The 54,994-nt window shown below is 68.4% G+C and carries 54 protein-coding genes (1 of these 54 cut by a window edge); 35 read left to right on the top strand and 19 right to left on the bottom strand.

The genetic code is table 11. From position 1 onward, the window contains the following. The 10 genes in view from KXJ60_RS02755 to KXJ60_RS02710 are tightly spaced (at most 33 nt apart) and all read left to right on the top strand, a layout consistent with a single transcriptional unit that may run on beyond the window. Nucleotides 1-682, top strand: partial view of a 2,3-dihydroxyphenylpropionate 1,2-dioxygenase gene (locus KXJ60_RS02755; RefSeq protein WP_291123880.1) — the 3' portion only. 158 nt of this gene lie to the left of the window's left edge; only the last 682 of its 840 coding nucleotides appear in the window; its start codon lies beyond the left edge, outside the window; the stop codon is at nt 680-682. After that, nucleotides 679-1,503 (top strand): alpha/beta fold hydrolase, encoded by an 825-nt coding sequence (locus tag KXJ60_RS02750; protein ID WP_291123879.1) that lies wholly within the window; start codon nt 679-681, stop codon nt 1,501-1,503. The genes KXJ60_RS02755 and KXJ60_RS02750 overlap by 4 nt, the downstream gene beginning before the upstream one ends. Further along, nucleotides 1,500-3,857, top strand: a complete 2,358-nt coding sequence (locus KXJ60_RS02745; RefSeq protein WP_291123878.1) for a xanthine dehydrogenase family protein molybdopterin-binding subunit — start codon at nt 1,500-1,502, stop codon at nt 3,855-3,857. The genes KXJ60_RS02750 and KXJ60_RS02745 overlap by 4 nt, the downstream gene beginning before the upstream one ends. Before the next feature lies 1 nt (nt 3,858). Further along, nucleotides 3,859-4,623 carry an SDR family oxidoreductase gene (locus KXJ60_RS02740; protein WP_291123877.1) on the top strand — a complete coding sequence of 255 codons (765 nt, stop codon included), beginning with the start codon at nt 3,859-3,861 and terminating at the stop codon, nt 4,621-4,623. A 33-nt stretch (nt 4,624-4,656) separates the two neighbouring features. After that, nucleotides 4,657-5,574, top strand: coding sequence for an ABC transporter substrate-binding protein (locus KXJ60_RS02735; RefSeq protein ID WP_291123876.1), 918 nt, complete (start codon nt 4,657-4,659; stop codon nt 5,572-5,574). A gap of 21 nt (nt 5,575-5,595) precedes the next feature. Next, nucleotides 5,596-6,063, top strand: coding sequence for a (2Fe-2S)-binding protein (locus tag KXJ60_RS02730; protein WP_291123875.1), 468 nt, complete (start codon nt 5,596-5,598; stop codon nt 6,061-6,063). A gap of 10 nt (nt 6,064-6,073) precedes the next feature. After that, nucleotides 6,074-6,877 carry a xanthine dehydrogenase family protein subunit M gene (locus KXJ60_RS02725; protein WP_291123874.1) on the top strand — a complete coding sequence of 268 codons (804 nt, stop codon included), beginning with the start codon at nt 6,074-6,076 and terminating at the stop codon, nt 6,875-6,877. A gap of 24 nt (nt 6,878-6,901) precedes the next feature. Continuing rightward, a complete protein-coding gene (locus tag KXJ60_RS02720; protein WP_291123873.1) occupies nt 6,902-7,711 on the top strand; it encodes an ABC transporter ATP-binding protein in 810 nt (269 codons plus the stop codon). 1 nt (nt 7,712) lies between these two features. Beyond that, the gene (locus KXJ60_RS02715; protein ID WP_291123872.1) at nt 7,713-8,477 is read left to right on the top strand and encodes an ABC transporter permease; all 765 of its coding nucleotides are present in this window, start codon (nt 7,713-7,715) and stop codon (nt 8,475-8,477) included. Beyond that, a complete protein-coding gene (locus tag KXJ60_RS02710; RefSeq protein ID WP_291123871.1) occupies nt 8,474-9,244 on the top strand; it encodes an ABC transporter permease in 771 nt (256 codons plus the stop codon). The genes KXJ60_RS02715 and KXJ60_RS02710 overlap by 4 nt, the downstream gene beginning before the upstream one ends. A 5-nt stretch (nt 9,245-9,249) precedes the next feature. Here the strand turns inward: KXJ60_RS02710 and KXJ60_RS02705 are convergent, their stop codons facing one another. Next, complete coding sequence (locus tag KXJ60_RS02705) at nt 9,250-10,248, bottom strand: helix-turn-helix domain-containing protein (protein ID WP_291123870.1); 999 nt, start codon at nt 10,246-10,248, stop codon at nt 9,250-9,252. Between the two features lie 149 nt (nt 10,249-10,397). On the opposite strand from KXJ60_RS02705, the gene KXJ60_RS02700 reads away from it, so the two are divergent. Next, the gene (locus tag KXJ60_RS02700; protein WP_291123869.1) at nt 10,398-11,309 is read left to right on the top strand and encodes a LysR family transcriptional regulator; all 912 of its coding nucleotides are present in this window, start codon (nt 10,398-10,400) and stop codon (nt 11,307-11,309) included. A gap of 2 nt (nt 11,310-11,311) precedes the next feature. Here KXJ60_RS02700 and KXJ60_RS02695 read toward each other — a convergent pair whose 3' ends face one another. From KXJ60_RS02695 to KXJ60_RS02675, 5 genes are all read right to left on the bottom strand, one after another. Next, complete coding sequence (locus KXJ60_RS02695; protein WP_291123868.1) at nt 11,312-11,584, bottom strand: hypothetical protein; 273 nt, start codon at nt 11,582-11,584, stop codon at nt 11,312-11,314. 80 nt (nt 11,585-11,664) lie between these two features. Then, a complete protein-coding gene (locus KXJ60_RS02690) occupies nt 11,665-13,464 on the bottom strand; it encodes an MFS transporter (RefSeq protein ID WP_291123867.1) in 1,800 nt (599 codons plus the stop codon). Nucleotides 13,465-13,644: 180 nt separating this feature from the next. Beyond that, the gene (gene pncB / locus KXJ60_RS02685) at nt 13,645-14,865 is read right to left on the bottom strand and encodes a nicotinate phosphoribosyltransferase (protein WP_291123866.1); all 1,221 of its coding nucleotides are present in this window, start codon (nt 14,863-14,865) and stop codon (nt 13,645-13,647) included. A 26-nt stretch (nt 14,866-14,891) separates the two neighbouring features. After that, nucleotides 14,892-15,707 carry an isochorismatase family protein gene (locus tag KXJ60_RS02680; RefSeq protein ID WP_291123865.1) on the bottom strand — a complete coding sequence of 272 codons (816 nt, stop codon included), beginning with the start codon at nt 15,705-15,707 and terminating at the stop codon, nt 14,892-14,894. A 1-nt stretch (nt 15,708) separates the two neighbouring features. Further along, nucleotides 15,709-16,452 carry an NUDIX domain-containing protein gene (locus KXJ60_RS02675; RefSeq protein ID WP_291123864.1) on the bottom strand — a complete coding sequence of 248 codons (744 nt, stop codon included), beginning with the start codon at nt 16,450-16,452 and terminating at the stop codon, nt 15,709-15,711. A gap of 76 nt (nt 16,453-16,528) precedes the next feature. On the opposite strand from KXJ60_RS02675, the gene KXJ60_RS02670 reads away from it, so the two are divergent. Both KXJ60_RS02670 and KXJ60_RS02665 read left to right on the top strand, forming a co-directional pair. Next, nucleotides 16,529-17,572: an SPFH domain-containing protein gene (locus tag KXJ60_RS02670; RefSeq protein WP_291123863.1), complete on the top strand. Its 1,044-nt coding sequence runs from the start codon at nt 16,529-16,531 to the stop codon at nt 17,570-17,572. After that, on the top strand, nt 17,569-18,513 hold the full coding sequence (locus KXJ60_RS02665; protein ID WP_291123862.1) for a sugar kinase: 945 nt from the start codon (nt 17,569-17,571) through the stop codon (nt 18,511-18,513). The genes KXJ60_RS02670 and KXJ60_RS02665 overlap by 4 nt, the downstream gene beginning before the upstream one ends. Before the next feature lie 19 nt (nt 18,514-18,532). Here the strand turns inward: KXJ60_RS02665 and KXJ60_RS02660 are convergent, their stop codons facing one another. Beyond that, nucleotides 18,533-19,444, bottom strand: a complete 912-nt coding sequence (locus KXJ60_RS02660) for a LysR family transcriptional regulator (protein ID WP_291123861.1) — start codon at nt 19,442-19,444, stop codon at nt 18,533-18,535. A gap of 159 nt (nt 19,445-19,603) precedes the next feature. Between KXJ60_RS02660 and KXJ60_RS02655 the strand changes: the two genes are divergently transcribed. From KXJ60_RS02655 to KXJ60_RS02630, 6 genes are all read left to right on the top strand, one after another. Further along, on the top strand, nt 19,604-20,389 hold the full coding sequence (locus KXJ60_RS02655; RefSeq protein ID WP_291123896.1) for an alpha/beta hydrolase: 786 nt from the start codon (nt 19,604-19,606) through the stop codon (nt 20,387-20,389). A gap of 90 nt (nt 20,390-20,479) precedes the next feature. After that, nucleotides 20,480-21,658: an efflux RND transporter periplasmic adaptor subunit gene (locus tag KXJ60_RS02650; protein WP_291123860.1), complete on the top strand. Its 1,179-nt coding sequence runs from the start codon at nt 20,480-20,482 to the stop codon at nt 21,656-21,658. A 23-nt stretch (nt 21,659-21,681) separates the two neighbouring features. Then, nucleotides 21,682-24,876: an efflux RND transporter permease subunit gene (locus KXJ60_RS02645; protein ID WP_291123859.1), complete on the top strand. Its 3,195-nt coding sequence runs from the start codon at nt 21,682-21,684 to the stop codon at nt 24,874-24,876. 11 nt (nt 24,877-24,887) lie between these two features. Further along, nucleotides 24,888-26,294, top strand: a complete 1,407-nt coding sequence (locus KXJ60_RS02640) for an efflux transporter outer membrane subunit (protein WP_291123858.1) — start codon at nt 24,888-24,890, stop codon at nt 26,292-26,294. 77 nt (nt 26,295-26,371) lie between these two features. Beyond that, nucleotides 26,372-26,851: a MarR family transcriptional regulator gene (locus KXJ60_RS02635; RefSeq protein ID WP_291123857.1), complete on the top strand. Its 480-nt coding sequence runs from the start codon at nt 26,372-26,374 to the stop codon at nt 26,849-26,851. 67 nt (nt 26,852-26,918) lie between these two features. Continuing rightward, nucleotides 26,919-27,953: an aromatic ring-hydroxylating dioxygenase subunit alpha gene (locus tag KXJ60_RS02630; RefSeq protein WP_291123856.1), complete on the top strand. Its 1,035-nt coding sequence runs from the start codon at nt 26,919-26,921 to the stop codon at nt 27,951-27,953. Between the two features lie 13 nt (nt 27,954-27,966). Here KXJ60_RS02630 and KXJ60_RS02625 read toward each other — a convergent pair whose 3' ends face one another. Continuing rightward, nucleotides 27,967-28,617: a GntR family transcriptional regulator gene (locus KXJ60_RS02625; RefSeq protein ID WP_291123855.1), complete on the bottom strand. Its 651-nt coding sequence runs from the start codon at nt 28,615-28,617 to the stop codon at nt 27,967-27,969. Between the two features lie 122 nt (nt 28,618-28,739). Between KXJ60_RS02625 and KXJ60_RS02620 the strand changes: the two genes are divergently transcribed. From KXJ60_RS02620 to KXJ60_RS02595, 6 genes are read left to right on the top strand one after another with little or no spacing between them, the layout of a single operon-like run. After that, complete coding sequence (locus KXJ60_RS02620; protein ID WP_291123854.1) at nt 28,740-29,291, top strand: TRAP transporter small permease; 552 nt, start codon at nt 28,740-28,742, stop codon at nt 29,289-29,291. Beyond that, entirely contained in the window at nt 29,288-30,577 is a 1,290-nt protein-coding gene (locus KXJ60_RS02615) for a TRAP transporter large permease (RefSeq protein WP_291123853.1), read from the top strand. The genes KXJ60_RS02620 and KXJ60_RS02615 overlap by 4 nt, the downstream gene beginning before the upstream one ends. A gap of 39 nt (nt 30,578-30,616) precedes the next feature. Then, nucleotides 30,617-31,618, top strand: a complete 1,002-nt coding sequence (locus KXJ60_RS02610) for a DctP family TRAP transporter solute-binding subunit (protein WP_291123852.1) — start codon at nt 30,617-30,619, stop codon at nt 31,616-31,618. An 11-nt stretch (nt 31,619-31,629) separates the two neighbouring features. Next, complete coding sequence (locus KXJ60_RS02605; protein WP_291123851.1) at nt 31,630-32,583, top strand: C-terminal binding protein; 954 nt, start codon at nt 31,630-31,632, stop codon at nt 32,581-32,583. Nucleotides 32,584-32,616: 33 nt separating this feature from the next. Further along, nucleotides 32,617-33,264: an RraA family protein gene (locus KXJ60_RS02600; RefSeq protein WP_291123850.1), complete on the top strand. Its 648-nt coding sequence runs from the start codon at nt 32,617-32,619 to the stop codon at nt 33,262-33,264. After that, nucleotides 33,251-34,207: a sugar kinase gene (locus KXJ60_RS02595; protein WP_291123849.1), complete on the top strand. Its 957-nt coding sequence runs from the start codon at nt 33,251-33,253 to the stop codon at nt 34,205-34,207. Before KXJ60_RS02600 ends, KXJ60_RS02595 begins: the two co-directional genes overlap by 14 nt. Before the next feature lie 27 nt (nt 34,208-34,234). Here the strand turns inward: KXJ60_RS02595 and KXJ60_RS02590 are convergent, their stop codons facing one another. Further along, nucleotides 34,235-35,227 carry an NAD(P)H-binding protein gene (locus tag KXJ60_RS02590; RefSeq protein ID WP_291123848.1) on the bottom strand — a complete coding sequence of 331 codons (993 nt, stop codon included), beginning with the start codon at nt 35,225-35,227 and terminating at the stop codon, nt 34,235-34,237. Next, on the bottom strand, nt 35,224-36,150 hold the full coding sequence (locus KXJ60_RS02585) for a LysR family transcriptional regulator (protein WP_291123847.1): 927 nt from the start codon (nt 36,148-36,150) through the stop codon (nt 35,224-35,226). The genes KXJ60_RS02590 and KXJ60_RS02585 overlap by 4 nt, the downstream gene beginning before the upstream one ends. Nucleotides 36,151-36,258: 108 nt before the next feature. Here KXJ60_RS02585 and KXJ60_RS02580 point away from each other — a divergent pair, with 108 nt between their 5' ends. Both KXJ60_RS02580 and KXJ60_RS02575 read left to right on the top strand, forming a co-directional pair. Continuing rightward, nucleotides 36,259-37,227 carry a tripartite tricarboxylate transporter substrate binding protein gene (locus tag KXJ60_RS02580; RefSeq protein WP_291123846.1) on the top strand — a complete coding sequence of 323 codons (969 nt, stop codon included), beginning with the start codon at nt 36,259-36,261 and terminating at the stop codon, nt 37,225-37,227. 52 nt (nt 37,228-37,279) lie between these two features. Next, the gene (locus tag KXJ60_RS02575) at nt 37,280-38,650 is read left to right on the top strand and encodes an MmgE/PrpD family protein (RefSeq protein WP_291123845.1); all 1,371 of its coding nucleotides are present in this window, start codon (nt 37,280-37,282) and stop codon (nt 38,648-38,650) included. 12 nt (nt 38,651-38,662) lie between these two features. Here the strand turns inward: KXJ60_RS02575 and KXJ60_RS02570 are convergent, their stop codons facing one another. Further along, a complete protein-coding gene (locus KXJ60_RS02570; protein ID WP_291123844.1) occupies nt 38,663-39,343 on the bottom strand; it encodes an FCD domain-containing protein in 681 nt (226 codons plus the stop codon). Between the two features lie 126 nt (nt 39,344-39,469). Here KXJ60_RS02570 and KXJ60_RS02565 point away from each other — a divergent pair, with 126 nt between their 5' ends. The 5 genes from KXJ60_RS02565 to KXJ60_RS02545 are packed head-to-tail and all read left to right on the top strand — an operon-like array spanning nt 39,470 to nt 44,301. Beyond that, entirely contained in the window at nt 39,470-40,660 is a 1,191-nt protein-coding gene (locus tag KXJ60_RS02565; RefSeq protein ID WP_291123843.1) for a CoA transferase, read from the top strand. A 1-nt stretch (nt 40,661) separates the two neighbouring features. After that, complete coding sequence (locus KXJ60_RS02560; RefSeq protein ID WP_291123842.1) at nt 40,662-41,471, top strand: enoyl-CoA hydratase; 810 nt, start codon at nt 40,662-40,664, stop codon at nt 41,469-41,471. 22 nt (nt 41,472-41,493) lie between these two features. Further along, complete coding sequence (locus tag KXJ60_RS02555) at nt 41,494-42,483, top strand: zinc-binding dehydrogenase (RefSeq protein WP_291123841.1); 990 nt, start codon at nt 41,494-41,496, stop codon at nt 42,481-42,483. 26 nt (nt 42,484-42,509) lie between these two features. Further along, complete coding sequence (locus tag KXJ60_RS02550) at nt 42,510-43,484, top strand: tripartite tricarboxylate transporter substrate binding protein (protein ID WP_291123840.1); 975 nt, start codon at nt 42,510-42,512, stop codon at nt 43,482-43,484. Nucleotides 43,485-43,494: 10 nt separating this feature from the next. Next, nucleotides 43,495-44,301, top strand: coding sequence for an ABC transporter substrate-binding protein (locus KXJ60_RS02545; protein ID WP_291123895.1), 807 nt, complete (start codon nt 43,495-43,497; stop codon nt 44,299-44,301). 24 nt (nt 44,302-44,325) lie between these two features. Here KXJ60_RS02545 and KXJ60_RS02540 read toward each other — a convergent pair whose 3' ends face one another. Then, nucleotides 44,326-45,288 carry an MBL fold metallo-hydrolase gene (locus KXJ60_RS02540; RefSeq protein ID WP_291123839.1) on the bottom strand — a complete coding sequence of 321 codons (963 nt, stop codon included), beginning with the start codon at nt 45,286-45,288 and terminating at the stop codon, nt 44,326-44,328. Nucleotides 45,289-45,331: 43 nt separating this feature from the next. After that, nucleotides 45,332-46,312: a tripartite tricarboxylate transporter substrate binding protein gene (locus tag KXJ60_RS02535; RefSeq protein ID WP_291123838.1), complete on the bottom strand. Its 981-nt coding sequence runs from the start codon at nt 46,310-46,312 to the stop codon at nt 45,332-45,334. Between the two features lie 121 nt (nt 46,313-46,433). Between KXJ60_RS02535 and KXJ60_RS02530 the strand changes: the two genes are divergently transcribed. Continuing rightward, on the top strand, nt 46,434-47,657 hold the full coding sequence (locus KXJ60_RS02530; protein WP_291123837.1) for a LysR substrate-binding domain-containing protein: 1,224 nt from the start codon (nt 46,434-46,436) through the stop codon (nt 47,655-47,657). On the opposite strand, the gene KXJ60_RS02525 is transcribed toward KXJ60_RS02530, so the two are convergent. The 6 genes from KXJ60_RS02525 to KXJ60_RS02500 all read right to left on the bottom strand — a co-directional run bounded on the left by KXJ60_RS02525 (nt 47,591) and on the right by KXJ60_RS02500 (nt 52,977). After that, complete coding sequence (locus KXJ60_RS02525) at nt 47,591-48,208, bottom strand: hypothetical protein (RefSeq protein ID WP_291123836.1); 618 nt, start codon at nt 48,206-48,208, stop codon at nt 47,591-47,593. The genes KXJ60_RS02530 and KXJ60_RS02525 overlap by 67 nt on opposite strands. Then, nucleotides 48,205-48,447, bottom strand: a complete 243-nt coding sequence (atpE, locus tag KXJ60_RS02520) for a F0F1 ATP synthase subunit C (RefSeq protein ID WP_291123835.1) — start codon at nt 48,445-48,447, stop codon at nt 48,205-48,207. The genes KXJ60_RS02525 and atpE overlap by 4 nt, the downstream gene beginning before the upstream one ends. A 91-nt stretch (nt 48,448-48,538) precedes the next feature. Next, nucleotides 48,539-50,956 carry a xanthine dehydrogenase family protein molybdopterin-binding subunit gene (locus tag KXJ60_RS02515; RefSeq protein WP_291123834.1) on the bottom strand — a complete coding sequence of 806 codons (2,418 nt, stop codon included), beginning with the start codon at nt 50,954-50,956 and terminating at the stop codon, nt 48,539-48,541. Continuing rightward, the gene (locus KXJ60_RS02510; protein ID WP_291123833.1) at nt 50,953-51,438 is read right to left on the bottom strand and encodes a (2Fe-2S)-binding protein; all 486 of its coding nucleotides are present in this window, start codon (nt 51,436-51,438) and stop codon (nt 50,953-50,955) included. The genes KXJ60_RS02515 and KXJ60_RS02510 overlap by 4 nt, the downstream gene beginning before the upstream one ends. A gap of 20 nt (nt 51,439-51,458) precedes the next feature. Further along, nucleotides 51,459-52,313 carry a xanthine dehydrogenase family protein subunit M gene (locus tag KXJ60_RS02505; protein WP_291123832.1) on the bottom strand — a complete coding sequence of 285 codons (855 nt, stop codon included), beginning with the start codon at nt 52,311-52,313 and terminating at the stop codon, nt 51,459-51,461. Nucleotides 52,314-52,323: 10 nt separating this feature from the next. Continuing rightward, complete coding sequence (locus tag KXJ60_RS02500; RefSeq protein ID WP_291123831.1) at nt 52,324-52,977, bottom strand: carbon monoxide dehydrogenase subunit G; 654 nt, start codon at nt 52,975-52,977, stop codon at nt 52,324-52,326. Between the two features lie 85 nt (nt 52,978-53,062). Here KXJ60_RS02500 and KXJ60_RS02495 point away from each other — a divergent pair, with 85 nt between their 5' ends. Beyond that, a complete protein-coding gene (locus tag KXJ60_RS02495) occupies nt 53,063-53,803 on the top strand; it encodes a TetR/AcrR family transcriptional regulator (RefSeq protein WP_291123830.1) in 741 nt (246 codons plus the stop codon). Between the two features lie 90 nt (nt 53,804-53,893). Beyond that, nucleotides 53,894-54,964: a C4-dicarboxylate TRAP transporter substrate-binding protein gene (locus KXJ60_RS02490; protein ID WP_291123829.1), complete on the top strand. Its 1,071-nt coding sequence runs from the start codon at nt 53,894-53,896 to the stop codon at nt 54,962-54,964. The last annotated feature ends 30 nt before the right edge of the window (nt 54,965-54,994 follow it).

Raw genomic sequence — 54,994 nt, 5'->3', positions numbered from 1 at the left:
CTCCGATGACCACGTGCACAACTTCTTCATGAACAACTTCCCGGCGTTCTGCATCGGCGCGGCGGCCTCGTACCCCACGCCGGTGGAGCACTGGCTCAAGGTCAGCAAGCAGACGCTGCGCGGCGACCCTGCATTGGGTGCCCACCTGCTGGGCGAGGCGCTCAACAGCGGCTTCGACCCGTCCTTCTCGATGGACCTCACGCTCGACCACGGTGTGCTCACGCCGCTGCATCTGGCTGGCATGGCGGCCGACATCGCCGTGGTGCCGCTGCTGGTGAACTGCGTGCAGCCCCCGCTGCCGCCCATGGCGCGAGCCCTGCAATGGGGCGAGTTTCTGGGCAAGGCCCTGCAGTCGTACACCGGTTGTGAGCGCGTGTCGGTGCTGGCCACGGGTGGCATCAGCCACGACATTGCCACCCCGCGAATGGGCCTGCTCAATGAAGCGTTTGACCGCCGGTTCATGGCGCTGCTGGGCGCGCAGGACGATGCCGCGCTGGTGGCCTACGCCACCGACCACGTGAACGAAGCCGGCAACGGCGCCGAAGAAATTCGCACCTGGCTGGTGGCACACGGTGCAGCGCAGGCGCTGCAGGCGCGTTTCGAACCGGTGTACTACAAGGGTGTGGCCAGCTGGTACACCGGCATTGGCCTGGGCCGCTGGACCGCAAGGGCCGCGACATGACCGAGCCACTGCTGCACTTTCACGCCTCGGGCCCGGCGCACGCGCCCGCGGTGGTGCTGCTGCACTCGCTGGCCACGCACAGCGGGTTGTGGGCGCACCAGGTGCCCGCGTGGTCGGTGGACTTGCGGGTGATCGCCATCGACCTGCCCGGCCACGGCCGCAGCGCCGTGGCCAGGCAGCCCCTGACGCTGGCCGACATGGCCGACCGCGTGCTGGCGGTGCTGGATCACCTCGGCGTTGCCCAGGCAGCGTTCGTGGGGGTGTCGCTTGGCGGCATGGTGGCGCAGGCGGTGGCACTGGATCGCGCGCACCGCGTGAGCGCGCTGGTGATCGCGCATGCCGGCGCCCGCACCGATGAGACCGTTCGTGCCATCTGGGACCAGCGCATTGAGCAGTTCGAGGCCAGCGGCATGGACCAGCTGGCGCAGCCCACGCTGGAGCGCTGGTTTCCGCGCGCGTTCTCGGAGAGTGCGCCGCTCACGCTGCAGTGGATGGCCAGCCTGATCGAGGCCACCGACCCGCAGGGTTACGTCATGGCGATCCGTGCCATTCAGGGCCTGGACCACCTGGACCGGTTGCCCGCCATCCGGGTGCCCACCCTCGTGGTGGCTGGCCAGGCCGATGCCGCCGTGCCATCGGCCGTGGCCTCTGCCGTGGCCCACCGCATCCCCCACGCCCGGTTGCATCTCCTGGAAGACACCGGGCACATCGGCAATGTGCAGCAACCCCTGCTGTTCACGGAACGCGTGGGCGAGTTTCTGCAATCGGCGCTCGTGCCCGACGCCACGCCCAGCCTCAAAAGAATGGAGACCTTGAAATGAATGCCCGTGCACCCGATGCGTCCCTGGCCCGGATAGGCGAGCCCATGCTGCGCGTGGAAGACCAGCGCTTCCTCACTGGCCAGGGCCGCTATGTGGACGACATCGAGCTCGCCGGCATGGTGCATGGCGCGGTGTTGCTCTCGCCGTATGCCCATGCGCGCGTGGTGTCCATCGATGCCCGGCAGGCGCGCGCCGCACCCGGCGTGCTGGCGGTGTTGACCGGTGCCGACCAGGAGGCCGCCGGGCTGGGCGGCATGCCCCCGCTGTTCATGCCCGAAGACTCGGGCGGCGCCAAGGGCTACCGCACCTACCGCCCCTTGCTGGCCACCGACCGTGTGCGCTGCGTCGGCGACCGCGTGGCCTTTGTCGTGGCGCAAACCGCCGCACAGGCGCGCGATGCGCTGGAGCTCATCGAGGTCGAGTACGAAGAGCTGCCATCGGTGACTTCGCTGGAAGACGCCGTGAAGGAAGGCGCACCCCAGCTGTGGGACGGCGCTCCCGGCAACCGGTGCTGCGTGGTGACATACGGCAACGAGGCGCAGACCGAGGCGGCGTTTGCCCAGGCGGCGCACGTCACGGTGCTGGACATGGCCAACAACCGGTTGAGCGCCAACTCGATCGAACCGCGCGGCGCCATCGGCTCGTACGACGTCTCGGACGGCTCGTACCTGCTCTACACCAGCTCGCAGAACCCGCACGGCGCGCGCCAGATGCTGGCTGCCAACGTGTTCCACATCGCCGAGACCGCCCTGCGCGTGGTCTCGCCCGACGTGGGCGGTGGCTTCGGCATGAAGGCCGACGCGTACCCCGAAGACGGCCTGGTGCTCTGGGCCGCCCAGGTGTGCGGCCGTCCGGTGAAATGGATTCCCACGCGCAGCGAAAGCATTGCCACCGACAACCACGGGCGCGACCAGCGCGTGCGCGCCGAGCTGGCGCTCACTGCAGAGGGCAAGATGCTCGGCCTGCGCGTGCGCTCCCTGCACGCGTTTGGCGCCTATGTGGTGTCTGCGGCGGTGGCACCACTGAACTTCGCGCTGCGCTTCGTGCCGGGCGTGTACGACCTGCCCGCCTACTTTGGTGTGAACGAGGGCGTGTTCACCAACACCTCGCCGACCGGACCGTACCGGGGGGCCGGCCGCCCCGAAGCCACGTACGTGTGCGAGCGCCTGCTGGACGAGGCCGCCGCCGAACTCGGCCTGGAGCCGGCCGAGATCCGGCGCCGCAACTTCATTCAGCCCGCGCAGCTGCCGTACGCCACCCACACCGGCTTCGTGTACGACAGCGGTGACTTCCCCGGGCTGCTGGAGCAGTGCCAGCAGCTCTCGGATGTCGAGGGCTTTGCCGCGCGTCGAAGCCAGTCGCAAGCCCGGGGTTTGCTGCGGGGCCGGGGCATCGGCTTCTTCATCGAGCAAGGCGGCATCTTCAACGACCAGATGACGCTGCGCTTTGACCCCAGCGGCGCTGCCACCATCCTGGCGGGCACGCACTCGCATGGCCAGAGCCACGCCACGGTGTTTTCGCAGCTGATCTCCGACTGGTTGGGCGTGCCGGTGAACCGCATCCGCTATGTGCAGGGCGACACCGACAAGGTGTCCTACGGGCGCGGGACCTATGCGGCGCGCTCGTCCATGATCGGTGGCAGCGCGTTGCGCCTGGCCTGTGACCAGGTGATCGAAAAGGCCCGGCCCGTGGCGGCCTTCCTGCTCAAGTGCGACGCCGCCCAGCTGGTGTACGAGCAAGGCATGTACCGCACGGCCGACGGCGAGAAGCGCCTGCCGTTCGTGGAAGCCGCCAAGGCCTGCTTCATCAAGGCCGGTCCGCTGGCGCAGTTTGGCGTGGGGCTGGAAGCCACCGGCACCTGGAACACCGACCCGCCGAACTTCCCCAATGGGTGCCACATCGCCGAGGTGGAGGTGGACCCCCAGACCGGCGTGGTGCGGGTCGACCGTTACCACGCGGTGGACGACGTGGGGCGCGCCCTCAACCCGATGATTTGCGAAGGCCAGATCCACGGCGGGGTGGCACAAGGCATCGGCCAGGCCTTGCTGGAACACGTGGTCTATGACCGCGAATCGGGGCAGCTGGTCAGCGGCAGCTTCATGGACTACGGCATGCCGCGGGCCGATGACATGCCCAGCTTCCACCTGAAGATGGCCGAGATCCCCTGCAAGACCAACCCCATCGGCGTGAAGGCCGTGGGGGAGGCCGGAACGATCGGGGCACCCGCTGCCGTCATGAACGCGGTGATGGACGCCCTGCGCCCGCTCGGTGTCGCGCATCTCGACATGCCGGCCACGCCGTTGCGCGTGTGGCAGGCGCTGGAAGCGGCGCGCACGCGCCAGGAGGCCCGCTGAGATGAACCGCCTGCAGAACAAGGCCGTGGTGGTCACGGGCGCGGCGAGTGGACTGGGACGCGCAACTGCCCTGGCCATGGCGCGCGAGGGCGCGCACCTGGCCATCGTGGACGTGGACGACGCGGGCCTGGGCGAAACCAAGGCGCTGATCCTGGCTGAAGGTGCGCGCGTGGTGGCACTCACTGGCGACGTGACCCGGCTGCAGACACACACCCGCCTGTGCGACATGGCGGTGTCCGCCTTTGGGGCGGTGCATGGCTTGTGCAACGTGGCCGGTGTGCTCGGCCCCGGCACCCTGGCCGAGGTCACCGAGGCGCAGTTTGATCACGTCATGCACGTCAACTGTCTGGCGCAACTGTTGTCCATTCGAGCCTTCGCGGCGCGGCTTCGCGAGAGCGCGGGTGCCATCGTCAACGTGGCCTCGGTGGGTGCCCAGGTGGGCTTGCCCCTGATGAGCGTTTATTGCGCGTCGAAGGCGGCCGTGCTGGGCATGTCGCGGGCAGTCGCGGTGGAGCTCGCGCCCCAGGTGCGCTGCAACGTGGTCTGCCCCGGCGGCATCGACACGCCGATGGCGCAAGGCCTGCTGGCCTCGGTGCCAGCGGATGAGCGCGACGCACTGCTGGCACGGCTGACCGGACGCCAGCTGCTGCCGCGCTTTGCCACACCGGGCGAGGTGGCCCAGGTTCTCGTGTTTCTCGTCAGCGACGAGAGCGCCTTCATGACCGGTGCCGTGGTGTCTGCCGATGGCGGACACACGGCCTGGTGATTTTTCGACAGCTTTACACCCAGGAGACATCCCATGATCCAAGCCTTTAAGCGGCTCGCCGCCGTGTTCTCGTTCGCGCTGGTGGCCACCACGGCTTCGGCGCAAGTCACCAAGATCAACGTCGGCTACGTGCCGGCCGGTGACTGGCTGCCGGCGCTGGTGGCCAAAGACAAGGGCTTCTTCGAGAAGCGCAACCTCGACGTCAACCTGACCAAGGTCGCCATCATCTCGAACATCCCCTCCGCCATTCTCTCGGGCAGCTTGCAGGTGGGCGTGAGCACGCCCACGGTGCTGATCGATGCCGCCGAAGGCGGCTTGCCGTTGGTGGGCATTGCCGGGGGCACGCGATTCGTGAAGAACCCGTCCATCTTCAGCGTGGTGGTGCGCCAGGGCGTGACGGCCACCAGCGCGAAGGACCTCGAAGGCAAGCGCGTGGGCGTGCCGGGCCTGCGCAGCATTGCCGATGTGCTGTTTCGCAAGTGGCTGCTGGACAAGGGCGTGAACCCATCGCGCGTGACCATCGTGGAAGCGCCGTTCCCGCAGATGAAGGACCTGCTCAAGGGCGGCACGATCGACGCGGTGGCGGTGCTGGAGCCCTTTCGCTCGCGCATCGTCTCCGACAACACCGGCTTTCGCCTGGCCGACTACGTGGCCGAGGTGAACCCCGATGTGCTGGGTGGGGTGTGGATCGCGCAGCGCGAGTGGGCGAGTGCCAATCCCCGTGCGCTCACCGCGTTCCGCGAGTCGCTGGCCGAGGCCATCGAGTTCATCAAGAACCAGACCGAAGAGGCGCGCGCCATCGAGTCGAAGTACCTGGGCTTCAGCACGCCGGTGCTGCTGCCCTACTCGCTGCCGGTGAGCAACGCGGACCTGGAGACCTACGTCCGTTATGCCCGCGAAGTGGGCTACCTGAACAAGCCCGTTGACGTTGGCCAGATGCTGGCGCGCTGAAACCCAACCTGAGCACACACCATGCGAGTCGATATCACGGTCAATGGCCGTCCCATGCAGGGCGAGGTGGAAGAGCGCGCCCTGCTCAGCGATTTCCTGCGGGAGACCGCGGGCTTGAAAGGCGTTCATCGTGGCTGCGACACCGCGCAGTGCGGCGCCTGCACGGTCCACCTCGACGGGGTGGCGGTGAAGTCGTGCAACGTGCTGGCGCTGCAGGCCGAGGGCCGCGAGGTGACCACCATTGAAGGCCTGTGCGCACCCCAGGGTGCGCTGCACCCGGTGCAGCAAGCGTTCCGCGAGTGCCACGGGCTGCAGTGCGGCTACTGCACGCCCGGCATGGTGATGAGCGTGATCGACCTGCTGCGCCGCCACCCGCAGCCCGATGACGCCGAGATCCGTCACGGGCTGGAGGGCAACCTGTGCCGTTGCACCGGGTACGAGAACATCGTGAAGGCGGTGCGCCTGGCTGCCGAGCGGCAACAGGCTTGAGGAGGGCGCGATGTACAACTTCAAGTTCCATCGGGCGCAAAGCACCGCCGATGCCGCAGCCGCCTTCGCCTCACAGGGTGACGCCAGCTACCTCGCCGGCGGGCAGACACTGCTGGCCTCCCTCAAGCTGCGGCTGGCCCGCCCCGACACGCTGGTCGACCTGGGCCGCATCCCTGAGCTGCGCGGCATCCAGGTGCTGGGCAAGGACCGCCTCGCCATCGGGTCGATGAGCACCCACGCGCAAGTGGCGTCGTCCGACGTGGTGGCGTCGAGCATTCCCGCGCTGACCGGGCTGGCCAGCGGCATTGGCGACCCGATGATTCGCCACCAGGGGACCATCGGCGGCTCCATCGCCAACAACGACCCTGCGGCCGACTGGCCAGCCGCCCTGCTCGCGCTTGACGGGGTGGTGGTCACCGACCAGCGCCGCATCAGCGCCGCAGACTTCTTCCTCGGCCTGTTCACCACGGCGCTGCAACCCGGGGAACTCATTGTGTCGGTGGAGCTGGCCGTGCCCACGCGCTGCGCGTACGTCAAGTTCAAGCACCCGGCCTCGCGCTTTGCCCTGGTGGGTGTCATGGTGGCCGACTTCGCCGGCAGGACGCGGGTCGCGGTCACGGGGGCAGCAGCCTGCGCGTTTCGCGCCACGGCGCTGGAGCAGGCGCTGGACGCCTCGTGCCGCCCGGACAGCCTGCGTGACGTGCCCATCGACACCACCGAATTCAACGCCGACCTGCAGGCCACCGCCGCCTACCGCGGTCAACTCGTGCGCGTGATGGCGCAGCGCGCGGTCGAACGCCTCGTGGGCCACTGAACCGCCTTTTTCACTCCAATCCGCATGCTGTACCCCAACCCCCACTTCGCCAGCGCCGCTGCCTCCGGGCACAACGCCTCCGACTTCGCGCTGGAGCTCGACCAGGTCTCGGTGTCGTTCGGTGAGCGCACCGTCATCGACCGCATGAACTTCTCGGTTCGCGCGGGCGAGTTTCTCTGCCTGGTCGGCCCTTCGGGCTGTGGCAAGACCACCTTGCTGCGGCTGATGGCGGGCTTGATGACCCCCACCCGTGGTGAAGTGCGGTTCCAGGGGGAGCGCATTTCGGCGCCCTCGCTGGAGCGGGCCATCGTGTTTCAGGACTACGGGCGTGCGCTGCTGCCCTGGCGCACGGTGAGCGGCAACATCGCGCTCGCCATGGAGGCGCTGCGCGTGCCGGCCGCCGAGCGCGAGGGGAAGATCGATGCCTTGCTGGCCACCACCGGCTTGAGCCAGGCGCGCGAGCGGTACCCCAACCAGCTCTCGGGCGGCATGCAGCAGCGCGTGCAGATCGCCCGCTGCCTGGCGCAGAAGCCCCGGCTCATGCTGATGGACGAACCCTTTGGCGCGCTGGATGCCATCACGCGCCAGCACCTGCAGGACGAGGTGCTCAAGCTGACCCGTGAGCACGGCACCACCGTCGTGTTCATCACCCACGACCTGGAAGAGGCCATCTACCTGGGCGACCGCGTCATCGTGCTCGGGGCCAACCCCGGGCGCATGCTGGAGGAGGTGGAGGTGGGCATTGCACACCCCCGCCACCAGCTCACCACGCGCGAAGACCCCCGCTTCCTGGCCCACCGCCATCACCTGCACGGTTTGCTGGAGGGCCACTGACATGCGGCGCTACATGTTGGGCGCCGTCATTCCGGTGGGCCTGCTGGTGGCCTGGGAGGCGCTGTGGCACGTCGACAGCCTGCGCCTCGAGTCACTCTCCAGGCCCACCGACGTGTGGCGCGCGTTCCTGCACGGCATGTCCGACGGCAGCATTCCCCGCGCCACGGTGCAGACGCTGGAAGCGGCCCTGACGGGCTTCGTGCTGGCCTGCGCCATCGGCATCGTGCTGGGCATCGTCATTGGCCTGCTGCCGCGCCTGGAGCGCGTGGTGTCGCCCACCATCGATGCGCTGCGGCCCATCCCCTCGGTGGCGCTCATTCCGCTCTCGCTCATGATTTTTGGCTTTGGGGCCCCGATGGAGGCGGTGGTGGTGGCGTTTGCCTGCGTCTGGCCAGTGCTGCTCATCACCATCTCCAGCGTCAAGGGCATGGAGCCGCGCCTGCTGGAGGTGAGCCAGGTGCTGCAGCTCAGTGCGCTGGAGCGCGCCTTCAAGGTGGTGATACCTGCGGCGCTCAGCGGCATCGTGGTGGGCCTGCGCCTGGCGCTGGCCATTGCGCTCATCGTCGCGATCACGGTGGAGATCGTCATCAACCCGCGCGGGCTGGGTCACGAAATGATGGCGGCGCAGCAGGCGCTTCAGTTCGACCGCATGTATGCCTGCCTGCTGTGGGTGGGCGTGCTGGGTTGGGTGGTCAGCGAGCTTTCGCTGGCCGGTGTTCGAAGGATTCCGGGGCTGCGCCTCGAAGCGGTGGGAGATGCGCGATGAAGATGTCATCGAGAGGCATGGAGCGCCTGGGTGCGCTCGGATTCGCCCTGGGCCTGCTGGCCTTGTGGCAGGTGCTGGCCAGTGCCAAGGTGATTTCGCCGCTATTCTTTCCCTCGCCTGTCCGTACGCTGGAAGCGCTGTGGTCGCAAGTGACCCAGGGGCAACTCTGGGAGCCGCTGGGCTCCACCGTCGCCCGCATGGCCTGGGGCTGGCTGGTGGCCTCGGTGCTGGGCGTGGTGCTCGGTGCCCTGATCGCCAGCTCCACCCTGGTGCGCCGCATGACCCACCCGCTGCTGGAGTTCATGCGGCCACTGCCAGCGTCGGCCATCATCCCGGTGGCCATCCTGGCGTTTGGCCTGTCGTCGACCATGTCCACCTCGGTGATCGCTTTCGGCTCCATCTGGCCCGTGCTGCTCGCCAGCGTGCAGGGGTTTTCGACGGTCGACGAGCGCCTGCGGGAAGTGGCTTCGGTGATGCGCTTCAGCACGCTGGAGCGGTTCGTCAAGGTCAGTCTGCCCAGCGCCATGCCGGGCATTCTGGCGGGCGCGCGCGTGGGGTTGTCGGTGGCATTGATCCTGGCGGTGGTGACGGAGATGCAGGCCTCGCTCACGGGCATTGGCCAGAACATCCTCATGGCACAGCGTTCGTTCAAGACCGCCGACCTGTACGCGGGCGTCGTCGTGCTGGGCGCCATCGGCTTCGTGACCTCCGCCGCCATTCAGGCGCTGGAGAATCGCGCGCTGCGCTGGAGCCAACACGCGCGCTGAGCGCTTCAGGCCGGGGCGGATGCCGAACGTGTGTGCACCTGCCGCCGGTAGTCGCGCGGGGTCACGCCGAACTCGGCCTTGAAGGCGCGGCTGAAGTGCGAGACGTTGCTGAAGCCCCACTGGAAGGCGATCTCGCCAATCGACCTGGACTGCAGCGCTGGCTGCTCCAGGTCGTGGCGGCAACGCACCAGGCGCTCAGACCACACCCAGCGCATCAAGGGTTTGTCTTCCCCATCAAAGATCTGGTAGACGTGGCGCGGCGACAGGTTCACCGCCTTGGCGATGGCGTTGCCATCCAGGGTGCTGTCGCCCAGGTTCTCTCGGGCAAACCGCATGATGCGCTGGCGGTGCATGGAAGCCAGCCGGCTCGGGCAGCGCTCGGCGGCGCTCACGCTGGAGCGCACCACGGGCGCAAACAAATGCACGAGGGCCTGCGAAATGTCGTCGGCCATGTCCTCGGTGAGCGAAGGGGCCAGCGCAAACACCTCGTCCAGCGTGGAGCGAAACAAGGCCGCTGCGCCGCTGTCGCAGCGGATCGCGCGCGCGGTGGCCAGTTCGAGTTCGGGCGCCAAGGCCCGCAGCGCGGAGGCGTTGACGTACACCGAATGGGTCTCGATGTCACCGGTTTCGATGTAGAACGGCCGCGAGGGATCGATCACGAACACGTCACCCGGTTCGACCCGCGATTCGCGCCCGCCCTGGGACACCACGGCGGGGCCCTTCTTGTGCAGCGAAATCAGCAGCCGCGTGTCGTGGTCGTGGGCGGTGGGAAAGGACACGGTGGAATGCGGGGAGAACTTCAGGGCCGCAAAGCGAAGGTTCTGCCCCCGGTAGGCGGTCATCTCGGCCACCAGCGGTTGTGATGCCAGGCTCTTCACATTGAGGCCCACCGCAAACATGCTCTGCATCTGCCGGCGGAAGGCTTGCGCCTTGAGGTCGTCACTGGAGCCTTCGCTGGCGAAGTGCTGCAGGCGCGGGAAGTCGTGGGCGGGCTGGGCGTTCATGGGTGTCTCCATACGTGCACTGGCGGCACGCTTGAGCCCGGACTCTGCCAGCAGTTGGTATTCTTCGAAAATGATTATTGCGGATACGACCTATCTGTCGCGTGGATAGGTCAAACGGCGCCCAATGTGAACCTCCAGGAGACGCAACGGTGAGAGTCAACAAGCTCGATCTCAACCAGCTGGTGCTGCTGGACGCCATGCTGGCCACGGCCAGCGTGAGCCAGGCGGCCACGCTGGTGCACCTCAGCCAGCCCGCTGTGAGTGCGGCGCTGGCCAAGTTTCGCCAGTACTTTGGCGACCCACTGCTGGTGCCTCATGGGCGCAAGCTCACGCTCACGCCATTTGCGCACACGCTGGTGGAGCCCGTTCGTGATCTGCTGCTGCAGGTCCAGGCGCTCACGCGCCGGCGGCCCGAAATCGAGCCCTCCCGCATCGAGCGGCTGATCACCATCGTGGGGTCGGACTACATCCAGAACGTCCTGCTGGCACCGCTTTTTCAGCGCGCCGGGAAAGAGGCGCCGGGCTTGCGTTTCGAGGTGCGCTCGATCAGCGGCTACCTCAATGAAGAGCTGGAGCAGGGCGATGTCGATCTGGTGGTGTCGCTGGCCTCGGCCGTGTCCGAGCGGCATCCGAGCGAGGTCGTGTTTCGGGACACGTTTTCCTGCATCGCCTGGACAGGCAATCGCAAGGTGGGCACACGCCTGAGCCAGAAGCAGTACCTGGCCATGGGCCATGTCGCCGTGCTGCTGGGGCGGGGGCGCGTGCCCACGCTGGACCAGATCGCCCTGGACGCGCTGGGCCTGGAGCGTCGCATCGAGGTGCACATTCCCAGCTTCACGACGATGCCCGTGTACCTCGTGGGCACCGAACGCATCGGCACCCTGCAGACCCACTTGGCGAAATCACTGACGAAGCAGTGGCCGGTGCGCGTGTTGCCTTGCCCGATTCCCATCACACCCATCGTCACCGCCGTGCAGTGGCACCGGTACCAGTCGCTGGACCCGGCCATCTCCTGGACGCGAGGCGTCCTGCGCGAGCTGGGCGCCAGTCTGCAGGCCTGAACTCAGCGCCGCAGCCGCGTCACGAGCCGCGCCACGGCCATCACCAGAATCAGGATGATCAGGTTCGACACGAGCCCGGCCGCAATCGCGTGGGTCAGGCTGGCTGCGCCATGGGGCATGGTGGTGGGCAGCATCACGGCGACAAACACCACGCCGCAGGCCAGCGGAATGAGGCGCCCGGTCACGGGTGAGGTTCTGAGCATGGTGACCACCAGGGCAATGATCAGGCCGATGCGGAACACGTCGGTGAGTTGCGAGAAAACGAGATCGATCACGGTGGCATGTCCTTGGGGTCAGAAAAAAGAAAACCGGGCGAGGGCCTGCAGCAGACCCTGGCCCGGTTATCGATCGGACTTTAGCGCGAGGTGTCGCCGGCGAAGATGTCCTTCTTGTGCGTGCCGCCCGGCACCAGCAGCGAGCCGATCACCACGGTCATGACCGCGATCACGATGGCGTACCACAGGCCGGAGTAGATGTTGCCGGTCTGTGCCGAGATGGCAAACGCGGTGGCAGGCATCAGGCCGCCGAACCAGCCGTTGCCGATGTGGTACGGCAGGGACAGGCCCGAGTAGCGGATGCGGGTCGGGAACAGCTCCACGAGCATGGCGGCGATGGGGCCGTACACCATGGTCACCAGGATCACGAGGTACGTGAGGATGATGACGATGGTCAGCTTCTGCGCGGTGAAGATGTCGAAGAAGTGCTTGGCCTTGGCAATGGAGGTGTTGTCGGCAGGCACCAGCGGGTAGCCGGCCTGCTTGAGCGCGGCGTTCAGCGAGCCGTCGAACGTGGCCTTGGCCTTCTTCAGGTCGTCGCCGGTCAGCTTGGCCGCGTCATACGACTCGATGGCGGTGTTGCCCACCTTCACGATGGCCGTCTTGGCTTCGGCGCTCACGATGGTTTCGTAGTTCACCGAGGTGCGGGCCAGTTGTGCCTTGGCGATGTCGCACGACGAGGTGAACTTGACCGTGCCCGTTGGGTTGAACTGGAACGAGCAGTCTTCTGCCGACACGGTCACCGTGACGGGGGTCTGGTGCGCGGCGTACAGCGCGGGGTTGGCGGTCTTGGTCAGCAGCGTGAACACCGGCAGGAAGGTGAGCGCGCCCAGCAGGCAGCCCGTGAGGATGATGGGCTTGCGGCCGATGCGGTCCGACAGCGCGCCAAACACCAGGAAGCCGCCCGTGCCCAGAATGAGCGACCAGGCCACCATCACGTTGGCGGTGAAGCTGTCGACCTTGATCACGTTCTGCATGAAGAACAGCGCGTAGAACTGGCCCGTGTACCAGACCACTGCCTGGCCAGCGACCAGGCCGAACAGCGCGAGCAGGGCGATCTTGCCGTTTTTCCAGTTGCCGAAGGCTTCGCTCAGCGGTGCCTTGGAGGTGCGGCCTTCTTCCTTCATCTTCTTGAAGGCGGGGCTTTCGTTCATCTGCAGGCGGATGTAGAGCGAGATGGCCAGCAGGAAGATCGAGCCAATGAACGGAATGCGCCAGCCCCAGGCGTTGAACGCCTTGACCATGGTCGGATTGCCGTCGGCCATCAGCACAGCCACGCCGTCCTTGAGCAGGGGGACATCAGGGTAGGCGCCGTTGACGTAGCCCTGGACGGCCAGGATCACGATCAGCGACAGCAGCAGACCCAGTGTGGCCGTGGTCTGGATGAAGGCCGTGAAGTAGCCGCGCTGGTTGGCGGGAGCATGTTCGGCCACATAAATGGCCGCGCCACCGTATTCGCCGCCCAGTGCCAGACCTTGCGCCATGCGCAGGACGATCAGGATGACGGGCGCCGCCGTGCCGATGCTTTCATAGTTGGGCAGAACACCCACCAGAAAGGTGGACAGGCCCATGATGACGATGGTCATCAGGAAGGTGTACTTGCGGCCGATCATGTCGCCCAGCATGCCGAACACCAGGGCGCCGAAGGGGCGCACGATGAAGCCGGCCGCAAAGGCCAGCAGCGCGAACACGTTGCGCGTGCTCTCCGGGAACGCGGTGAAGAACTGCGCGCCGATGATGGCGGCCAGCGACCCGTACAGGTAGAAGTCGTACCACTCGAAGATCGTGCCGGCCGAGGAGGCCATGATGACTTTCTTCTCTTCGGCGGTCATCGGGCGGGAGCGTTCCCGCACGTTGTTGGTGATGTCGGCTGTCGCCATAGGTTGCTCGCTAGGTGGAAGTCCGGCGCGGTGGCCAGACGGTTCTCACACGCAGTGGCCTGCGCATGAGTTCGGTGACGTCGGCGGCGAGTGTGTGGACGCTTTCTTACTGAAAAATTTCAAACCCCGCGACCAGCCCCCAACCTAGGGAAAGTCCCTAAGCGGCTGTGCCTTGCCGGCTCAGGCCGTGATGCGGAACACCTGCCGCAGGTAAGCGAGGAACGTCTCGTCGTCGCAAAGGGTCTTGCCCGGCGAATCGGAGAGCTTGGCCACCGGCTGGCCGTTGCAGCTCACCAGCTTCATGACGATGTTGAGCGGTCGTATGCCCATGTCGTTGGTGAGGTGGGTGCCGATGCCGAAGCCGGTCTGGATGCGGTCGGCAAAGTGGCCGTAGAGCGAGAGGGCGGCGCGCAGGTCGAGCCCGTCGGAGAACACGAGGCGCTTGGTGTGCGCGTTCACCTTGAGTCGCGCGTAGTGCGCCAGCGCCTTCTCGCCCCAGGCCACCGGATCGCCCGAGTCGTGGCGCAGCCCGTCGAAGAGTTTGGCGAAGTACAGGTCGAAGTCGCCAAGGAAAGCGTCCATGCCCACCACATCGGTGAGCGCCACGCCGAGGTCACCGCGGTACTCCTGCACCCAGGTTTCCAGAGCCGCCTTTTGAAAGCCCTTGAGCTGCACGCCCGTGGCCTGAAAGGTCTGCAGGTATTCGTGCGCCATGGTGCCAATGGGCACGAGCCCGTGTTGCTTCGCCAGCTGCACGTTGGAGGTGCCCTTGAAGAACTCGGGCACTTCGCGCGCAAAGGTGGCCACCACTTCGTCTTGCCACGCGGCGGAGAAACGCCGGCGCACGCCGAAGTCGAAGAACTCGAACGGGTGGGCGCGCTTCGCACCCTGCGCACCGAACTCGCGCAGCAGCGCAATCTTCTGTTGCAGTCGGCGGCGTCCTTCATCGAGCGCCGCTGGCGTGGCCAGCCGGCGGAAGTGGATCTCGTTGACGATGGCGAGCACGAAGATCTCGAACAGCATCACATGGATCTGCGGCCCCTTGGCCACGATGTCCAGCGCGTCGCCCTCGGCCGACACCGTGATGTAGCGGCGCTGCAGCTGGAAGATGCGCAGGTAGTCGATGAAGTCCGACTTCATGTAGCGCAGGGCACCCAGGTACTGCAGTTCGTCTTCGGTGAAGCGCAGCGAACACAGGTGCTCGATCTGCCGCTCCACCTCGTCGCGCATCTCGCTCAGCGGGTAGGCGGGCACGTTGCGGCACACGAACCGGTATTCGGCCTGGTTGGCCGGCATCGAGTGCAGCATGGGCTGCAGCATGGTGAACTTGTAGAGGTCGGTGCCCAGCAACGATGTGACCACCGGCACAAACGGCTCGGCGGAAGAGGCGGTGTGGCTCATGGCAGCTCCTGAAGGTTGGGCGGGCATCACCGCAGCGTGGACGCGAACGCGTCCAGCGTCATCACCCCGGTGCCGGCGGCGCGGGCACGCTCGAACAGCGCGTCGGCCAGGGGTTCGAAGCCCGTTACCGGGCTCATGGCGTCCTGAAGCAGCACCACGCGCGGGGTGGGTGTGCCACCACGGCCGAGGTAGCGCATGAACTGGTCGTAGCTGGCGGCCACGCAGTGGCTGGAGGCCTGGCCTGCGATGGCGATGACGTCGGCCGCCTGGGCCAGCGAAGCGGCCAGCGCCGTGTTGAACTGGGTGCCGGGCACCGAGGGCACGGGCGCGTCGGCCTCGAACACGCCGAAGTGTTCGCTCAAGGGGTATTCGCCCTTGAGCACCTTGGTCACCGCGCGCTGGTGCGCCAGTTCCCAAGCCGCCAGGCTGCGCGCCACATCGCTGTGGATGTTGTGGCCCCAGGTGCCGGTGACGCAGTGCACCGGCCACACCACCATGCCCGCTTTGCCCGCGCCTGCGAGCTGCTCCAGCATCGCCACCACCGGCGCCTGCAGGCTGGCGTCTCGCGGTCGGTAGCGGCCGGCCACCACGTCGCTGGCCGTGATGAAGGTGAAGGGCGCCACCGGCTGCCCGCCCGCGTCCAGCCAGAACGTGGTGCGCTCGACCGCCACGCTGGCGTGCGAATCCAGTGTGACGGTGATGCCGTCCAGGCGGTCTTGCTGCGCCTCGATGAAATGGGCGAGGCGCTGCAGGTCGGCGTGGGCGCCGGCCACCGGCAGGGCCGCGCCGTCGATGTCGCAGAAGTCGTTTTGCGGGTCGATGATCAGGAGGTGGGTGCGCATGTCAGGCCTTGGCGTTGGGGTTTTCAACCGAGCGGAAGGTGCGGGGAAACACGGCAGCGCGCTCGCGGTCGCGCACGCGGTAGCCCATGGCGGCGCGCCCCGCATCGCCGCTGATCGGACCCTCTTCCGCGAGGAACGCCGCATCGAGCATGCGCTTGCGAAACGCGCTTTTGTCCATGGGGCGGCCGAGCACGATCTCGTAGGTGCGCTGCAGCTGCGGCAGCGTGAACGGCTCCTGCAGCAGGAACGCCGGCAGTGAGGTGTATTCCACCTTGCCGCGCAGGCGCTCGACCGCACAGGCCAGGATGTCGGCGTGGTCAAAGGCCAGGCGCTTGCGCAGCGCCGCCTCCACCTCGACCCATTCCGACGCCGTGTTGTCCGCTGCCCCTTCGTCGGCCGGCGCGGCCACCAGCGCGAAGTAGGCATGCGTGGCGCACCAGCCGCGGGGGTCGCGCGTGGCGCTGCCCCAGCTGCCCAGCTGCTCCAGATAGGGCGCATGAAACGCGGTTTTTTCTGCCAGCTTGCGCAGCGCGCAGTCATGCAGGCTAGCGTCGATGTCCACATCCACGAATCCGCCCGGCAAGGCCAGGCGGCCAGGGAATGGCTCGCCGGTCGAGTCAGGGCGGCGCACGAGCAGCACCCGCAGCTGTTCTTCCATCACCGTGAAGACCGCCACGTCGACCGTGGTCAGGGGTCGGGCAAAGCTGGGCGGCGCGGCGCGGGCGGGGGTTTTTCGGGTGGCCATGCTTGACATCTCCTGTTTGAGTTGTACTATACAACCTAACAGGAGTTGTACTGTGCAACTTAAAAAGGAGCTCACCATGTTTGGCATTCAGTTCATCAAGTCGCAGCCCACCACCCACCTCATGCAGTTCCGCGGCGGCCAGCTGGTGCGCCAGGGTGCAGGCCTGTCTTTCTTCTACTACGCGCCCACCACCTCGCTGGTGGCTGTGCCCATCGCCAGCCGCGACGCTGGCTTCATGCTGGAGCTGGTCACCAGCGACTTCCAGGGCGTGACGGTGCAGGGCGAGGTGACCTACCGGGTGGGCGACCCCGGCCGCATCTACAAGATGATGGATTTCTCCCTCATGCCCGATGGCACCACCTACGCCAGCGAAGACCCCGACCGGCTGCAGGGCCGTGTGGTGATGCAGGTGCGCGCCATCGTGCAGCAGGTGATCCAGGCGCTGCCGCTGCGCAATGCCATCAAGGCCACGGCCGAGGTGGCGCGCGCCGCGCAGGCGCAGCTGGGCAGCCAGGCCGAGATCCAGGCGCTGGGCCTGGAGATCCTGGGTGTGTCGGTGGTGGCCATCAAGCCCACGCCCGACATTGCCCGCGCGCTCGAAGCCGAGGCCCGCGAGGCCAACCTCAAGGCGGCGGACGACGCGATCTCGCAGCGCCGCATGGCCGGCGTGCGGAACGAGCGCGCCATTCGCCAGAACGAGCTGGACACCGAGATCGCCGTGGAAGTGAAGAAGCGCGAGATCCAGGAAACCCAGATGGAAGCGCAGGCCGCGGCCATGCGGCGCCAGAACGAACTGCGCGCGGAACAAATGAGCGCCGACATCGTGCTGGAGAACCAGCGCAAGGCGTTTGTGACGAGCGAGGCCGAGAACGTGAGGCAGGAGGCCGAGGCGCAGGCCCACAAGGTGCGCGCGGTGATGGACGCACTGGAAAAGGCCGACCCCCGCGTGGTGCAGGCGCTGGCCGCCGTGGGCATGCAGCCCGGCCAGCTCATCGCGCAGGCCTTTGGGGGCATTGCCGAGCGGGCCGAGCGCATTGGCCAGCTCAACATGTCGCCCGAGCTGCTCAACTCGCTGCTGGGCGCCAGTGGCGCCACCGCAGGCACACGGAGGCCGGTGTGAGCGCCGCAGCCACCCAGGGCGAACGGCGCGTGGTGCTGGTGACCCGGCGCACCCGGCTGGACCAGCTCATTGCCCGCTACAACACGCTGGGCCAGGCGAAGTTTTATGTGGAGCACCTGGGCGCCGACTTCTCCGACTACCTGCAGGAAAGCGAGGCCTACGCCGCCAGCCTGCGGGTGACGGTGCAGGCCCTGCAAGCCTGGGGCCGCTACCAGATCGTGGACCGCTCGTTGCTGGCCAACTTCGTGTTTGCCCCGTCCGACATCGTGGTGGCGCTGGGCCAGGACGGCCTGGTCGCCAACACCATGAAGTACCTCGAAGGCCAGCCCCTGGTGGGGCTCAACCCCGAGCCTTCACGCTGGGACGGTGTGCTGCTGCCGTTTCAGCCGGCCGACCTGGCGGCGTTATTGCCCGGTGTGGCCGCCGACCAGCGCGACGCCCGCTCGGTGACCATGGCCGAAGCCCGCCTGAGCGATGGCCAGGTGCTGCGCGCGGTGAACGACCTCTTCATCGGGCCGCGCAGCCACACCTCGGCGCTCTACGATTTGTCGCACGGGTCCACCAGCGAGTTCCAGTCGTCGTCGGGCCTGATCGTCTCCACCGGCCTGGGCTCCACGGCCTGGCTCAAGAGCATCGTGACTGGCTCACTCGCCATCGCCCGCACGCTGGGCACCGCCTCGCCCGACGACCGCTACCAGCCCTTGCCGTGGGAGGCGCCCGCGCTGGTGTTTGCCGTGCGCGAGCCTTTTCCCACGCGCACCTCACAGGCCACGCTGGTGTACGGGCAGGTGCAGGCCGATGCCCCGCTGCGCGTGCGCTCGCGCATGCCGGAGGGCGGCATCATCTTCTCCGACGGCATGGAGGCCGACTGCCTGCAGTTCACGGCCGGCATGGAAGCCACGATCGCACCATCGGCCACGCGGGGGCGGCTGGTGGTGTGAGGTCGCGCACGCGCCCCGGTCAGTGCGCCATCTGCGGATGCCGGGCGAACAGCTCGGCCACCCACTCGACAAACGCGCGCACCTTCGCGCTCAGGTGCCGGTTGGGCGGGTAGACCACATACAGCGGGATGGTGTGGCAGGTCCAGTCGGCCAGCACCCGAACGAGCTCACCGCGCTCCACCAGCGGCATGGCGGTGAAAGCCGGCATTTGTGCCACGCCCAGGCCACACAGCGCGGCGGCAGCCATGGCATTGCTCTCGTTCACCGCCAGGCGGTGGTGGCCGGTGATCTCCAGCAGCACGCCGTCGCGCGTGAACTCGCTGGCGAAAGGCCGACCGTTGCGCGCAGAGAAGTAGTTCACCATGGTGTGGCTGTCCTCCAGCTGCTCGGGGTGCGTGGGCGTGCCGTGGGCGCGCAGGTAGGCGGGGGAGGCCACCGTGATCATCGGCACGTTGGCCACGCGCCGCGCCACGAGCGACTGGTCCAGCAGCTCGCCGCCGCGGATCACGCAGTCCACGTTGTCGGCCAGCAGGTCCACCGTGCGGTCGGTCACGCCCAGGTCAAGCTGGATGTCGGGGAAGCGGCGGTAGAAGTCGGACAGCGCCGGTATGAGGATGTCGCGCGCTACCGAGGTGCCCACATCCACGCGCAGGCGCCCGCTGGGGTTGGCCTGGGCGTTGGTCATGCTGGCCTCGATGTCGTCGAGGTCGTTGAGCACGCGCACCGTGCGCTCGTAGTAAGCCGCGCCCTCGGGCGTGACGGTCACGCGGCGCGTGGTGCGGTTGAGCAGCTTGACCTTCAGGCGCGACTCCAGATGCTGCACCAGCTTGGTCACCGTGCCCTTGGGCAGGTCCAGCGACTCCGCCGCCTTGGTGAAGGTGCCGGCCTCCACCACCCGCGCAAACACGCGTATTGATTGAATCTGGTCCATGCCCTCGCTCCGTGAACTGTCGTTGTGTGCGCGGATTGTTCATGCAATGGAAACAGACATTGGGCGGCAAGTGGCTTTATCCGCAGTGCACGTGTGCCTATAGTTCAGGCCATGGTCACAACCACCTCTACCTTCGACGCGCTCGCCCCGGCACAGGACATGACCGTGCCCGGTGACCCACCGCTGGCGCTGCGCGTGTGGGGGCGCAAGCCGCGTGGCGCCTCGCTGCCCCTGGTGCTGCATTTTCATGGCGGCGCCTTTACCTCGGGCGACCTGGACAGCGGTGAAAGTCTCGCGCAGCTGCTGGCCGGCTCGGGCGCGGTGGTGGCGTCGCTGGCGTATCCGCTGGCGCCGGCGCACCGCTTTCCCGATGCCGTGGAAGCGGGCTACGCCGCGCTGGCCTGGCTCTACAAGCAACGCAGCCGCCTGGCCGGTGCCGGGGCTCCGCTGTTTGTGGCGGGCGAAGAGGCGGGTGGCAACATCGCCGCCGCCGTGGCCCTGATGGTGCGCGACCGCGCCCACCCGCCACTGGCCGGCCAGATTCTGGTGGCGCCCATGCTGGACCCCTGCAACGCCACCGCCTCGCTGCGCGAAACCATGGGCGAGGCCACCGCGTGCAAATGGATGGACGGCTGGCAGCAGTACCTGCGCGGCCCCATGGATGCCGAGCATCCGTATGCCGTGCCTTGCCACGCGCAGCGCCTGGCCGGCCTGCCGCCCACGCTGATCCTCACCGGCGCCGACGACCCGATGCGCGACGAAGCCATGGCCTACACGCAGCGCCTGCAGGAAGCCGGCATTGCGGTGCAAGGCCATGTGCTCGCGCCGGTGACGGGCTGGCCCGACTCGCTGGGTGAACACCCGCCGCCCGAATGTCCGTGCGCCCCGCAGGTGCGCGAACTCGTCCGCGCCTTCTTCCAGGCCGCGACGCCCCCGCCGTCCTGACGGGCGCGCCCCTTTCTCCTGTCCACCCCCTTTGCCCACCCCGGTGATCCACCGGGGGCGGCTTCGTTCGTCCTCACAAAGGAAAAAACCATGTCCAGCCCCTCCAGTTTCAAGCGCCGCCTCTGGTGGCCCACCGCTGCCGCCGTGGCGGTGATCACCCTGGCCGTGATCGTGCTCGTGCACGAATCCACCCCGGCGCAAGCCAGCGCACCCCCGAGCGCACCGCCCGCCGTGCCGGTGTCCGTGGCCACGGTCACCGAGAGCGACACCGCCGCCTGGGAAGAGTTTTCAGGCCGGCTGGAAGCGGTGGAGCGGGTGGACATCCGTTCGCGTGTGGCGGGCGTGGTGCACGCCACGCATTTCCGCGAAGGCGCGCTGGTGGCCAAGGGCGACCTGCTGGTGTCCATCGACCCCGCGCCGTATGAGGCCGAAGTGGCCCGCGCCGACGCGCAGACCGTGGCCGCCCAGGCCCGCGTGACGCACGCCAGCAACGAGCTCGCCCGCGCGCGCCGCCTGTGGGAGGACAAGGCCATTGCCCAGCGCGAGCTGGACGACCGGGAAAACGTCTGGCGCGAGGCCGAGGCCAACCTCAAGGCCGCACAGGCCCAGCTGCAGACCGCGCGGCTGAGCCTGGGGTACACGCAGGTGCGCGCCCCGGTGGCCGGGCGCATCGGCAAGCTGGAAGTGACCGCGGGCAACCTCATTGCCGCGGGCCCGGGTGCGCCCGTGCTCACCACGCTGGTGTCGGTCAGCCCGATCTACGCCAGCTTCGATGCCGATGAAAAAACCGTGGCCGCCGCGCTGCAAGGCCTGACCGGCGCCGCGCGCCCGGCGGTCGAGCGCATTCCCGTGCAGATGGGCACCTCGGCCACCAGCGACACGCCTTACACCGGCCAGCTGCAACTCATTGACAACCAGGTCGACCCGCGCAGCGGCACGGTGCGCGTGCGCGCCGTGTTTGACAACAAGGACGGGCGCCTCATGCCCGGGCAGTTTGCGCGCATCCGCATGGGCCAGCCGCAGACCGCGCGCACCCTGCTGGTGAGCGAGCGCGCCGTGGGCACCGACCAGGACAAGAAATACGTGCTGGTGGTGGGTGAGGGCGACAAGACGGAATACCGCGCCGTCACGCTGGGTGCCTCCGTGGAGGGCCTGCGCACGGTGCTCAGTGGCCTCAAGCCCGGCGAGCGCATCGTCGTCAATGGCCTGCAACGCGTGCGCCCCGGTGACGTGGTGCAACCCCAGCCCGTGCCCATGGCCAAGTCCTGAGCCGGCGCCGTGAAAAGAACCCCATGAACCTCTCGAAATTCTTCATTGACCGGCCGATCTTCGCGGGCGTGCTCTCGCTGCTGATCCTGATCGCTGGCCTGGTCGCCCTGCGCGGCCTGCCCATCTCGGAATACCCCGAAGTGGCCCCGCCTTCCGTGGTGGTGCGCGCCCAGTACCCGGGCGCCAACCCCAAGGTGATCGCCGAAACCGTGGCCACGCCGCTGGAGGAATCCATCAACGGTGTGGAAGGCATGCTCTACATGGGCAGCCAGGCCACCACCGATGGTGTGATGACGCTCACCGTCACCTTCAAGCTCGGCACCGACCCCGACAAGGCGCAGCAGCTGGTGCAGAACCGCGTGTCGCAAGCCGAGCCGCGCCTGCCCGAAGAGGTGCGCCGCCTCGGCGTGACCACGGTGAAAAGCTCGCCCGACATCACGATGGTGGTGCACCTGGTCTCGCCCAACGACCGCTACGACATCAACTACCTGCGCAACTACGCGGTGCTCAACGTCAAGGACCGCCTCGCGCGCATCCAGGGCGTGGGCCAGGTGCAGATCTTTGGCGGCGGTGACTACTCCATGCGTGTGTGGCTCGACCCGCAGAAGGTGGCGCAGCGCGGGCTCTCCGCGAGCGACGTGGTGGCGGCCATTCGCGGCCAGAACGTGCAGGCCGCTGCCGGCGTGGTCGGTGCATCGCCCGGCCTGCCGGGCGTGGACCTGCAGTTGTCGATCAACGCGCAGGGCCGCCTGCAGAGCGAAGAAGAATTCGGCGACATCATCGTGAAGACCGGTGGCGACGGCGCCGTGACCCGCCTGCGCGACATTGCGCGGCTGGAGATGGGCGCTGCCGACTACTCGCTGCGCTCGCTGCTCAACAACAAGCCGGCGGTGGGCATGGGCGTGTTCCAGGCCCCCGGCTCCAACGCACTCGAGATCTCCGCCCAGGTGCGCTCCACCATGGCCGAGCTGCAGAAGAACATGCCCGAGGGTGTGGAGTTCCGCATTGCCTACGACCCGACGCAGTTCGTGCGCGCGTCCATCCAGTCGGTGATCACGACACTGCTCGAGGCCATTGCGCTGGTGGTGCTGGTGGTGATCGTGTTCCTGCAGACCTGGCGCGCGTCCATCATTCCGCTGCTGGCGGTGCCGGTGTCGGTGGTGGGCACGTTCGCGGTGCTGCACTTGCTGGGCTTTTCCATCAACGCGCTCTCGCTCTTTGGCCTGGTGCTGGCCATCGGCATCGTGGTGGACGACGCCATCGTGGTGGTGGAGAACGTGGAGCGCAACATCGAAGCCGGCCTGAGCCCGCGCGATGCCACCTACCGCGCGATGAAGGAAGTGTCGGGCCCGATCATTGCCATTGCCCTGGTGCTGGTGGCGGTGTTCGTGCCGCTGGCCTTCATCAGCGGCCTCACCGGCCAGTTCTACAAGCAGTTCGCGGTGACGATCGCCATCAGCACGGTGATCTCTGCCATCAATTCGCTCACGCTGTCGCCTGCGCTCGCGGCCTTGCTGCTGCGCGGCCACGATGCGCCGAAGGACGCGCTCACGCGCGGCATGGACCGTGTCTTTGGCCCGCTGTTCCGCGGCTTCAACCGTTTCTTCCAGCGGGGCTCCGAGGCCTACAGCGGCGGTGTGCGGCGCGTCATCTCGCGCAAGGCCTTGATGATGGTGATCTACCTCGCGCTGGTGGGCGTGACGTTTGGCCTGTTCAAGGCCGTGCCCAGCGGCTTCGTGCCCGCGCAGGACAAGCAGTACCTGATCGGCTTCGCGCAGTTGCCCGACGGCGCCACGCTGGACCGCACCGAAGACGTGATCCAGCGCATGGGCGAGATCACCAAGCAGAACCCCAACGTGGAGGACGCGATTGCCTTCCCCGGCCTGTCCATCAACGGCTTCACCAACAGCTCGAACTCCGGCATCGTGTTTGCCACGCTCAAGCCCTTTGCCGAGCGCCGGCGCGCCGACCAGAGCGGCGGCGCCGTGGCCGGCCAGCTCAACCAGGCCTACGGCGCGATCCAGGACGCCTTCATCGTGATGTTCCCGCCGCCACCGGTGGCGGGCCTGGGCACCACCGGCGGCTTCAAGCTGCAGCTGGAAGACAAGGCCTCGCTGGGCTATGACGCGATGGACGCAGCGGTGAAGGCGTTCATGGCCAAGGCCTACCAGACGCCTGAACTCGCCGGCATGTTCACCAGCTGGCAGGTGAATGTGCCGCAGCTCTACGCCGACATCGACCGCACCAAGGCGCGCCAGCTCGGTGTGCCCGTCACCGACATCTTCGACACCATGCAGATCTACCTCGGCAGCCTGTATGTGAACGACTTCAACCAGTTCGGCCGCACCTACAGCGTGCGCGCCCAGGCCGACGCGCCCTACCGCGCGCGCGCCGAAGACGTGGGCCTGCTCAAGGTGCGCTCGAACTCGGGCGAGATGGTGCCGCTCTCGGCGCTGATGAAGGTGAATTCCAGCTTCGGCCCCGAGCGCGCCATGCGCTACAACGGCTACCTCTCGGCCGATATCAACGGCGGCCCCGCGCCCGGCTTCTCGTCGGGCCAGGCGCAGGCGGCCATCGAGCGCATTGCCGCCGAGACGCTGCCGCAGGGCATCGGCTTCGAGTGGACCGAGCTGACCTACCAGGAGATCCTGGCCGGCAACTCCGCGCTGTGGGTGTTCCCGCTGGCGATCCTGCTGGTGTTCCTGGTGCTGGCCGCGCAGTACGAAAGCCTCACGCTGCCGCTGTCCATCATCCTGATCGTGCCGATGGGCCTGCTCGCGGCCATGACGGGGGTGTGGCTCGATGGCGGTGACAACAACGTGTTCACGCAGATCGGGCTCATCGTGCTGGTGGGTCTGTCGGCGAAGAACGCGATCCTGATCGTGGAGTTCGCGCGCGAGCTGGAGTTTGCCGGGCGCTCTCCCGTGCAGGCCGCCATCGAAGCCAGCCGCCTGCGGCTGCGCCCGATCCTCATGACCTCGCTGGCCTTCGTCATGGGCGTGCTGCCGCTGGTGCTGGCCACTGGCGCCGGTGCCGAGATGCGCACGGCCATGGGCGTGGCGGTGTTCGCCGGCATGATCGGCGTGACCGCCTTCGGCCTGTTCCTCACGCCGGTGTTTTACGTGCTGCTGCGCCGCCTGGCCGGCAACCGCGCGCTGCGCCAGCACGGCACGGCCTCCCATCTGGATGGCTTTGCCGCCCCTGCCCTGACCCACTGAAGGTGATCCCCATGCTGAAGAAACTTCACCGCTTGCTGCCGCTGGCCGCCGCCCTGCTGCTCGCAGGCTGCGCCACCGCGCTGCCCCCGCTGCCCGCGCCCGCCGAGACGCCGCGCCATTTCAAGGAACAGCACGAGCACTGGACCATTGCCCAGCCGGCCGAGGCACAGAGCCGCGGCACCTGGTGGAAAGCGTTCGGCGACCCGGTGCTCGACAACCTGGTGGAGCGGGCCGGCGAGAACAACACCGACATCCAGCAAGCGGCTGCGCGGCTGGCGCAGGCGCGCTCGCTGGTGCGCAGCGCGCAGGCCGACCGCACGCCGCAAGTGGGCGTGGGCGCGGGGGCCTCTCGCGGTGCCGGCGCCAACACGGCCAGTGGCGCCACGCCGGCCACGCTGCTGGAGGCCGGCCTCAACCTCTCTTACGAAGTGGACCTGTGGGGCCGGCTGGCGCGCGTGCGCGACGCGGCCTCGCTGGATGCGCAATCGCGCGAAGCCCTGCTGCAGAGCACGCGCCTGCTGGTGCAGGCCGAGGTGGCGCAGACCTACCTGGCGCTGCGCGCCATCGACACCGAACGCCTGCTGGTGCAGGACACCGTGGCCGCCTACGCCGACACGCTGCGCCTCACGCAGCGCCGCTTCGAGGCGGGCGATGTGGCCGAGCTGGACGTGATCCGCATCCAGACCGAACTCGCCGCCACCGAGGCCGAGGTGTTCGCGCTCAGCCGCAGCCGCGCCGAGCGGGAGCACGCGCTGGCCGTGCTGGTGGGCGAGCCGGTGGCCGGCTTTGCACTGGCGCCAGTGGACGGGGTGCGCCCGTTGCCACGGATCCCGGCGGGCGTGCCCGCCACGGTGCTCACGCGCCGGCCCGATGTGGCCGCAGCGCAGGCCGACCTGCTGGCCGCGCAGGCCCGCGTGGGCGTGGCGCAGGCGGCGTGGTTTCCCAGCGTGTCGCTCACCGCGGCCGCCGGCTACGCCTCGCCCGACGTGGGCGATCTCTTCAAGTGGTCGGCCCGCGCCTGGGGCATCGGTGCGCTGCTCTCCGTGCCCTTGTTTGACGGCGGTCGGCGCGAGGCCGGCGTGCAGGGCGCGCAGGCGCAGTTCGACGCGGCGGCCGCCAGCTACCGTGGCCAGGTGCTCAACGCCCTGCGCGAAGTGGAGGACCAGCTCGCGGCGTTGCGGCTGTTGCAGGAGCAGTCGCAGGCCCAGGGCCGTGCGGTGAGCGCCGCGCAGCGCGCCAGCGCGATCTCGGAGACGCGCTACCGCAACGGGCTGGTGAGCCAGCTGGAGCTGCTGGACGCCCGGCGCAACGAGTTGCTCAACCGCCGGCAGGCGCAACGCGTGGCCGCCGCGCAGCAGCTGGCCACGGTGCAGCTCATCCGCGCGCTGGGTGGCGGCTGGGAGACGGCGGCGTCCTGAATGCCTCGTGCCGGGCGCGCGGCGATTGATCCAGAATCCGGGGTCCGCCCCCGACCTGATTGCACCGCGTGCCCACCATGACCGCCTCCCCCCGCCAGCGCCGCAGCGCCGCCGCCACCGAGCCCGCCCCGAACCCCGAAGCCACGCTGGGCCTGCACGAGCCGGGCCATTTGTTCCGGCGCGCGCACCAGCATTCGGTGTCGTGCTTCAACGCGGTGTTCGGGCGCGCCGTCACGCCGCTGCAGTACGCGGCGCTGCGCGTGCTGCAGGAGCACCCGGGCATCGACCAGGTGACGCTGGCCGCGGCCATTGCGCTGGACACCTCCACCACCGCCGAGATCGCGGTGCGCCTGGAGCGCGACGGCTGGATCGTGCGCGAGCTGGGCGCACGCCGCCAGCGCCGGCTGGAGCTCACCGCCGAGGGGCAGCGCGTGCTGCAGGACATGCTGCGGTCGGAAGCGGTGCTGGCCGACCGCATCCTGCAGACGCTGGAGCCCACCGAGCGCGAGGTGCTCATGGCCCTCATGCACAAGCTGCTCGGCCAACCGCCCGGCTGAACCCCGTTGACCCTGTTCCGGCCTTCGGCTACCATTTGATTCAGTGTACTGAATGAAGGAGACGAACATGAGCTGGATGCGCAATGCCTGGTATGTCGGAGCCACGTCGGACGAGGTGGGGGAGTCCCCGCTGGGTCGCCGCCTGCTGGGCTCGCGCATGGCGTTCTTTCGCGATGCGAACGGCCGCGTGCAGGCGGTGGAAGACTTTTGCCCGCACCGGGGTGCCGCGCTGTCGCTGGGGCGCGTGTGCAAGGGCGAGCTGGTGTGCGGCTACCACGGCCTGGTGATGGGGGGCGACGGGGTCACCCGCTCGATGCCGGGCCAGCGCGTGCAGGCGTTTCCCCGCATCCAGCGCTTTTCGGTGGAAGAGCGCTACGGCTTCATCTGGGTGTGGGCAGGTGAGGCCGATCAGGCCGACCCCTCCACCATTCCGGTGCTCGAATGGCACGACAACCCGGCCTGGGCCTACGGCGGTGGCATGTACCACATCAAGGCCGACTACCGCCTCATGATCGACAACCTGATGGACCTCACGCACGAGACCTACGTGCATGCCACCAGCATCGGCCAGGCCGAGATCGACGAGACCCCGTGCACCACCCGCCGCGAAGGCAAGACGGTGGTCACCAGCCGCTTCATGGAAAACATCGAGGCGCCGCCCTTCTGGCTCGATGCGCTGCGCGCCATCGGCGTGGAAGGCAACCCCCAGGTGGACCGCTGGCAGATCTGCCGCTTCTCGCCGCCCAGCCATGTGCTGATCGAAGTGGGCGTGGCGCTGGCCGGCCACGGCGGCTACGACGCACCCGACGACAAGAAGGTCTACAGCGTGGTCACCGACTTCATCACGCCCGAGGTGGACGGTTCCATGTGGTACTTCTGGGGCATGGCGCGGCGCTTTCGCCCGCAGGACACCGAGCTCACCGACCGCATCCGCGCGGGGCAGGGCCAGATCTTCTCGGAAGACCTGCAGGTGCTCGAGCGCCAGCAGCAGAACCTGGAAGCCTTCGCCCAGCGCAAGCTGCTCAAGCTCAACATCGACGCCGGCGGCGTGCAGGCGCGCCGCGTGATCGACGAGCACATGGCACAGGAAGTGCCGGCCTGAGGGGGTGCGGCGCTCAGGCGCCGCCGCAGGCCGTGAGGTAGCGCGGCTCGTTTTCCAGCACATGCCCACGCAGCAGGACGCAGGCCTTCTCGGCATCCTGTGCCTCCACGGCATCCACCAGCACCTGGTGGCTCACCACCGCGTTGGTGATCGGCGAGCGGTGGCGCAGGGCGGTGAGCTGGTGGCGCAGCAGCTGGTAGCTCGCGCTCAGGTAGTGGTTGTCGCAACTCTCGAAGAACGCCCAGTGAAAGTTCATGTCGATGCGCGCGAGCGCCGGCAGGTCCCGCGCGCGCTCGGCTGACTTCATCTCCTTCACACACTGCGCCATGCGCTGCAGCAGCACGGCGGGGTGCGTCGACATGGCCTCGCGCAGCGCCTCGGTCTCCACCATCGCGCGGAACTTCAGCAAGTGCGTGAGTTCCTGCGCCGAGAGCGTGAACACGAAAGTACCGCGTTGCGGGTGAATCTGCACCAGCCCCTCGCTCTTGAGCCGCAACAGCGCTTCGCGCACCGGCGTTTTGCTCACCCCCATGCGCTGCGCGAGCTGCGCCTCCGAGACCTGTTCGCCCAGCTTCAGGTCGCCTTTGACGATGGCCTCGCGCAGCCGCTCGGCGACCACGTCGGTGAGCAGGCGGGGGCGCTCAAGCTCGAGTTGGGAAGTCATGGTGTGGTGATGGCGTTCGTGGAATGTCGGCAGTGTAAGGGGTTTCCCCAGCTTGAATATCTGAGATATCAGATACGATAACAGCCGTACCTTCGAAAAGACACTCTGGAGACAAGCCCCCCATGGCGATCAGCGATTCAACGGCCGGCCCGCCCTCGTTTGCCGGCCGCCTGGAGCACGGCTTCGTGCGGCTCAATCAGGCCCTCATCGTTCTTTTGATGGCCTCCATGGCGGTGCTGGTGTTTGCCAACGTCGTCATGCGCTACGTGTTCAACCAGTCCATCTTCTGGGTGGAAGAGTTCACGCAGATCCAGATGATCTGGGTGGCCTATCTGGGCGCGGGGCTGGCCCTGCGCGAGGGGCGCCATGTCGCCGTCGACATGCTGCAGGACTTGCTGCCCGCGCCACTGCGCCGCGCCGTGCGCTGGCTGATCGCGCTGGCCATGGCGCTCTTTTTGCTCACGCTTGTGGTGCTCGGCGTGCAGATCGCCGCATTCACCTGGAACCAGGAAACACCAGCCATGGGCCTGCCTGCAGGCTTGCCGTACCTGGGCATTCCCCTGGGCGCTGCGGCCATGCTGCTGCACTTGCTGATCTTCTGGCGCCAGTTCATTGCGCGCGAGTTTGTGCAGGTGGAAGAGATCGGCGACGACGGTGAAGAGGTGCACGCATGAGCGCCGTGCTGGGCATCGTCTTCGTGGTCGCGCTGGCGCTGGGTGTGCCCATCGCGCTGGCCATGGGGGGCGCCGGCATGCTGGCGCTGGTGGTCGACGGCAACCTCTCGCTGCTGTCGGTGCCGCAGCGCTTCTTCGACGGCATCAACAGCTTCCCGCTGATGGCCGTGCCCTTCTTCATCCTCGCCGCCGACCTCATGACGGCCAGTGGCATCACCACCGCGCTGCTGCGGTTTGCCGGGGCCATGGTCGGCCACGTGCGCGGCGGCATGGGCCATGTCAACGTGGTGACGTCCGTGATGTTTGCGGGCATCAGTGGCTCGGCGCTGGCCGATGCCGCCGGGCCCGGCGCGGTGGAGACGCGGATGATGGCGCGCAGCGGCTACGACAAGCCGTATGCGGCGGCGCTGTCGGCAGCCACGGCGGTCATCGGCCCCATCATTCCGCCGTCCATCGTGATGGTGATCTACGCCCTCACCGACAGCCGCGTCACGGTGGCCGGCCTGTTTCTGGCGGGTGTGGTTCCGGGGTTGCTCATGGGTGCGGCGCTCATGGGGATGAACCACTACCTGTCGATCAAGCGTGGCTACGGCACCGTGGGCGTGGCGCCCGCGTGGGGTGTTCGCCTGCGTGCCTTGTGGCGCGCGATGCCAGTGCTGCTGATGCCCGCGATCATCATCATGGGCATCCTCACCGGCGTGTTCACGCCCACCGAAGCCTCGGCAGTGGCGGTGTTCTACGCGCTGTTCATTGGCCTGTTCATCACGCGCACGCTCAATGCCCGCTTGATTGGCAAGGTGCTGCTGCAGAGTGGCCTGGTCACCTCGGCGGCGCTCATCATCGTTTCGATGGCCTCGCTCTTCGCCTGGCTGCTCACGCTGCTGCAGATTCCGCAAACCATTGGTGCGGCCATCGGCGGCCTGACCACCGACCCGGTGGCCATCATGCTCATCGTCATGGTGTTTGTGCTGGTCTGCGGGCTGTTCATCGACACCTTGCCCGCCGTGATCATCCTGGTGCCGGTGCTGGCGCCGCTGTCTGACCAGTTCGGCATTCACCCGCTGCACTTCGCCATGGCGATCGTGCTCAACCTCACCATCGGGCTGGCCACTCCGCCCGTGGGTGGCGTGCTGTTCGTCATGAGCTCGGTGGCGCGCATCAAGCTCGAAGCGCTCACGCGCGCCATCCTGCCGCTGCTGGCTTCGCTGCTGGTGGTGCTGCTGGCCGTGGTGCTGGTGCCCTCGCTGAGCACCTTCGTACCGTCCCTGTTTGGCTACGCGCGGTAGCCACTCTTTTCTCTCGCCAACCACAAGGAGACCTTCACCATGAAACTCAAGACCCTTGCTGTCGTGATGGGCCTGGCCCTGCTGATCCCGGCCGCACACGCACAAAAGACGCTCAAGTACGCCCACTTCCAGCCCGCCAAGGACGACCAGCCCAAGCATGTGGCGGCACTGGCGTTCAAGGAGCACGTGGAGAAGGCCACCAATGGCTCGATCAAGGTCGAGATTTTCCCGGCGGGCCAGTTCGGCAAGGACCAGCCCACCATGGAAGGCCTGCGCCTGGGCACGCTGGAAATGGCCGTGGCCCACGACGGCGCGATCGGCACCGTCCACAAGCCCATTGGCGTGCTGGGCATTCCGTTCCTGTACGACAACCACGAGCACGCATGGCGCGTGTACGACTCGGCGTGGCTGCAGGGCTTCTCGGACGACATGATCAAGAAAACCGGCGTGCGCATGCTCGCGCTGGCCGACAACGGCGTGCGCCACTTCACCAACAGCCTGCGGCCCATCCAGACGCCGGCCGACATGAAAGGCATGAAGATCCGCATCCAGCCCTCGCCCGTGTTCAAGGCGCTGGTGGAATCGCTGGGCGCCTCGGCGTCGGCCATTCCCTGGGGCGAGCTGCCCACCGCGTTGCAGCAGAAGGTCGTGGACGGGCAGGAGAACGGCGTCACCAACATCCTGGCGGCGAGCCTCTACCAGCACCAGAAGTACGCCACGCTTGACGGTCACGTGTGGTCCGTGCACGGCTACCTGATCAACGATCGCTTCTACACGCGCCTCACCGATGTGGAGCGCAAGGCCGTGGATGAAGGTGTGCAGAAGGCCAAGGCCATCCACCGCAAGATGACCGCAGACCAGGACAAGAACGCGAAGAAGATTCTGGAAGGCGTCGGCATGCAGGTGTACGAGCCCACACCCGCGCAGATCGCCGAGTTCCGCAAGCTCGCCCAGCCGCCGGTTCGCCAATGGGCAGAAGGCGATATCGGCAAGGGCTACGTGGACGCGCTGTTCAAGGCCGTGGACGCCACCCGCAAGTGAGCGAGCCGCACATGACGCAACGCCTCGTGGTGGCGCTGGACGACGGCTATGCCGCGTACGACCAGGAAGAGGCCCTGCTGGCTGCGGAGGGCGCCCGGTTCGAGGTGCGGCCCTGCCGCCGCAGCGAAGACGCGGCCGCCGCGTCGGTGGCCGATGCCGACGTGGTGCTCGTGCGCGAGTCGCCGGTGTCGCGCCGCGTCATCGACGCCATGACGCGCTGCAAGGCCATCATCCGCTACGGCATCGGGGTGGACAACATCGACCAGGGTGCCGCGCGCGAGCGCGGCATCCAGGTGGCCAACGTGCCGGACTACGGCACCGATGAGGTCAGCTCGCAGGCCGTGGCGCTGGCGCTGGCCGTCTCGCGCCGCATCAACCTGCACGACGCGGAGGTGCGCGCGGGCCGCTGGTCCACTGGCGTGCTGCAGCCGATGTACCGCTTGCGCGGTCGCACGCTCGGGCTGGTGGGCTTTGGCCGCATTGCGCGCATGACGCTGGAGAAGTTCGCCGGGTTCGGCTTTGCCCGTGTGCTCGTGCACGACCCCAAGAGCGACATGCCGGCCGGCGTGGAGCGCGTCGACATGGACACCCTGTGCGCCGAGGCCGACATGATCTCGCTGCACGCGCCATTCAACGAGCACACGCGCCACATCATTGACGCGCGGCGCCTGGCCCTGATGCGTCCCACCGCCATCGTGGTGAACACCGCGCGCGGCGGCCTCATCGACACGCAGGCGCTGTACGACGCCTTGAAAGACCGGCGCATCCTGGGGGCCGGTCTGGACGTGTTCGAACAGGAGCCCCCCGGCGCCCATCCCCTCTTCGAGCTGGACAACGTGGTCGTGACCAACCACATGGGTTGGTACAGCGAAGAGTCCATGCGCGAACTGCAGCGCAAGACCGCCGAAGAAGCCGCGCGTGTGTTGCGCGGCGAACCCCCCGTGCACTGGCTCAACCGCTGGTGACGCCTGTTTTTTGCAATCCCTGAAAGTCATCTCATGAAAGACCTGATCGAAGCCTTCGGCCGCGTGGCCATCGCCTCTGTGGCCGATGCCGTGGACAAGGTGTGTGGCCACCGTGGCTACATGGACACGCCCATCAAGCCGCGCATCAACGACCGCCGCATCTGCGGCCCCGCGGCCACCGTGCTCGAAGCCGCCACCGACGAATTCGTGCCGCCGCAGCACGCGCTCGACCTGATCGACGAAGCCGAACCGGGCAGCGTGATCGTGATCTCCATTGCCGGCGGTGAGCCCGACGTGGCGGTGTGGGGCGGCCTCATGACCGCCGGTGCCGTGGCCAATGGCCACGTGGGCGCCGTGCTCGATGGCGGTGTGCGCGACCTCACCGAGATTCGCCGCGACTACGGCTTCCCCGTGTATGCGCGCGACGTCAGCCCCGGCACGACGCTGGGCCGCTTCAAGACCGTGGCCTCGCAGGTGCCCGTGAAGGTGGCCGGCGTGATGGTGCACCCGGGCGACCTGATCGTGGGCGATGTGGACGGCGTGGTGGTGGTGCCCCGGTCACGCGCTGCCGAAGTGCTGGCCATGGCGCAAGAGATCGACGAGCGCGAACTCGAACAGGCCAAGCTGATCATCGCGGAGCGTTCGCTGCGCAAGGGGTTGGCCAAATATGGCCGCATCTGAGTCCGCCGGCACCGCCGCCGCGCCCGCCGAGATCGTGAGCCTCGGGGAGGCCATGGTCGAGTTCAACCAGACGGGCGAGGGCGGCGGGCGTCTGTACCTGCAGGGCTTTGGTGGCGACACCTCCAACTTCGCCATTGCAGCCGCGCGCCAGGGCGCGCGGGTGGCCTACCTCAGCGCGCTGGGCGACGACCCGTACGGCGCGCTGTTGCGGCAACTGTGGGACGAAGAAGGGGTGGACCACGCCAGCGTCGAGACCGACGCGCAGGCCTTCACCGCCATCTACTTCGTGACGCACGGCGCCCAGGGCCACCAGTTCAGCTTCTTTCGCAGCGGCTCCGCCGCCAGCCGGCTGACCCCGGCCCGCTTGCCGCGGGCGCGCATCGAGGCGGCGAAGGTGTTGCACCTCTCGGGCATTTCGCTGGCCATCTCGCCCAGCGCCTGCGACACCGGCTTGGCGGCCATCGAATGCGCGCGCGCCGCCGGGGTCAAGGTGTCGTTCGACACCAACCTGCGCCTCAAGCTGTGGCCCGTGCAGCGCGCCCGCGCGGTCATGAACGACGTGATCGCCCAGGCCGACATCTGCCTGCCCAGCTACGACGACATCGTGGCCATCTCCGGCCTGACCGATCCCGATGCGCTGGTGGACCATTGCCTGCGCCTGGGTGCGCACACCGTGGCGCTCAAGCTGGGTGAGCAGGGCGCCATCGTGGCGACCGCTCAGGAGCGGCACCGCATTGCGCCTGCCGCCTGCCAGCCTGTGGACGCCACAGGCGCGGGCGACGCGTTTGGCGGCGCTTTCGTGGCGCGCCTGGTCGCCGGCGACGACCTGGCCACCGCCGGCCGCTACGCGGCCACCGTGGCCGCGCTGTCCACCGAAGGCTACGGTGCCGTGGCGCCCATCCCGCGTGCGCAGCGGGTGCGTGCCTTGCTGGGCGCGGGCTGAGCGGTTGCGGTTCGTGGCGGTGCCCGCTCAGAACACCGCGTGGTCCCCGCGCTCGGCCGGGGCCTCCCCGCGCACCACGCGGCCGTAGTAGTCGAAGAGCGTGTCCTGGCCGGTCGAGGGCGTGGCTTGCGCGTCGTAGCGGCCAGCCTCGGCGTCCCACACCAGCATCGATTCGGTGGCGTAGTAGCGGCCGATGCGCGCCAGCTCGGCCTTGTCGGCCAGCGGCGGGACCACCCGGCCGAGCAGCGCGAGCACGGCAATGACGGTGTCGAGCAGCGCCACCGGCACCTGCTTGAAACGCGGGGGCTGACCCAGCAGCGCAAAGAGCCGCTCGCCTTGCGCGCGCGGCGTGACCGCTTCGCCCGGCCCGCCGATCGGCAACACCCGGTTGCGGCGTTCGGGGTCGTCCACGCAGGCCGCGAGGTAGTCGCCCAGGTCGTCGTCGCTGATCGGCTTGCAGGCCGTGAGCGTGCCGTCGCCAAACACCAGAAAGGGCTTGCCGGCGCGCACGCGTTCGATCTGGCCCGACAAGGACTTGAAGAACGCCGTGGCGCGCACGATCGAATAGTTCATGCCGGATGCCATCAGCGCCTTCTCGAACGCCAGCTTGGCCTGCTGGAAGGCCAGCAGGGGTTTCTGCACGCAGATGGCCGACAGCAGAACGACGTGCGTCACGCCCGCCGCCTGGGCGGCTTCCAGCGCCAGCAGGTGCGCGCGGTGGTCGATGGCCCAGGCGTCTTTCGGTGTGCCAGTGCGCGAGGCCAGGCAGGAGAGGAGCACGTCGAAGCGCTCGCCACGGAAACCGTCGTTGGCCAGCGAAGCGGGGTCCCCCACATCGCCCACGCGCACGGTGGCGCCTTGCAACAACCGCTCGGTGTCTGCGGACGACAGCCGCCCGCCCACGCCGGCGCGCGGGCGCACGAAGCACACCACCTCGTGGCCCTGGCGCAGCAGCGCGCGCACCGTGGCCTGGCCGATGGTGCCGGTGGCGCCGATGACGAACACACGGCGCGGCGTCATGCCCGCCCCCTGCGCGCCGGCCGGGCCGTGGCCTGGCTGGCCTGCGTGATCAGCTGGGCGAAGGCCGCCGCCGCTGGTGACAGGGTGCGCCCCGTGCGCTGCGTCAGCCCGATGGTGCGGTGGATCGCAGGGTGCTCCAGCCGAACACCCACCACCGACGCGGGTGGCCGTGGCAAGGTGAGCTGCGGCACGATCGCCACGCCCAGGCCGTTCTCCACGAACCCGATCAGCGTGGAGATGTGGCGGAACTCGCAGACCGGGCGGGGCAGGGGCGCCAGCTCCGCCAGGGCCTGGTCGATCAGCACGCGGTTGCGGCTGGCGTGCGACACGAGCGCGTAGGGGTGGTCGCCGATCTCGGCCCAGCGCACCGAGCGGCGCCGGGCCAGCGGATGCCCCACCGGGCAGGCGAGCACGAACGGCTCCCTGAGCAGCGGCGTGAAGGACACCTCCGGGTCCTGCATGCCGGTGTAGTTGAGTGCAAAGTCGGCCTCGCCGCTCTTGACGCTCTGCAGCACTTCGTCCGCGCCTTCTTCAATGATGCGCACCAGCACATGCGGATGCCGCTCGCGGTAGGTGCGGATCACCGCCGGCAGAAAGTGGTGCACCGCCGAGAACACGCAGCCAATGGTGACGTCGCCCGCCTCCAGGTGCGCCACGTCGTGCAGGTCCACCACCGAGCGGTCGAGGTCGGTGATGACGTTGCGCACCTGCGCCAGAAAGCGCTGCCCCAGCGGCGTGAGCTCCACACTGCGCGTGGTGCGGTCGAACAGCCGCACGTCCAGCAAATGCTCCAGGTGCGAGATGCGCCGCGAGAGCGCTGGCTGTGACAGGTGCAGGGCCCGCGCAGCGGCGGCAAAGCTCTGCAGCTCGCCCACGGTGACGAAGGCGCGCAGGTCGGCGAGGGTGGGTTTCAGGGTGCTCATGGGCGCTGTGTGATTCTTGCAGTGAGTGCATCAAGGCCTCAGAAAGATGCAATTTACAGCCGATGGGCCGACTGTCAACATGCAGCCACAACAAAGGAGACAAGCACCATGAAACGCCGCCACCTCTTGCAGGCTGCGGGGGCCACGCTGGCCGTGCCCCAGCTCGCCCTGGCCCAGTCGTACCCCGCCAAAGCCATGCGCTACATCGTGCCGGTGGCCGCCGGCGGGGGCAGCGACATGATCGCGCGCGTGGTCACCGAGCGCTGGGGCAAGGCCCTGGGGCAGGGCTTCGTGGTGGACAACCAGAGCGGCGGCGGCGGTGTGGTGGCGTGCCAGCTCACGGCGCGTGCGCCGGCCGATGGCTACACGCTGCTGCAGGGCTACGTGGCCACCCACGGCACCACGCCGGCCACCCGCCGGGTGAACTACGACGCGGTGACCGACTTCACCCCCATCGGCATGATCGGCGCCACGCCCAACGTGCTCGCGATCAACGCGAACGTGCCGGCCAGGGACATCAAGGAGTTCATCGACTACGTCAAGCGCCAGCCCGGCAAGCTGAGCTACGGCTCGGCCGGGCAGGGCTCGCTCACGCACCTGACGATGGAGCTGCTCAAGCAGGAAACCGGCATGTTCCTGCTGCACATCCCGTACCGTGGCATCGCGCCCGCCATCAACGACCTGCTGGGCGGGCAGACACAGGCGATCTTCCCCGGCCTGGCCGCGGCCCTGCCGCACCTGCGCTCGGGCCGCATGCGCGCACTCGCCGTCACGGGCCGGCAGCGCAGCCCGCAGCTCAAGGACGTGCCCACCATGGAAGAGGTCGGCTTCAAGGGGTTTGACGCCATGCAGTGGTACGGCGTGGTGGGCCCGGCCGGCATGCCGCCCGACATCGTGCGCCGCCTGAATGAAACGCAGATCGCGGTGCTCAAGGCGCCCGAGCTGGCCGAGAAGCTCTCGGGCGAGGCGGTGGAGCCCTGGCCCATGACGCCCGAGCAGTTCGGCCAGTACATCAAGGCCGACGTGGCGCGCTGGACCGCGCTGGCCAAGGCCCGCAACATCCGCCTGGACGAATAGCCCTTCCAGCCGTCGAATTTCTCCTTCCCCAACTTCAAAGAAACGCATTCCCGTGGCCCGCAACACCCAAGTCCCTGCCGACACCTCCGCCCCGCCCATCACCGCCCTCCTCGCGCGCTTTGTGGCGCAGCACCCCGCGCGCGGCTGGAGCGACACGGTGGAGCACGAAGCGCACCGCACCTTCTACAACTGGCTGGGCTGTGCCATCGGCGCCGCGCAGCACGAAGCGGCCGACGCGGCCGTGGCCGCGGTGCAGATGCTGCAGCCGGCGGCGCAGGCCAGCGTGCTCGGGCGAAGTGAGCGGGTGGACATGGCCAGCGCCGCGCTGGTCAACGGCATCACCTCGCACACCTTCGATTTCGACGACACCCACCTCAAGACCATCATCCACCCGGCCGGCCCGGTGGCCTCTGCGGTGCTGGCGCTGGCCGAGCAGCGCGGCAGCAGCGGGCGCGACGTGATCGATGCGCTGGTGCTGGGCATCGACGTGGCCTGCCGCATCGGCAATGTGATGTACCCCGACCACTACGACCGCGGCTGGCACATCACCGGCTCCACCGGCATGCTGGGCGCGGCCGCCGGCTGCGCGCGCCTGCTCAAGCTGAACGAACAGCAGACCACCATGGCGCTGGGCATTGCGGCCTCGCAACCGGTGGGCCTGCGCGAGCAGTTCGGCACCATGACCAAGCCGTTTCACCCCGGCGGGGCGGCGCGCGCCGGGCTGATGTCGGCGCTGCTGGCCAGCCAGGGTTTCACCGCCAGCCCGCGCGCGCTGGAGGCGCCGCGCGGCTTCGTGCAGGTGGCGTCCGACAAGCGCGCCTGGCACGAGGTGACCGACGAGCTGGCCCAGCGCTTCGAGATCTCCTTCAACTCCTACAAACCCTTTGCCTGCGGCATCGTGATCCACCCCAGCATCGACGCCTGCGTGCAGCTGCGCGACAAAGGCGTGCGGCCCGAGCAGGTGGAGCGCATCGAGCTGCGCGTGCACTCGCTGGTGCTGGAGCTCACCGGCAAGAAGGAACCCAAGGACGGCCTGCAGGGCAAGTTCAGCGTGTACCACGGCTGCGCGGTGGGTCTGATGTTTGGCCGCGCGGCCGAAGAAGAGTTTTCCGACGCGGTGGTGACCCACCCGGACGTCGTGGCCCTGCGCAACCGCGTGCAGGCCACGGTGGACGATTCGATTGACGAGGCGGCCGTGCACGTGGTGGCGGTGCTGCGCGACGGCCAGCGCATCGAGGTGCGCGTGGAGCACGCCATCGGCTCGCTGCAAAACCCCCTGACCGACGCGCAGCTGGAGGCGAAGTTCGCCTCGCTCGTGGCGCCCGTGCTGGGTGAGGCCAAGGCGCGCGCCATCACGGCGGCCTGCTGGACGCTGGCCGCCCAGCCCGATGTGCGCGCGCTCACCGCGCTGTGCCGCCCCTGAAGCGCTAGCGCCTCAGGCGGGCAGGGGGCTCGGGTCGTCGAAGCTGGCCAGCAGGCGCGAGCGGCCCGAGAGCACATGCTGCTCGGCCGCCAGGCGCGCGCGCGGCGCGTCGGCCGCCACGATCGCCTCGAAGATCTCGCGGTGCTCCACATTGGAGCGGCGCATGTTGCCCGGCACGTTGAAGTACTTGCGCCGGAAGATGTGCAGCTGCTTCACGTATTCGTCGTACGACTGCTGCGCGCGCCGGTTGCGCGAGAGCTCCAGGATCAGCGTGTGGAAGTCGAGGTTGAGCTCGTAGTAGCGCGTGCCCTCGTCGGCTTCGCAGGCCTCGTCCATCGCCTTGAGCAGCCGCTCGAAGGTCTGGCGGTGTTCGTCGGTCAGGTGCTCGCAGGCGCGGCCCGCGGCATAGCCGAACACCAGCGCGCGCAGCTCGTACACCTCCAGCATGTCGCGCACCGAGAGCTGGCGCACGAACATGCCGCGGTTGGGCACGGCCGTCACCAGCCCCTGCCCGGCGAGCTCTTTCATGGCCTCGCGAATGGGGCCCCGGCTGGTGCCCATGCGCAGTGCAATGGCCGCTTCGTTCAGGCGTTCGCCCGGCTGGACTTCGCCCGAGTAAATGAGGCGCTTGACCTCGTTGACCATGGCTTCGGTCAGGTTGGCGGCGCGGGAAGGGGTCGGGGTGTGGGGCATGGGGGAATGCTAGCGGGTGCCGGCGAGGTGCCGACGCCGCGCGTGTTAGTGTTAACGATAACTTCAAAGTGTTGACACTTTAAATCCAAGTGACAACAATGGCGCGGTCATAGGGAACCTCCACACATGCCTCACCAGCCCGCTTCCTCCGCCTTGCAGCGCTTTCGCGTGATCGACCTCACCCAGGTGCGCGCCGGCCCCACCGCCTGCCGCCAGCTCGCCGACTGGGGCGCCGACGTCATCCAGGTCCAGATGCCCGAGAGCATGCGCGGCGACGACACGCTCGGTGGCCAGGAAGGCTCCGACTACCAGTACACCCACCGCAACAAGCGCTCCATCACGCTCAACCTCAAGACCGACGAAGGCATTGCCACGCTCAAGCGCCTGATCGACGGGGCCGACGTGGTGGTGGAAAACTTCCGGCCCGACGTGAAGTTCCGTCTGGGCATCGACTACGCGTCGCTCTCGGCCACCAATCCCGGCCTGGTCTACGCCAGCATCTCCGGCTTCGGCCAGACCGGCCCGCTGGCCGCGCGCCCCGGCTTCGACCAGATCGCCCAGGGCATGGGCGGCCTGATGTCGGTGACCGGGCAGCAGGGCGACGGCCCCATGCGCGTGGGCATTCCCATTGCCGACCTGTGCGCCGGCATCTTTGCCGCGCAGGGCATCCTGGTGGCGCTGCTGGAGCGCGAAGCCTCGGGCAAGGGCCAGTTCCTGCACACCTCGCTGCTGGAATCCATGATCTACATGCTCGACTTCCAGACCTCGCGCTACCTCATCGATGGCGAGGTGGCCACGCAGGCGGGCAACTTCCACCCCACGAGCATTCCCACCGGCGTCTACAAGGCGCGCGACGGCTACATGAACATCGCGGTGTTCGGCTCCAAGATCTGGGAGCGCTTCTGCCACATCCTGGGCGCGCCCGAGTGGATCACCGACGAGCGCTACCACGACAAGCCCTCGCGCTCGGTGAACCGGGAAACGCTCAACGCCGAGATCAACCGCCGGCTGGCCACGCACGACCGCGCGCACTGGGTGCAGCAGTTCAACGACGGCGGCGTGGCCTGCGGCCTGATCAGCAACATGAAGGAAGCGCTCGAGGAACCGCAGGTACAGCACCTGGGCATGGTGAAAGAAGTGGTCTCGAAATGGCAGGGCCCGCAGCGCCTGGTGGGCCAGCCCATGCAGCTCGAGCGCACGCCCAGCACCATTGCCCGCGCCGCGCCGCGCCGGGGTGAACACACCGAAGAAATCCTGAGCGAACTCGGCCTGGGCGCCGACGACCTCGTCCGCATGAAAGCCGCCGGAGTCTATTGAGATGAGCGAACCCACTTACACCAGCACCACCGAGCGCGTGCAGACCTGGCTCGATGGCCGCACGCTGCACATCCGCTTCAACAACCCGGCGCGGCACAACGCGCTGTCGGTCGACATGTGGGAAGCCGTGCCGCCGCTGCTCGCGCTGGCGCAGGGCGACGACCGCGTGCGCCTGGTCGTGTTTTCCGGCGCGGGCGAGAAGGCCTTTGTCTCGGGCGCCGACATCACGCAGTTCGAAGACATGCGCGCCGCGAAAGAGGCCGTGGCCTATTACGAGAAGATGGCCGAGACCACGCTCATGGGCATTGCCGATTTTCCCAAGCCCACGCTGGCCTGCATTCGCGGCTACTGCATCGGCGGGGGTGTGAACGTGGCCATCAGCTGCGACATCCGCATCGCCTCGACCGACTCGGTGTTCTCCATTCCCGCTGCGCGACTGGGGCTGGGCTACCGCTACTCGGCCATGAAGAACCTGGTGGACCTGGTCGGCCCGGGTGCGGCGAAAGACCTCTTCTTTACCGCTCGCCGCATCGACGCCACCGAGGCGAAGTCGCTCGGCCTCGTCTCGCGCGTGTGCGAGCCCGACGCGCTGCCCGCGCTGCTGGCCGAATACGCCAGCGCCATGGCCGACAACGCGCCCCTGACCGTGATGGCCGGCAAGGCCATCACCCGCGAAATCCTCAAGCCCTCGCCCGAGCTCGACCACACGCTGTGCGCCTCGCTCATCCGCGGCTGCTTCGAGAGCGCCGACTACACCGAAGGCCGCACCGCCTTCATGCAGAAACGCAAGCCGGTGTTCACCGGCCGCTGAACCTCACCAAGGAACCGAAGCCATGCAGTCCTACTGGATGCAGATGACCGACACCGACACGGTGCTGGAGTTGCGCGACAGCCCGGTGCCCACGCCCGACGCCCGCCAGCTGCTCGTGCGCATGCACGCCACCGCGCTCAACCGGGGCGAATTCCTGCTGGGGCATGGCCTGCATGGCCAGCCCGGCAGCTGGAAAGCCATTGGCGGTGAAGGCGCCGGCGAGGTGGTGGCCGTGGGCGCAGACGTCACCGGCTTTGCCATCGGCGACCGCGTCATGGGCCGCTGCCCCGGCGCGTTCTCCGAATACGCCGTGATGGAAGCCGCCGAAGCCATGCACATGCCGGCCAACCTCTCGTGGGAGCAAGCGGCCAGCGTGCCGCTGACCTTCCTCGTGGCGTTCGACATGCTGGTGCTGCAGGGCCACCTGAAGGCCGGCGAGTGGCTGCTCATCAACGGCGCGTCGTCGGGCGTGGGCGTGGCCTCGCTGCAGCTGGCCAAGGCGCTGGGCGCGAACGTGATCGGCACCTCGGGCTCGGCCGGGAAGCTCGAAGCGCTCAAGCCGCTGGGGCTGGACGTGGCGCTGCACACCCGCGCCGCCGACTTCGCGCCCGCCGTGAAGCAGGCCACCGGCGAGCGCGGCGCCAACCTCATCGTCAACACCGTGGGCGGCACCGTGTTCGCGGAAAACATTCGCGCGCTCGCCTTTGAAGGCCGGCTGGCCACCGTGGGCTACGTGGACGGCGTGGTGCACGCCGAGATCGACCTGGAAGCGCTGCACGCCAAACGCCTCACCTTGTTCGGCGTGTCCAACAAGCTGCGCACCAAGGCCCAGCGCGCCGCCGCCGTGCCGCGTTTCGTGGCCGAGGTGGTGCCGCTGCTGGCCGCAGGGCGCATCGAGCCGCGCATCGACCAGGTGATGGACTTCGCACAGCTCAAGGAAGCCAAGGCGCGCATGGAAGCCGGCGCGCACATCGGAAAGATCGTCCTGCGCATGCCGGCAGGACACCCCTGAACTTCAACCCGCCAGAGGAGACAACCATGAACACGAAACCCCTGATGCTCGCGCTCGCCCTGGGCACGCTCGCCTCCACCAGCTGGGCGCAGACCGCGCCGTACCCCAACAAGCCGATCCGCCTCGTGGTGGGCTTCGCGCCCGGCGGCGCCGCCGACTACGTGGCGCGCTCCATGAGCGAAGCCTTCAGCAAGGCGCTGGGTGGCCAGACCGTGATCGTTGAAAACAAGCCGGGCAACGGCTCCAGCATCGCGGCCGACATCGTGGCCAAGGCCGCGCCCGACGGCTACACCATGCTGATCGGCAGCCCCAGTGCGATCTCGGTGAACCCGGCGCTCAACCCCAAGCTCACCTACAAGCCCAGCGACCTGATGCCCATCACCAAGATGACCACGTCACCGCTGGTGCTGGCGGTCACCCCGGCCAGCCCGATCAAGTCGGTGCCCGACCTGATCGCCGCTGCGAAGAAAGACCCCGGCAAGCTCAACTACTCCACCTCGGGCAACGGCTCGGCACCGCACCTGGGCGCCGCGCTGTTCGGCCTGCTCACGGGCACCGAAATGACGCACGTGCCCTACCGGGGCGGATCGTTCGCCATCACCTCAGTGATGGCCGGCGAAACCCAGCTCACCTTCGGCACCTCGCCGTCGGTGCTGCCGCAGGCCACAGCGGGCAAGCTGCGCACGCTGGCCGTGAGCACGCGCGAGCGCTCGCCGCTGGTGCCCGATGTGCCCGGCATGCGCGAAGCCGGCCTGCCCGACTACAACCTGGAGTTCTGGTACGGCATGTTCCTGCCCGCCGGCACGCCGCCCGCGGTGAGCAAGGCGGTGTACGACGCCGTGCGCACGGCCATGGAGCAGCCTTCGGTGAAAGCCGCGCTGGCGCGCGAAGGCACCGAGGTGTCGCTCTCCAGCTCGCCGGCCGACTTCAGCAAGTTCCTGGTGGAGGACAACAAGTTCTGGGTGAACCTGGTCAAGTCCGCCAACGTGAAGGTGGACTGACATGAACCCCATGGCCCTCTCCCGTCGAACCCTGTGTGCCGCCAGCGTGCTGGCGCTGGGCGGTTGCGCGGCCACCGCGCCGTCCGGCCAGGCGCCGTCGGCGGCGGCGGTGGCGCAGCTCTCGCCCACCGGCAAGCTGCGCGCGGCCATCAACTTCGGCAACCCGATCCTGGCCACGCGCAACGCGGCGGGCGAGCCCCAAGGCGTGTCGGTCGACCTCGCGCGCGAAGCGGCGCGCCGCCTGGGCCTGCCCATCGAGCTGGTGCTGTTCAACTCGGCCGGCAACGTGGTGGAAGGCATCAAGGCCGGCCAGGTGGACCTGGCCTTCGTGGCCATCGACCCGGTGCGCGCCGCCGACATGGAATACACCGCGCCCTATGTGGTGATTGAAGGCTCTTACCTGGTGCGCAACGAATCGCCCTTGCGGCGCAACGAAGACGTGGACCGCGCCGGCACGCGCGTGGTGGTGGGGCGCGGCAGCGCCTACGACCTGTTCCTCACGCGCGAGATCAAGGCCGCCACGCTGGTGCGCGCGCCCACCTCACCGGCCGTGACCGACATGTTCCTGGCCGAGAAGCTGGACGTGGCCGCCGGCGTGAAGCAGCAGCTGGAGATGGACGCGCAGCGCGTGGGCGGCGTGCGCCTGCTGCCCGGGCGTTTCATGGTGATCGAACAGTCGATGGGCGTGCCCAAGGGCCGCACCGCCGCGCAGGCCTGGCTGAGCAGCTACATCGAAGAAATGAAGGCCACGGGCTTCGTGGCCGCCGCCCTGAAGCGGCACAACATCCAGGGTGCGGCGGTGGCACCGGCCCGCTGAGTCGGGCACCGCGCACCCGCCGCGTCACATCGTCTGGAACGCGTAGCCGTTGCCCTCGGGCTTGATGCGGCCAAACGCGGGGAACGGGAAGTGATAGCCGCCCACGATGCCCTGGTCCGCCGCTGCGCGGGCGAGTGCTGCGCGGCGTGAAGCGCGGGCCGCTTCGGCGTCCATGTCGAACTGCACCTGCCAGTCCGGGTTGCGCGTGAACAGCGCGGGGTAGTGCGCCGCATCGGCGAGGTACGTGAACTGCGACTGCGTGCCGCGCAGCGTGAACAGCGTGTGGCCTGGCGAGTGACCGAAGGCGGCGATGCTGTCCACGGCGCCGAGCAGGCGGTCACCGGGGGTGAAGCGCTGCAGCTTGTCGGCCGGGTAGTTGTCGAGCACGCGGCGTGCGTTCACGAAGCCGGGGCGCGCGCCGGGCGGTGCGGCTTCGAGCCGCTTGGGGTCCATCCAGAAGTCGTATTCGGGCGTGGGCACCAGCACCGTGGCGTTGGGAAACACCAGGCTGCCGTCCTTGCGGCGCAGGCCGCTCACGTGGTCGCCGTGCAGGTGGCTGAGCAGCACCACGTCGATGTCGGCCGCGCCGAAGCCGGCGCCGCGCAGGTTCTCCAGCAGGCGGCCGGTGTTGGCCGGGCCGTTGTCGGCAAAGCCGGCGTCGATCAGCCAGCGCTTGCCGCCCACCACCATCAGGAAGCTGTTGTAGGGCACGTCGATGTATTCGGTGGGCAGCTGCTGCGAGGCCAGCACGGCCTTCACCTGCTCCAGCGGCGCGTTGCGCACGAACTCTTCACCCAGCGGGCGGCGCACCACGCCGTCGTTGAGCGCAAACACCTCGGCCGAGCCCAGCGAGAACTGGCGCCAGCCCTGGGCCGGCAGGGCGGCGGTGCCGAGGTTGGCCGGGGCCTGGGACCAGGCGGAGCCCAGGGCCAGGGCGGTGGAGCCAGCGGTGCCCCAGAGAAGGAAATCGCGTCGGGATACGGTCATGGTGTTGCCTCGTTGGTGAAAGGGTGGAGGGACTGTAGAGGCGTCAATCGGCCTTGACGTTCCCGCGTTTGATGACCTGGCCCCACCGTGGGATTTCGCTCGCGATGAGCTGCGCAAACGCCTGCGGTGTGGTGGGTGTGGGCTCGGCGCCTTCAATGGCCAGCGCGCGCGCCACCTCGGGCGAAGCCAGGGCTTTGTTGATCTCGCTGTTGTAGAGCGCCACCAGCGGCGCCGGCAGGCCGGCGGGCGCCACGATGCCGTACCACTGGTCGGCATCGAAGCCGGGGTAGCCGCTCTCGGCCACGGTCGGCACGTCGGGCAGGGCGGGCATGCGCTTGGGGCTGGAGACCGCCAGCGGGCGCAGCTTGCCGCCGCGGATGTGCGCGATCAGCGCGGGCGAGCCGGTGAAGATGGCCTCCACCTGACCGCCCAGCACGTCGCTCACCGCCGGGGCAGCACCGCGGTAGGGAATGTGAGGCATGAAGATGCCGGTCTGCTGCTTGAGGTATTCAAAGGTGATGTGCGCCGCGCTGCCGTTGCCGCCCGAGGCGTAGTTCAGCCGGCCGGGCTCGGCCTTGGCCTTGGCGATGAAACCCTTGAAGTCGGTGGCGGGGAACTTCTCGTTGACCACCAGCACGTTGGGCACGCGGGCCACCAGCGCCAGTGGCGCGAAGCTCTTCACCGGGTCGTAGGGCAGCTTGGGGTAGATCGAGGGGTTGATCGCCAGCGTGCCGATGTGGCCCATCATGAGCGTGGCGCCGTCGGGCGCCATGCGCGCCACCTCGCCGGCGCCCACCGAGCCGGCCGCGCCGCCCTTGTTCTCGATCACCACCGTGATGCCCATCTGCGTGGCCAGCCGCGCCCCGATGGCGCGCGCCAGGATGTCGGTGGAGCCGCCGGGCGGGAAGGGCACCACGAGCTTGACCGTCTTGGGCGCCTGCGCCCAGGTGGGCAGCGAAGCCAGGCTGGCGGCGGTGGCGAGCACCAGTTGCCGACGGGAGATGAGGGAGGTAGGAAGAGCCATAAAAGTCTGGTTATAGGAGGAGGTTCAAACAACAGCATGAAGTGTGGCTTGCAGCGAGCCCGGCGGGTCATGCAATATGCGCGTTCTGGATTGCAATCTGCTTATGACGGGACAACGCACCATGGCCACCGAACCCCCCGAAAAGCCGCAGGACATGCGCCTGCGCATGCTGCGCATCGTCGAGGCCACGCACCAGCAGGGCACGGCGGTGGCGGCGGCGCAGGCGCTGCATGTGTCCACCTCGGCGGTGTCGCGCACCCTGCGGCTGGCCGAGCAGTCGCTGCGGGTGCCGCTGTTCGAGCGCGGCGCCCGCGGCATGGTGTGCACGGCGCCGGGGCTGGCGGTGGTGCGGGCCTGCGAAGCCATCCGGGTGGAGCTCACCGCCAGCGTGCCGGAGGGCGCGCCGCAGCCACGGCAGGTGGAGAGCCTGTTGCGCGTGCTCACGGTGCCCATGTTGCGCTGCTTCGTCACCTGCGCGGAGCTGGCCAACGAGACCCTGGCCGCGCGTTCGCTGGGTCTGTCGCAACCGGCGGTGAGCCAGCAGCTGCGTTCGTTGCACCAGGCCTATGGCCGGGCGCTGGTGCAGCGCACGCAGCGCGGCATTCGCCTCACCCGCGACGGGCAGCGCGTGCTCGGTGCGCTCAAGCGCGTGCTCAATGTGCTGCGCGTGCTGGCCGAGCAGATGTCGGCCTACCGGGGCGAGACCTCCGGGCGTCTGCACCTGGGCGTGCTGCCCATGGCCAGCACCTCGCTGGCGCCGCAGGCGCTGGCCGCGCTGTTGCAGCGCATGCCGCGCATGGTGGTGACGGTGAGCGATGGGACGTACGAAGCCATGGCGCGCCAGCTCAAGACCGGCGACCTGGACCTGGTGATCGGCCCGCTGCGCGGCGAGCTCGTGTCGCCCGAACTCGAAGAGCACGAGCTGTTTCGGGAGTCGCTGATCGCGGTGGTGCGCCGGGGGCACGCGCTGGCCGCGGTGCAGCGCACCCGCTCGCTGCGCCAGCTGCGCACGCAGGGCTGGATCGCACCGCTGCCCGACACGCCGGCCCATGCCGCGTTCGAGCGCGCGTTCCGCGCGGCCGATGCGCCGCTGCCCGACGCCTCCTTTCACGCCAACAGCCCGGCGCTGGTGCGCGCGCTGCTCATGAAGAGCGACCACATCGCGCTGATGTCGCCCCTGCAGGTGGCCGAAGACCTGCACAGCGGTGCGCTGGTGCGCGTGCCGGTGGCGCTGCGCCAGGTGGAGCGGCGCATCGGCATCACGGTGCGCCGCGGCTTTCAGTGGCCGCCGTCGTGCGTGTGCCTGCTGGAGGCGCTGCGCGGGCTGGCGCCGCTGGCGACCTGAAGGGCGCGGCCTCGGAGCGGGCGCTGGCGGCGGCTCGCGGCCACCTGCTGCATCACGCTCAGCAGCGTGGCGAGCATCCAGGCGGCCAGCCGCTCGGGCCAGCGCGCGGTGGTGGGGGCCAGCCGGGCGGGTGTGAGGCGGCGCTGCGTGAAGCGGTCAAACCCCAGCTGCTGCAGGGCGGTGTGGTCAGCCGCGCTGAGCGGCGCGTGGGCCAGCACCACCTCCAGGCTGCGCACGCCGCGCGCACGCCATGCGGTGGCCAGTGGCACCAGCTGTTCGCGCGGCGGTTGCCAGTAGACCGATTCGCGTGCGCGCCGGGGTGTGCCGCAGACGATGACGGCATGGTCTGCCGTGGGCAAGGCGTCCTGCCAGGCGTCGCCGTGCACCACGGCGTCGGCCATGCGGGGTGGCATTTGCAGGAAGCGCTGCGTGGTGAGCACGGTGACCCGCGCCACCTCGGCTTGGCCCAGCCAGTCTTGCAGCACCGCGCTGCCGGTGGTGCCGCCCGCACCGGCCAGCGCCACGTGCAGGCCTGTGTGGCGGGGGGTCATCGGGGAAAGGGCGCGGCCAGGGCGAACCACACGCCCAGCGCCACCGAGATGATGAAGGCGCCGTCCAGCAGCCCGGCAAGCAGGAACACCTTGGGCTGCAGGGCCTGCATCATCTCGGGCTGTCGCGCCGAGGCTTCCAGGTACTTGCTGGCCATGACGCCGATGCCGATGCACGAGCCCAGGGCGCCCAGGCCGATCATGTGGCCCACGGCAAGCGGGAGTTGGCTGAGGTCTGACATGTGAAGCTCCTGGGGTGGTGATGGCTTCACTGTGACCGATGGCGTACGCAAGCGCCATGACCCGGGAGGTCATGGCGCTGCGCTCGCCGCGTCAGTCGATGCGGCCCAGGGCCTTGAGCAGCTTCTGCGGCGTGATGGGCTGCGAATGCACGTGGGCATTGAACGGCGCAATCGCGTCGTTGATCGCGTTCATCACCGCGGCCGGCGCGCCGGCGGTGCCCGCTTCGCCCGCGCCCTTGGCACCCAGCTTCGAGCTGGCGGTGGGCGTCTGCACATGGGCCACTTCGATGTCGGGCATCTCGGCCGACATGGGCACGAGGTAGTCGGCCATGCTGGCGTTGACCATGAGCCCGCTGTCGTCGTAGAGGCACTCTTCGAACAGCGCGCCGCCAATGCCCTGCACGATGGCGCCGCGCATCTGCTCGTCCACCAGCATGGGGTTGAGCACGCGGCCGCAGTCTTCCACCGCCCAGTGCTTGAGCAGCTTCACGAAGCCGGTGTCTGGGTCCACTTCCACATACGAGGCCTGCACGCCGTTGGTGAAGATGAAGGGGTAGTCGCGCTGCGCGTAGTGGCGCGTCACCATCAGCTCGGGCGTGAAGTCGGCCGGCAGGGTGTCGGAGCGGAAGTACGCGATGCGGCCCAGCTCGGCCAGCGGCAGCAGTTCCTCGCCGGTGCCGGCGTCCACGATGCGCCCGCGCCGCACGGCCAGGCCGGTGCCTTCGCGCTTGAGGATCACGGCCGCCACCTTCACGATGTTTTCGCGCAGCGCCTGGCCGGCCAGCAGCACGGCTTCACCGCCCACGCCCGCACCGCGCGAGGCCCAGGTGCCACCGCCGTAGGGCGTCACGTCGGTGTCGCCGGTGACGATGCGCACCTTGGCAATGTCCACGCCCACCGCGTCGGCGGCGATCTGCGCGTAGATGCCTTCGGTGCCCTGGCCCTGTTCGCCCACGCCGATGAGCACGGTCACGTGGCCTTCGGGGTCCAGGCGGGCGGTGGCGCCGTCTTGCGAGGCGATGCGCGCGCCGCCCACGCCGTAGAACGCGGCGCTGGGGTTGGTGAGCTCGATCAGCGTGGCAATGCCGATGCCGCGGTAGATGCCCTGCTGGCGCAGCGCGGCCTGCTCGGCGCGCAGCGCGTCGTAGTTCATGAGCTCGCGCAGCTTCTTCAGGCAGGCCTCGTGCGAGAGCACTTCGAGCTTGATGCCCGAAGCGCCGCTGGTGGGGTAGGCGTCGTCGGGGATCACGTTGCGCCGGCGGATCTCCAGCGGGTCCATGCCGATTTTCTGGGCCGCCAGATCCACCAGGCCTTCGGTCACGGCGCAGGCAATCGGGTGGCCCACGCCGCGGTACTGGCAGGTGGGCGTCTTGTTCTGGAACACCACATCGAGCTTGGCGCGGTAGTGCTTGTGTTTGTAAGGGCCGCCCACGAGGTTGACCACCTGGTTGCCTTCGATGGCGCTGGTGCGCGGGAACATCGAATACGGGCCGATGCCGGTGAGGTCGTTGATCTCGAAGCCCACGATTTCGCCGCTGCGGTTGGCCGCAATGCGCGCCTTCACTCGGTGGTGGCGGGCGTGGATGTCGCTGGTGAAGCTCTCAAGGCGGTCGGCCACGAACTTCACCGGGCGCCCGAGCAGGATCGAGAGCGCCACCGTGGCGAAGTCGTCCGGGTAGGCGTGCACCTTGATGCCGAAGGAGCCGCCCACGTCCTTGCAGATCACGCGGATGCTGGAGGCGGGCAGGTCGAACTGGCGGCCGTACAGGTCCTGCATCATGTGCGGCGCCTGTTGCGAGTGGTAGACCGTGAGGCGCTGGTCGGCCGGGCTCCAGTGGGCGATCTGGCAGCGGGGTTCCAGCGTCACGCCGGTGTGGCGACCAAACTCGAAGGTGGTTTCGGCCACCACGTCGGCGGTGGCGAATGCGGCGTCGACCTCGCCCACGTTCAGGCTGCGCGTGAAGCACAGGTTGTCGCCCAGTTCGGGGTGGATCAGCGGCGTGGTGTCGGCCAGCGCGGTCTCCATGTCGTTGGCCGCGGGGAGTTCTTCCCAGTCCACCTGCACATAGGCCAGCGCGTCTTCGGCCTGGGCGCGCGTTTCGGCCACCACCGCCACCACCGGCTCGCCCTGCCAGCAGGCGCGGTCCACCGCCAGGGCGTGTTGCGGTGCCGACTTCATGCCCGCCAGGTGGCCCAGCGTGGCCACCCACGGCTTGCACACCTTGGCCAGGTCGTGGCCGTCGGCCACCAGCAGCACGCCGGGCATGCCGCGCGCGAAGTCGCCATGCACCTTGAGGATGCGCGCGTGCGACACCGGGCTGCGCCAGAAGGCCACATGCGCCATGCGCGGCAGCTCGATGTCGTCGACGTACTGGCCCAGGCCCTGCGTGAGCCGCTCGATGCCGCCGCGCGGCACCGACACGCCCACATACCGCGGGTCTTCGGTGACCGGGGCCAGCACCACCGGCTGGTCGGCGCCGGGTTCGAGGTTGACGGTGTCGCGCTTCATGCCGTGGCCTCCTTGCGTTGTTTCAGGACGCTGCAGATCGCATCAACGATGGCCTGGTAGCCGGTGCAGCGGCAGTAGTTGCCGGAAATCCAGTCGCGCACTTCGGCGCGGGTGGCGTCGGGTTTTTGCTCCACGAGTTCCTTGGCCGCCATGAGCATGCCCGAGGTGCAGAAGCCGCACTGCAGCGCGTTGTGCTGCACAAAGGCTTTCTGCAGGTCGGCGATGGTGCCGCTGCGGCTCAGGCCTTCGATGGTCTGCACCTGGCCGCCATCGGCCTGCACGGCCAGCGTGAGGCAGCCGCGCACGATGTGGCCGTTGAGCTCCACGGTGCAGGCGCCGCACACGCCGTGTTCGCAGCCCAGGTGGCTGCCCTTGAGCGCGAGGTCTTCGCGGAGAAAGTCCACCAGGTGCGTGCGCGGAGACACGCTGCACTGGTGCGTCGCGCCATTGACGGTGACGCGGATGGGATGCAGGTCTGCCATGGATGGGTCCTCGGGTGGGCTCAGGACTGCGCCGACTGCAACAGGCGCTGCAGCAGCACGCCGGCCAGGTGGCGTTTGGTCTCGGGGGTGTTGGTGAGGTCGGGGAAGGGCTCGATCTCGGACTTCAGGCTGGCCACCGCCGAGGCGATGGCGGCGGCGTCCAGCGCGCGGCCGTCGAGCAGTGCCTCGGTCTGGCGCGCGCGCAGCGGCGTGGCGCCAATGCCCAGCAGCACGATGCGCACGCCCTTGAGCACACCCGCCTGGCGCTGTGCGCACACGGCCATACCCGCAATGGCGTAGTCGCCGTGGCGGCGCGCCAGCTCGGAGAAGCCGGTCCACTGGTTCGGCGTGGCCAGCGGTACTTCGGCGGCCACCAGCACTTCGTCGGGTTGCAGCGCGGTGCTGTAGAGACCGGTGAAGAAATCGTCGGCGGCGATGCGGCGTTCACCCCTGGGGCCGCGCGCGATCACCGTGCCGCCCAGCGCGAGCAGGCAGGTGGGCCATTCGGCGGCGGGGTCGGCGTAGGCCAGCGAACCGCCCCAGGTGCCGCTGTTGCGGATGGCGCGGTGCGCAATGTGCGGCACCGCTTCGGTGAGCAGGGGCGCGTGTTGGGCCACCAGCGCGCTGGCCTCGATCTCGCTGTGCGTCACCAGCGCACCGATGCGCAGCGCAGAGCCTTGCACCGAGATGCCGCGCAAGTCGGCCAGCCCGGTGATGTCGATCACCAGTGCGGGCTCGGACAGGCGCATGTTCAGCGTGGCCATGAGCGTCTGGCCGCCGGCCAGCAGGCGCGCGTCGTCGCCGTGCTGCTGCAGCAGGCTGAGCACCTGGTCCAGGGAGGTGGGTTTGATGTAGTCGAAGGCGGCGGCTTTCACGGTGTGCTCCTCAATGACCCAGCAGGGAAGCGATCCACACGCCAAAGCCCGTGGACAGCGCGCCCATGGCAAACCACAGCAGGCGCACGCGCTCGCTGGTGGCCGGCGCGGCGCTGGCGGGCGGCGTGTGGGTGCGCACGGGTGCGGCGATGGCTGGGGTGGCCGTTGGGGTGGCGGCAGGTGCGTCCACCGACGCTGCTGGATCACCGGCCGGCGCGCTCTCGGCGGGCACCAGCTGCGCGTTGAACGCGGTGAAGAACTGGTCGGCCATCTGCTTGGCGGCGGCGTCGATCATGCGGCCACCCACCTGCCCCAGCTTGCCGCCAATGGCGGCTTGCGCGGTGTAGCGCAGGCGCGTGCCTTCGCCTTCGTCGGTGAGCTGCACGCTGGACTGGCCCTTGGCCATGCCCGCCGCGCCGCCCGAGCCTTCGAACTGCAACACGCAGCCTTCGCCGGGGCGCACGTCGTCCATCCGGATGCGGCCCACGAAGCGCGCGCGCACCGGGCCCACCTTCACCATCACGCGCGCCGTCTTCTCGGTGGGGCTCGTCTCTTCGACGCCCTCGCAGCCGGGGATGCAGCGTGCCAGCACGCCGGCATCGTTGAGTGCGGTCCAGACCTTGTCGCGCGGCGCGCCGATCAGGATGTCGCCAGTCAATTCCATGTTTTGAATCCTCGGGTTTTCACGGGTGTTTTTGTTTACCACTCGGTTAACAATGGTACAAATCATTGACCCGATGGTAAATAGCGTGCGCATCCAGACAAACCCTGATCGGTCTGACAACGAGGACAAGCCGGTGCTGGCACGCCGCCGCATGGGCGTGGCCGAGCGCGAGCGGCAGATCCTGGACGGCGCCATTGCCTTCTTTGCCGAGCGTGGCCTGGACGGCCAGCTGCGCGACCTCGCCAAGAGCATCGGCGTGACGCACGCGCTGCTGTACCACTACTTCCCGACCAAGCAGGCGCTGGTGGACCGCGTGTACCTGGAGCTGTTTGAAGGCCGCTGGCGCGCCGAGTGGGACGACCTGCTCGACGACCCCGAAACCAGCGTCGAAGACAAGTTCACCGCCTTCTACCTGGACTACGTCAACAACGCGCTCTCGCGCGATTTCGTGCGCATTCTGGTGTTCTCCGGCCTCACGGACCACACCATCACCGACCGCTTCTTCGCCATGCTGCGCACGCGCCTGTTCCCGCGCCTGATCCGCGAGACGCGGCGCTTTCGCGGCGCGACCAGCCGTGCCAAGCCCAGCCCGCGCGAGCTGGAGCTGCTCATGGGGCTGCACGGCGGTTTCTTCTACATCACCATGCGCCGCTGGATCTACGGCCAGGTGGTGCACAGCGAAGCCATGCCCGGCAACTACGACGAGACCTGCGCGCGCGACCGTGTGCGCTCGTACCTCGCGGCCAGCCGCGAGCTGTTTGCCACCCCAGAGCCCGCGCCACCGCCCGCACCGGTGGCCACCGCCGCGCGCCGCGCGCGACGATGACCCCCACCTTTTCATGAAGCCAGCGCGGGGGCGCTGGCACACCCCAAGCCCGGCTGTCTGTTCAGCCATTCCACCCACGCAGGAGACAACATGAAACTCACGAAATTCACGCTCGCCAGCCTGATCGCCCTGGGGGCCACGGCCTTCGGCGGTGCGGCCCTCGCGCAACAGCGCGTCACGGTCAACATCGGCTCAAGCCACCCCACCACCAACATCTGGGCCTTCGCCATGAAGGAGGTGTTCCAGCCCGAGGTGGACCGCATCCTCAAGGAAGGCGGCGGCAAATTTGAAGTGCGCTGGCGCGAGAACTACGGCGGCACGCTCTACAAGTTCACCGACACGCGCGCCGCCGTGCGCGACGGCATCGTGGACGTGGGCATGGTCGGCACGGTGTGGGAAAACTCCGCCATGCCGCTGCAGAACGTCACCTACTTCACCCCGTTCGCCACCACCAACCACGAGCAGCTGATCGAGATCTTCGACAAGCTCAACGCCACCGTGCCCGCGCTCAAGGACAGCTGGTCCGCCCAGAACATGGTGCCCCTGTCGTCGCTCATCACCGACAGCTACGACATCTACGCCAACTTCCCGGTCACCAACCTGGACAGCCTGAAGAACAAGCGCATCAACGCACCCGGCACCTCAGCCAACTGGCTGCGCGACACCGGCGCCACCCCCGTGGACGGCGCACTCACCACCTACTACACCAACATCCAGACCGGCGTGACCCAGGGCGCGCTTTCGTTTGCCAGCGGCATCGGCCCGGCGCGCGTGTACGAGGTGGCCAAGTACCTCACGCGCATCGACATCGGCGCGATGTACTTCGGCAGCGTGGCGGTCAACAAGCGCTTCTTCGAGAAGCTGCCCAAGGAAGTGCAGGACGCGATGCTCCAGGCCGGCAAGGCGACTTCCAAGGCGCACGGCCAGCACGTCACCAAGACGGCCAACGCCGCGCTGGACACGATGAAGGCCGCCGGCCTGCAGATCGCCGACTTGCCCGCTGCCGAGAAGACCAAGCTGGTCAACAGCCTGCCCAACATCGTGGCGCCCTGGCTGCAGACCACCGGCGACGGTGGCAAGCAGGTGCTCAAGGCCTACTTTGACGAGCTGCGTGCGCGCGGCGTGAAGCCGCTGCGCGACTGGGAAGCCCAGAACCGCTGATGAACCCAGGCCCGCCGCCCGGCCCAGGTG

Origin of the sequence: Hydrogenophaga sp. (assembly GCF_019264445.1) — a bacterium.
In the GTDB taxonomy this organism is placed as follows: domain Bacteria; phylum Pseudomonadota; class Gammaproteobacteria; order Burkholderiales; family Burkholderiaceae_C; genus Hydrogenophaga.
The sequence above is the reverse complement of the archived record's forward strand: the minus strand, read 5'-3'. Positions and strand labels throughout refer to the sequence as shown.

Coding starts and splice junctions, on each gene's coding strand:
- KXJ60_RS02585 (WP_291123847.1), bottom strand. CDS start 36,150: ATGAGCACCCTGAAACCCACCCTCGCCGACCTGCGCGCCTTCGTCACC.
- KXJ60_RS02535 (WP_291123838.1), bottom strand. CDS start 46,312: ATGGCTCTTCCTACCTCCCTCATCTCCCGTCGGCAACTGGTGCTCGCC.
- KXJ60_RS02730 (WP_291123875.1), top strand. CDS start 5,596: ATGCGAGTCGATATCACGGTCAATGGCCGTCCCATGCAGGGCGAGGTG.
- KXJ60_RS02645 (WP_291123859.1), top strand. CDS start 21,682: ATGAACCTCTCGAAATTCTTCATTGACCGGCCGATCTTCGCGGGCGTG.
- KXJ60_RS02735 (WP_291123876.1), top strand. CDS start 4,657: ATGATCCAAGCCTTTAAGCGGCTCGCCGCCGTGTTCTCGTTCGCGCTG.
- pncB (WP_291123866.1), bottom strand. CDS start 14,865: ATGAGCCACACCGCCTCTTCCGCCGAGCCGTTTGTGCCGGTGGTCACA.
- KXJ60_RS02565 (WP_291123843.1), top strand. CDS start 39,470: ATGCCTCACCAGCCCGCTTCCTCCGCCTTGCAGCGCTTTCGCGTGATC.
- KXJ60_RS02635 (WP_291123857.1), top strand. CDS start 26,372: ATGACCGCCTCCCCCCGCCAGCGCCGCAGCGCCGCCGCCACCGAGCCC.
- KXJ60_RS02545 (WP_291123895.1), top strand. CDS start 43,495: ATGGCCCTCTCCCGTCGAACCCTGTGTGCCGCCAGCGTGCTGGCGCTG.
- KXJ60_RS02610 (WP_291123852.1), top strand. CDS start 30,617: ATGAAACTCAAGACCCTTGCTGTCGTGATGGGCCTGGCCCTGCTGATC.
- KXJ60_RS02650 (WP_291123860.1), top strand. CDS start 20,480: ATGTCCAGCCCCTCCAGTTTCAAGCGCCGCCTCTGGTGGCCCACCGCT.
- KXJ60_RS02615 (WP_291123853.1), top strand. CDS start 29,288: ATGAGCGCCGTGCTGGGCATCGTCTTCGTGGTCGCGCTGGCGCTGGGT.
- KXJ60_RS02705 (WP_291123870.1), bottom strand. CDS start 10,248: ATGAACGCCCAGCCCGCCCACGACTTCCCGCGCCTGCAGCACTTCGCC.
- KXJ60_RS02640 (WP_291123858.1), top strand. CDS start 24,888: ATGCTGAAGAAACTTCACCGCTTGCTGCCGCTGGCCGCCGCCCTGCTG.
- KXJ60_RS02710 (WP_291123871.1), top strand. CDS start 8,474: ATGAAGATGTCATCGAGAGGCATGGAGCGCCTGGGTGCGCTCGGATTC.
- KXJ60_RS02680 (WP_291123865.1), bottom strand. CDS start 15,707: ATGCGCACCCACCTCCTGATCATCGACCCGCAAAACGACTTCTGCGAC.
- KXJ60_RS02715 (WP_291123872.1), top strand. CDS start 7,713: ATGCGGCGCTACATGTTGGGCGCCGTCATTCCGGTGGGCCTGCTGGTG.
- KXJ60_RS02525 (WP_291123836.1), bottom strand. CDS start 48,208: ATGACCCCCCGCCACACAGGCCTGCACGTGGCGCTGGCCGGTGCGGGC.
- KXJ60_RS02620 (WP_291123854.1), top strand. CDS start 28,740: ATGGCGATCAGCGATTCAACGGCCGGCCCGCCCTCGTTTGCCGGCCGC.
- atpE (WP_291123835.1), bottom strand. CDS start 48,447: ATGTCAGACCTCAGCCAACTCCCGCTTGCCGTGGGCCACATGATCGGC.
- KXJ60_RS02510 (WP_291123833.1), bottom strand. CDS start 51,438: ATGGCAGACCTGCATCCCATCCGCGTCACCGTCAATGGCGCGACGCAC.
- KXJ60_RS02675 (WP_291123864.1), bottom strand. CDS start 16,452: ATGGCCACCCGAAAAACCCCCGCCCGCGCCGCGCCGCCCAGCTTTGCC.
- KXJ60_RS02655 (WP_291123896.1), top strand. CDS start 19,604: ATGACCGTGCCCGGTGACCCACCGCTGGCGCTGCGCGTGTGGGGGCGC.
- KXJ60_RS02595 (WP_291123849.1), top strand. CDS start 33,251: ATGGCCGCATCTGAGTCCGCCGGCACCGCCGCCGCGCCCGCCGAGATC.
- KXJ60_RS02625 (WP_291123855.1), bottom strand. CDS start 28,617: ATGACTTCCCAACTCGAGCTTGAGCGCCCCCGCCTGCTCACCGACGTG.
- KXJ60_RS02600 (WP_291123850.1), top strand. CDS start 32,617: ATGAAAGACCTGATCGAAGCCTTCGGCCGCGTGGCCATCGCCTCTGTG.
- KXJ60_RS02605 (WP_291123851.1), top strand. CDS start 31,630: ATGACGCAACGCCTCGTGGTGGCGCTGGACGACGGCTATGCCGCGTAC.
- KXJ60_RS02670 (WP_291123863.1), top strand. CDS start 16,529: ATGTTTGGCATTCAGTTCATCAAGTCGCAGCCCACCACCCACCTCATG.
- KXJ60_RS02540 (WP_291123839.1), bottom strand. CDS start 45,288: ATGACCGTATCCCGACGCGATTTCCTTCTCTGGGGCACCGCTGGCTCC.
- KXJ60_RS02660 (WP_291123861.1), bottom strand. CDS start 19,444: ATGGACCAGATTCAATCAATACGCGTGTTTGCGCGGGTGGTGGAGGCC.
- KXJ60_RS02490 (WP_291123829.1), top strand. CDS start 53,894: ATGAAACTCACGAAATTCACGCTCGCCAGCCTGATCGCCCTGGGGGCC.
- KXJ60_RS02630 (WP_291123856.1), top strand. CDS start 26,919: ATGAGCTGGATGCGCAATGCCTGGTATGTCGGAGCCACGTCGGACGAG.
- KXJ60_RS02750 (WP_291123879.1), top strand. CDS start 679: ATGACCGAGCCACTGCTGCACTTTCACGCCTCGGGCCCGGCGCACGCG.
- KXJ60_RS02590 (WP_291123848.1), bottom strand. CDS start 35,227: ATGACGCCGCGCCGTGTGTTCGTCATCGGCGCCACCGGCACCATCGGC.
- KXJ60_RS02745 (WP_291123878.1), top strand. CDS start 1,500: ATGAATGCCCGTGCACCCGATGCGTCCCTGGCCCGGATAGGCGAGCCC.
- KXJ60_RS02515 (WP_291123834.1), bottom strand. CDS start 50,956: ATGAAGCGCGACACCGTCAACCTCGAACCCGGCGCCGACCAGCCGGTG.
- KXJ60_RS02690 (WP_291123867.1), bottom strand. CDS start 13,464: ATGGCGACAGCCGACATCACCAACAACGTGCGGGAACGCTCCCGCCCG.
- KXJ60_RS02570 (WP_291123844.1), bottom strand. CDS start 39,343: ATGCCCCACACCCCGACCCCTTCCCGCGCCGCCAACCTGACCGAAGCC.
- KXJ60_RS02555 (WP_291123841.1), top strand. CDS start 41,494: ATGCAGTCCTACTGGATGCAGATGACCGACACCGACACGGTGCTGGAG.
- KXJ60_RS02720 (WP_291123873.1), top strand. CDS start 6,902: ATGCTGTACCCCAACCCCCACTTCGCCAGCGCCGCTGCCTCCGGGCAC.
- KXJ60_RS02725 (WP_291123874.1), top strand. CDS start 6,074: ATGTACAACTTCAAGTTCCATCGGGCGCAAAGCACCGCCGATGCCGCA.
- KXJ60_RS02560 (WP_291123842.1), top strand. CDS start 40,662: ATGAGCGAACCCACTTACACCAGCACCACCGAGCGCGTGCAGACCTGG.
- KXJ60_RS02580 (WP_291123846.1), top strand. CDS start 36,259: ATGAAACGCCGCCACCTCTTGCAGGCTGCGGGGGCCACGCTGGCCGTG.
- KXJ60_RS02500 (WP_291123831.1), bottom strand. CDS start 52,977: ATGGAATTGACTGGCGACATCCTGATCGGCGCGCCGCGCGACAAGGTC.
- KXJ60_RS02550 (WP_291123840.1), top strand. CDS start 42,510: ATGAACACGAAACCCCTGATGCTCGCGCTCGCCCTGGGCACGCTCGCC.
- KXJ60_RS02740 (WP_291123877.1), top strand. CDS start 3,859: ATGAACCGCCTGCAGAACAAGGCCGTGGTGGTCACGGGCGCGGCGAGT.
- KXJ60_RS02530 (WP_291123837.1), top strand. CDS start 46,434: ATGGCCACCGAACCCCCCGAAAAGCCGCAGGACATGCGCCTGCGCATG.